The sequence below is a fragment of the Saccharomonospora sp. NPDC046836 genome, assembly GCF_040645195.1.
Taxonomy (GTDB): Bacteria; Actinomycetota; Actinomycetes; order Mycobacteriales; family Pseudonocardiaceae; genus Prauserella_A.
This window is the reverse complement of the sequence record NZ_JBEYXW010000002.1, coordinates 1-57,149: the sequence shown is the minus strand read 5'-3', so window position 1 is coordinate 57,149 and position 57,149 is coordinate 1. Positions and strand designations below refer to the sequence as shown.

General features: G+C 69.7%; 51 protein-coding genes (1 of these 51 running past the window's edge). 21 read left to right on the top strand and 30 right to left on the bottom strand.

Going from position 1 to position 57,149, the window contains the following annotated elements; translation table 11 throughout:
* From ABZ863_RS03250 to ABZ863_RS03235, 4 genes are all read right to left on the bottom strand, one after another.
* A protein-coding gene (locus ABZ863_RS03250) for a zinc-binding alcohol dehydrogenase family protein (RefSeq protein WP_358531218.1) crosses the window boundary here: on the bottom strand, positions 1–527 show its 5' portion. The gene continues 475 nt to the left of window position 1, outside the view; only the first 527 of its 1,002 coding nucleotides appear in the window; it begins with the start codon at positions 525–527; the stop codon falls past the left edge of the window.
* Positions 528–637: 110 nt separating this feature from the next.
* A complete protein-coding gene (locus ABZ863_RS03245; protein ID WP_358530622.1) occupies positions 638–1,201 on the bottom strand; it encodes a hypothetical protein in 564 nt (187 codons plus the stop codon).
* A gap of 217 nt (positions 1,202–1,418) precedes the next feature.
* Entirely contained in the window at positions 1,419–2,264 is an 846-nt protein-coding gene (locus ABZ863_RS03240; RefSeq protein ID WP_358530620.1) for a universal stress protein, read from the bottom strand.
* 35 nt (positions 2,265–2,299) lie between these two features.
* A complete protein-coding gene (locus ABZ863_RS03235; protein WP_358530618.1) occupies positions 2,300–2,995 on the bottom strand; it encodes a CBS domain-containing protein in 696 nt (231 codons plus the stop codon).
* Positions 2,996–3,243: 248 nt separating this feature from the next.
* Here ABZ863_RS03235 and ABZ863_RS03230 point away from each other — a divergent pair, with 248 nt between their 5' ends.
* From ABZ863_RS03230 to ABZ863_RS03220, 3 genes are read left to right on the top strand one after another with little or no spacing between them, the layout of a single operon-like run.
* Positions 3,244–3,705, top strand: coding sequence for a Rieske (2Fe-2S) protein (locus ABZ863_RS03230; RefSeq protein ID WP_358530616.1), 462 nt, complete (start codon positions 3,244–3,246; stop codon positions 3,703–3,705).
* Entirely contained in the window at positions 3,702–4,739 is a 1,038-nt protein-coding gene (locus ABZ863_RS03225) for an amidohydrolase family protein (RefSeq protein ID WP_358530614.1), read from the top strand. The genes ABZ863_RS03230 and ABZ863_RS03225 overlap by 4 nt, the downstream gene beginning before the upstream one ends.
* Positions 4,736–5,758 carry an amidohydrolase family protein gene (locus tag ABZ863_RS03220; RefSeq protein ID WP_358530612.1) on the top strand — a complete coding sequence of 341 codons (1,023 nt, stop codon included), beginning with the start codon at positions 4,736–4,738 and terminating at the stop codon, positions 5,756–5,758. Before ABZ863_RS03225 ends, ABZ863_RS03220 begins: the two co-directional genes overlap by 4 nt.
* A gap of 40 nt (positions 5,759–5,798) precedes the next feature.
* On the opposite strand, the gene ABZ863_RS03215 is transcribed toward ABZ863_RS03220, so the two are convergent.
* The 5 genes from ABZ863_RS03215 to ABZ863_RS03195 are packed head-to-tail and all read right to left on the bottom strand — an operon-like array spanning position 5,799 to position 9,753.
* Positions 5,799–7,034 (bottom strand): styrene monooxygenase/indole monooxygenase family protein, encoded by a 1,236-nt coding sequence (locus ABZ863_RS03215; RefSeq protein ID WP_358530610.1) that lies wholly within the window; start codon positions 7,032–7,034, stop codon positions 5,799–5,801.
* Positions 7,027–7,674: an ATP/GTP-binding protein gene (locus ABZ863_RS03210; protein WP_358530608.1), complete on the bottom strand. Its 648-nt coding sequence runs from the start codon at positions 7,672–7,674 to the stop codon at positions 7,027–7,029. Before ABZ863_RS03210 ends, ABZ863_RS03215 begins: the two co-directional genes overlap by 8 nt.
* Positions 7,649–7,990, bottom strand: a complete 342-nt coding sequence (locus ABZ863_RS03205; RefSeq protein WP_358531216.1) for a DUF742 domain-containing protein — start codon at positions 7,988–7,990, stop codon at positions 7,649–7,651. The genes ABZ863_RS03210 and ABZ863_RS03205 overlap by 26 nt, the downstream gene beginning before the upstream one ends.
* A 57-nt stretch (positions 7,991–8,047) precedes the next feature.
* Positions 8,048–8,491, bottom strand: a complete 444-nt coding sequence (locus tag ABZ863_RS03200) for a roadblock/LC7 domain-containing protein (RefSeq protein WP_358530606.1) — start codon at positions 8,489–8,491, stop codon at positions 8,048–8,050.
* On the bottom strand, positions 8,488–9,753 hold the full coding sequence (locus ABZ863_RS03195) for an ATP-binding protein (RefSeq protein ID WP_358530604.1): 1,266 nt from the start codon (positions 9,751–9,753) through the stop codon (positions 8,488–8,490). The genes ABZ863_RS03200 and ABZ863_RS03195 overlap by 4 nt, the downstream gene beginning before the upstream one ends.
* A gap of 258 nt (positions 9,754–10,011) precedes the next feature.
* Here ABZ863_RS03195 and ABZ863_RS03190 point away from each other — a divergent pair, with 258 nt between their 5' ends.
* Positions 10,012–10,524 (top strand): ATP-binding protein, encoded by a 513-nt coding sequence (locus ABZ863_RS03190; protein WP_358530602.1) that lies wholly within the window; start codon positions 10,012–10,014, stop codon positions 10,522–10,524.
* A complete protein-coding gene (gene bluB / locus ABZ863_RS03185; RefSeq protein ID WP_358530600.1) occupies positions 10,518–11,156 on the top strand; it encodes a 5,6-dimethylbenzimidazole synthase in 639 nt (212 codons plus the stop codon). Before ABZ863_RS03190 ends, bluB begins: the two co-directional genes overlap by 7 nt.
* Positions 11,157–11,191: 35 nt before the next feature.
* Here the strand turns inward: bluB and ABZ863_RS03180 are convergent, their stop codons facing one another.
* Complete coding sequence (locus ABZ863_RS03180) at positions 11,192–12,403, bottom strand: MFS transporter (protein ID WP_358530598.1); 1,212 nt, start codon at positions 12,401–12,403, stop codon at positions 11,192–11,194.
* 122 nt (positions 12,404–12,525) lie between these two features.
* On the opposite strand from ABZ863_RS03180, the gene ABZ863_RS03175 reads away from it, so the two are divergent.
* A complete protein-coding gene (locus ABZ863_RS03175; protein ID WP_358530596.1) occupies positions 12,526–13,521 on the top strand; it encodes a LysR family transcriptional regulator in 996 nt (331 codons plus the stop codon).
* On the opposite strand, the gene ABZ863_RS03170 is transcribed toward ABZ863_RS03175, so the two are convergent.
* The gene (locus tag ABZ863_RS03170; protein WP_358530594.1) at positions 13,485–16,355 is read right to left on the bottom strand and encodes an FAD-linked oxidase C-terminal domain-containing protein; all 2,871 of its coding nucleotides are present in this window, start codon (positions 16,353–16,355) and stop codon (positions 13,485–13,487) included. The genes ABZ863_RS03175 and ABZ863_RS03170 overlap by 37 nt on opposite strands.
* Positions 16,352–17,527: an aminotransferase class V-fold PLP-dependent enzyme gene (locus ABZ863_RS03165; protein WP_358530592.1), complete on the bottom strand. Its 1,176-nt coding sequence runs from the start codon at positions 17,525–17,527 to the stop codon at positions 16,352–16,354. The genes ABZ863_RS03170 and ABZ863_RS03165 overlap by 4 nt, the downstream gene beginning before the upstream one ends.
* Positions 17,528–17,671: 144 nt before the next feature.
* On the opposite strand from ABZ863_RS03165, the gene ABZ863_RS03160 reads away from it, so the two are divergent.
* Entirely contained in the window at positions 17,672–19,012 is a 1,341-nt protein-coding gene (locus ABZ863_RS03160; RefSeq protein ID WP_358530590.1) for an SLC13 family permease, read from the top strand.
* 78 nt (positions 19,013–19,090) lie between these two features.
* Complete coding sequence (locus ABZ863_RS03155) at positions 19,091–19,855, top strand: IclR family transcriptional regulator (protein WP_358530588.1); 765 nt, start codon at positions 19,091–19,093, stop codon at positions 19,853–19,855.
* Between the two features lie 15 nt (positions 19,856–19,870).
* On the opposite strand, the gene ABZ863_RS03150 is transcribed toward ABZ863_RS03155, so the two are convergent.
* Positions 19,871–20,644 (bottom strand): enoyl-CoA hydratase/isomerase family protein, encoded by a 774-nt coding sequence (locus ABZ863_RS03150; protein ID WP_358530586.1) that lies wholly within the window; start codon positions 20,642–20,644, stop codon positions 19,871–19,873.
* A complete protein-coding gene (locus ABZ863_RS03145) occupies positions 20,641–21,834 on the bottom strand; it encodes a CoA transferase (protein WP_358530584.1) in 1,194 nt (397 codons plus the stop codon). Before ABZ863_RS03145 ends, ABZ863_RS03150 begins: the two co-directional genes overlap by 4 nt.
* A gap of 135 nt (positions 21,835–21,969) precedes the next feature.
* Between ABZ863_RS03145 and ABZ863_RS03140 the strand changes: the two genes are divergently transcribed.
* The 6 genes from ABZ863_RS03140 (at position 21,970) to ABZ863_RS03115 (ending at position 29,159) form a co-directional block, all read left to right on the top strand.
* A complete protein-coding gene (locus ABZ863_RS03140) occupies positions 21,970–23,115 on the top strand; it encodes a class I tRNA ligase family protein (protein ID WP_358530582.1) in 1,146 nt (381 codons plus the stop codon).
* A 178-nt stretch (positions 23,116–23,293) separates the two neighbouring features.
* Positions 23,294–24,442: a DUF222 domain-containing protein gene (locus tag ABZ863_RS03135; RefSeq protein WP_358530580.1), complete on the top strand. Its 1,149-nt coding sequence runs from the start codon at positions 23,294–23,296 to the stop codon at positions 24,440–24,442.
* A gap of 40 nt (positions 24,443–24,482) precedes the next feature.
* Positions 24,483–25,022: a hypothetical protein gene (locus ABZ863_RS03130; protein ID WP_358530578.1), complete on the top strand. Its 540-nt coding sequence runs from the start codon at positions 24,483–24,485 to the stop codon at positions 25,020–25,022.
* A 110-nt stretch (positions 25,023–25,132) separates the two neighbouring features.
* A complete protein-coding gene (locus ABZ863_RS03125; RefSeq protein WP_358530576.1) occupies positions 25,133–27,520 on the top strand; it encodes a wax ester/triacylglycerol synthase domain-containing protein in 2,388 nt (795 codons plus the stop codon).
* Complete coding sequence (locus ABZ863_RS03120; protein ID WP_358530574.1) at positions 27,517–28,422, top strand: DMT family transporter; 906 nt, start codon at positions 27,517–27,519, stop codon at positions 28,420–28,422. Before ABZ863_RS03125 ends, ABZ863_RS03120 begins: the two co-directional genes overlap by 4 nt.
* Complete coding sequence (locus tag ABZ863_RS03115; protein ID WP_358530572.1) at positions 28,419–29,159, top strand: SDR family NAD(P)-dependent oxidoreductase; 741 nt, start codon at positions 28,419–28,421, stop codon at positions 29,157–29,159. The genes ABZ863_RS03120 and ABZ863_RS03115 overlap by 4 nt, the downstream gene beginning before the upstream one ends.
* On the opposite strand, the gene hpnH is transcribed toward ABZ863_RS03115, so the two are convergent.
* From hpnH to hpnC, 7 genes are read right to left on the bottom strand one after another with little or no spacing between them, the layout of a single operon-like run.
* On the bottom strand, positions 29,152–30,156 hold the full coding sequence (gene hpnH / locus ABZ863_RS03110) for an adenosyl-hopene transferase HpnH (RefSeq protein WP_358530570.1): 1,005 nt from the start codon (positions 30,154–30,156) through the stop codon (positions 29,152–29,154). The genes ABZ863_RS03115 and hpnH overlap by 8 nt on opposite strands.
* Positions 30,153–31,664, bottom strand: coding sequence for a 4-hydroxy-3-methylbut-2-enyl diphosphate reductase (locus ABZ863_RS03105; RefSeq protein WP_358530568.1), 1,512 nt, complete (start codon positions 31,662–31,664; stop codon positions 30,153–30,155). Before ABZ863_RS03105 ends, hpnH begins: the two co-directional genes overlap by 4 nt.
* Positions 31,648–33,567 (bottom strand): squalene--hopene cyclase, encoded by a 1,920-nt coding sequence (shc, locus tag ABZ863_RS03100; protein WP_358530566.1) that lies wholly within the window; start codon positions 33,565–33,567, stop codon positions 31,648–31,650. Before shc ends, ABZ863_RS03105 begins: the two co-directional genes overlap by 17 nt.
* On the bottom strand, positions 33,564–34,571 hold the full coding sequence (locus ABZ863_RS03095) for a polyprenyl synthetase family protein (RefSeq protein ID WP_358530564.1): 1,008 nt from the start codon (positions 34,569–34,571) through the stop codon (positions 33,564–33,566). The genes shc and ABZ863_RS03095 overlap by 4 nt, the downstream gene beginning before the upstream one ends.
* Positions 34,568–35,899 carry a hydroxysqualene dehydroxylase HpnE gene (gene hpnE, locus ABZ863_RS03090; RefSeq protein ID WP_358530562.1) on the bottom strand — a complete coding sequence of 444 codons (1,332 nt, stop codon included), beginning with the start codon at positions 35,897–35,899 and terminating at the stop codon, positions 34,568–34,570. The genes ABZ863_RS03095 and hpnE overlap by 4 nt, the downstream gene beginning before the upstream one ends.
* On the bottom strand, positions 35,896–36,786 hold the full coding sequence (gene hpnD, locus ABZ863_RS03085) for a presqualene diphosphate synthase HpnD (protein WP_358530560.1): 891 nt from the start codon (positions 36,784–36,786) through the stop codon (positions 35,896–35,898). The genes hpnE and hpnD overlap by 4 nt, the downstream gene beginning before the upstream one ends.
* Positions 36,750–37,655, bottom strand: coding sequence for a squalene synthase HpnC (hpnC, locus tag ABZ863_RS03080; RefSeq protein ID WP_358530558.1), 906 nt, complete (start codon positions 37,653–37,655; stop codon positions 36,750–36,752). Before hpnC ends, hpnD begins: the two co-directional genes overlap by 37 nt.
* Positions 37,656–38,322: 667 nt before the next feature.
* Here hpnC and ABZ863_RS03075 point away from each other — a divergent pair.
* Positions 38,323–38,610 (top strand): dsRBD fold-containing protein, encoded by a 288-nt coding sequence (locus ABZ863_RS03075; protein WP_358530556.1) that lies wholly within the window; start codon positions 38,323–38,325, stop codon positions 38,608–38,610.
* 41 nt (positions 38,611–38,651) lie between these two features.
* Here ABZ863_RS03075 and ABZ863_RS03070 read toward each other — a convergent pair whose 3' ends face one another.
* Complete coding sequence (locus ABZ863_RS03070) at positions 38,652–39,521, bottom strand: universal stress protein (RefSeq protein WP_358530554.1); 870 nt, start codon at positions 39,519–39,521, stop codon at positions 38,652–38,654.
* Positions 39,522–39,664: 143 nt separating this feature from the next.
* Between ABZ863_RS03070 and ABZ863_RS03065 the strand changes: the two genes are divergently transcribed.
* On the top strand, positions 39,665–40,333 hold the full coding sequence (locus tag ABZ863_RS03065) for a phosphoribosyltransferase family protein (RefSeq protein WP_358530552.1): 669 nt from the start codon (positions 39,665–39,667) through the stop codon (positions 40,331–40,333).
* Between the two features lie 129 nt (positions 40,334–40,462).
* Here ABZ863_RS03065 and ABZ863_RS03060 read toward each other — a convergent pair whose 3' ends face one another.
* From ABZ863_RS03060 to ABZ863_RS03035, 6 genes are all read right to left on the bottom strand, one after another.
* Positions 40,463–41,272, bottom strand: a complete 810-nt coding sequence (locus ABZ863_RS03060) for an SRPBCC domain-containing protein (RefSeq protein WP_358530550.1) — start codon at positions 41,270–41,272, stop codon at positions 40,463–40,465.
* Positions 41,273–41,348: 76 nt separating this feature from the next.
* Entirely contained in the window at positions 41,349–42,116 is a 768-nt protein-coding gene (locus ABZ863_RS03055) for a PPOX class F420-dependent oxidoreductase (RefSeq protein WP_358530548.1), read from the bottom strand.
* A gap of 120 nt (positions 42,117–42,236) precedes the next feature.
* The gene (locus ABZ863_RS03050) at positions 42,237–42,905 is read right to left on the bottom strand and encodes a hypothetical protein (protein ID WP_358530546.1); all 669 of its coding nucleotides are present in this window, start codon (positions 42,903–42,905) and stop codon (positions 42,237–42,239) included.
* Positions 42,906–42,966: 61 nt separating this feature from the next.
* The gene (locus ABZ863_RS03045; RefSeq protein WP_358530544.1) at positions 42,967–43,536 is read right to left on the bottom strand and encodes a helix-turn-helix domain-containing protein; all 570 of its coding nucleotides are present in this window, start codon (positions 43,534–43,536) and stop codon (positions 42,967–42,969) included.
* A gap of 57 nt (positions 43,537–43,593) precedes the next feature.
* Entirely contained in the window at positions 43,594–44,415 is an 822-nt protein-coding gene (locus ABZ863_RS03040; protein ID WP_358530542.1) for an ABC transporter permease, read from the bottom strand.
* Complete coding sequence (locus ABZ863_RS03035) at positions 44,415–45,353, bottom strand: ATP-binding cassette domain-containing protein (protein ID WP_358530540.1); 939 nt, start codon at positions 45,351–45,353, stop codon at positions 44,415–44,417. Before ABZ863_RS03035 ends, ABZ863_RS03040 begins: the two co-directional genes overlap by 1 nt.
* Before the next feature lie 91 nt (positions 45,354–45,444).
* Between ABZ863_RS03035 and ABZ863_RS03030 the strand changes: the two genes are divergently transcribed.
* Positions 45,445–46,197, top strand: coding sequence for a TetR/AcrR family transcriptional regulator (locus tag ABZ863_RS03030; protein ID WP_358530538.1), 753 nt, complete (start codon positions 45,445–45,447; stop codon positions 46,195–46,197).
* 6 nt (positions 46,198–46,203) lie between these two features.
* Entirely contained in the window at positions 46,204–46,488 is a 285-nt protein-coding gene (locus ABZ863_RS03025) for a hypothetical protein (protein WP_358530536.1), read from the top strand.
* A gap of 282 nt (positions 46,489–46,770) precedes the next feature.
* On the opposite strand, the gene ABZ863_RS03020 is transcribed toward ABZ863_RS03025, so the two are convergent.
* On the bottom strand, positions 46,771–47,958 hold the full coding sequence (locus ABZ863_RS03020) for an ROK family transcriptional regulator (RefSeq protein WP_358530534.1): 1,188 nt from the start codon (positions 47,956–47,958) through the stop codon (positions 46,771–46,773).
* Positions 47,959–48,295: 337 nt separating this feature from the next.
* Here ABZ863_RS03020 and ABZ863_RS03015 point away from each other — a divergent pair, with 337 nt between their 5' ends.
* On the top strand, positions 48,296–49,225 hold the full coding sequence (locus tag ABZ863_RS03015; RefSeq protein ID WP_358530532.1) for a sulfite exporter TauE/SafE family protein: 930 nt from the start codon (positions 48,296–48,298) through the stop codon (positions 49,223–49,225).
* A gap of 55 nt (positions 49,226–49,280) precedes the next feature.
* On the opposite strand, the gene ABZ863_RS03010 is transcribed toward ABZ863_RS03015, so the two are convergent.
* Positions 49,281–54,794, bottom strand: coding sequence for a carboxyl transferase domain-containing protein (locus ABZ863_RS03010; protein ID WP_358530530.1), 5,514 nt, complete (start codon positions 54,792–54,794; stop codon positions 49,281–49,283).
* A gap of 240 nt (positions 54,795–55,034) precedes the next feature.
* Here ABZ863_RS03010 and ABZ863_RS03005 point away from each other — a divergent pair, with 240 nt between their 5' ends.
* Entirely contained in the window at positions 55,035–55,823 is a 789-nt protein-coding gene (locus ABZ863_RS03005; protein ID WP_358530528.1) for an IclR family transcriptional regulator, read from the top strand.
* An 83-nt stretch (positions 55,824–55,906) separates the two neighbouring features.
* Positions 55,907–56,980 (top strand): ABC transporter substrate-binding protein, encoded by a 1,074-nt coding sequence (locus tag ABZ863_RS03000; RefSeq protein ID WP_358530526.1) that lies wholly within the window; start codon positions 55,907–55,909, stop codon positions 56,978–56,980.
* Positions 56,981–57,149 lie beyond the last annotated feature (169 nt).

The window sequence follows — 57,149 nt, the reverse complement described above, 5'->3', positions numbered from 1 at the left end:
TAGATACCGAGCCGCCCACCGGCGGGCAGCTCGGCCCTGCGCAGTGCCCGGTAGCCGATGATGCCGGCGCAGAGCAGCGGAGCCAGCTCGGCATCGCTGTAGCCGCCAGGCAACCGATGGGCGTAGGCGGCGGGCACCGTCGTGTACTCGGCGTAACCACCGTCGGCGTCCCAACCGGTGTAGACCGATTCCGGGCACAGGTTCTCCGCGCCACGCAGGCAGTAGCGGCAGTGCCCGCACGTACCGCGCAACCACGCGGCACCCGCCCGGTCACCGATGGCGAAGTCCGCGCCAGTCACCGCATCGCCGACAGCCACGACTTCGCCGACGATCTCGTGCCCCGGGATCACCGCCGGGCGGTGGACGGGCAGGTCACCCTCGGCGACATGCAGATCCGTCCGGCACACCCCGCACACCAGCACGCGCAGGAGCAGTTCACCCGCGGCGGGCCGCGGGAGGCGTTCCTCGTCGAGGGCCAGAGGCCCGGTGGAGATCGACCCCGGCCTGCGCACCCGCCAGGCACGCATCAGGGATGTCGCGCTCATCTGCGCCTCCTCCGGTGTCCTATCAGGACGCTACGGCAGCACGCGGCCGGCGCGGCGGAGCCGATGGGCCTCGCGTACGTGGGCCCTTCGGCTCAGCGGCGCGTCCATTCGCGCTCCACGCGGGCCCAGTCCCTGGCCCACTGAGTGGACCGGAACCGGGAGAGAACGCCGCGGACCGTGAGGAACACCAAGGCGCACAACATGACCACACCGAGCCACACCGACAGCGCGACACTCGTGGCGTCAGTGGCCGCTCCGATCCTGGTCGTGGGTGGCTCCGTGAGGTTGCCCCGCTCGTCGAGCCAGATGGGGACCTCGGTGCCCCGCGCCGCTCCCCGGTGGGCCGGGACCTCCCCCACATGCTGCGTGCCGTCCGGCAACCGCCAGGTCGCTGCGACATCGGCGCTCTCGACCTCACTCGTGGGGACGGTCACGGGTGCGTCGGCCAGCAGCTCCGCGGTCGTCTGGTACCTGGTGCCTGCCTCGTCGGCGGCCTCGGCCAGCCGCCCGGCGTAGGTCTCGCTGCCCAGCGATGCGGCCATCGGGATAGCGGCGAGAGCAAGCAGAAGGAACGTCACCAGCAGCCGGGCTTCGAGCCGGTCGCCCGGCCGGGCGAGTGGGTTACGGCCGATGTAGAGGCGCCTCCACAGGCGCATGGTTCTTCCGTTGGATACTCCCACGTCGCACCGACCCCCTGCTTTTCGGTTCGTCTCGAATTGCCAGCTCAGCACTGCCCGGTAATTCCAGATTCCCAGCACAACGGCCGGTGTTTCAACGGCATCGTCTGGTGGAACACACCATGGCGTTGTGAGAATGGCGACACCACCGCCCCGCCGGCGCGGCGTGAAACCCCCGCTCCGGGGTCCACAGTGGTCAGTGCGAAGCCGGCAGGACCGCGAGCGGGCACTGCGCTCGCCGCACCAGCTGCTGGCTGGTCGAGCCCAACAGCGCACCGGCCGCGGTATCGCGCCCGCGGGAGCCGACCACGAGTAGCGCAGCGTCAGCGGCCGCGGCCAGCAACGCGTCCGCGGGCCGGTGCGCGTGCACCACTCGGCCGGCGATGTCCACCTCCGGGTACTTCTCCCGCCAGCCGGCCAACTCGACCTCCAGCGCGCGGCGTGCCTGGTCCGCGGGATCGTCCGGCTGACCGCGCGGTGGCAACACGGGCACCTCCGCCCAGGCCTCGCGCCACACGCGGACGGCGACCAGCGGGGCCTCGCGGCCGGCCGCCTCCTCCAGCGCGAAGCGCAGGGCCCGCGCGCTCGGCGCCGATTCGTCGGTGCCCACCACGATCGCGCCCGGCCGCACGGGCGCGGTGCCGCCCGCGACGACCACCACCGGGCACCAGGCGTGCGCGCACACGGCGCTGGAGACCGACCCCGCCAGGACCCGGCGGAACCGGCCGACGCCACGCGAGCCCAGCACGAGCACGCTGGCGGCCGCCGATCGCTCGATCAAGGTGTCCGCGGTGTCCCCGAAGCAGAGGTTCCAGTCCAGGCAGGCTCCCGGTGCCGCCTCGGTCGCCGCGCGCACCGCGGCATCCAGCCACCGGCGCCCCGGCTCCGCCCGCAGCGGCCGCGCGGTGTCGCAGGCGTGTACGAGGTGCAGGGGCGCTTCCCGCCGGATGGCCTCGCGGGCCGCCCAACGCACCCCGGCCAGTGCTGCCGGTGAACCGTCCACCGCGGCGAGCACCGGCCGGTGAGTAGCGGATGGACTCATGGGGTGAGGAGAGCCTGCTCAGTCGGTGGCCACCGTCACGCACGCACTCCCGTGCGCCTGCCATCGGGGTGGTCGTCCCACACGTAGCCCAGCCGGTTGCGGACCTCGACGACACCGGGTACGTCCCGCGTGAGCCGGCCGGCCAGCGCGATGTCGCTGCGGCGCGGCAGCTGCCCGAGCAGCGTGACCACACCACGCTCCACGCCGATGCCGACCTCGCGCAAGTCCACCCACATCATCCGGTCGAACACGTCGTTGGCGACGTCGCGCCGGATCTCGTCGTCGGGCCGGGTGCAGGCGCCGATGACGTCGCGCCGGGACAGCACGCCGACCAGCGTGCCGTTCTCCACCACGAAGAGCCTGTGCACGTGATGGCGTTCCAGCTCACCGGCGGCGTGGCTCACCGGCGCGCCTGCCTCGACTGTGACCACCGGTGTGGTCATCAGTTCCTTGGCGCAGCGGGACCTTGCCCGGCGCAGGCGGTCGCCCGCACGGTGCCGGGCCAGCCCGTGACGGTGCAGGCGGTGCTTGGGCTGGTCCCGCTTGTGCAGCAGATCGGCCTCTGACACGACCCCGACGGGTCTCCCGCCGGAGTCCACCACGGCGACGGCGCTGATCTGATGCGCTGCCAGCAGCTCCGCGATCGCCTTGAACCCGGTGTCGGGTGCCACGGCGTGCGGCTGGGGGGTCATCACGTCCCGCACTGCCGGATCGGTGACCTGCTCAGTCATGGGGAATCCTCCTCGTCACAGCGGCCACACTGCTCGTGGCGCCGGGAAGTGGCTAGGGCCCAACTGCCCACCACGCCGGTCGGGTCCCAGAGAGCGCCACAAACGCCAACGCCGACTAGGTCGCGCGGCTCGGTGAGAATGTCACCAACGGTTATCGACCCGTAATACGAAGGCCATCAGCGGGATTGATGGCAGGCAGACACATTATTTGTTGTACTACGCAAGCATGTTTTCCTACTGTCGACCGCATGCGGGTTGCAGTGGCGCGAGTCGCGGATTTCCTTCCGGGCCAACGGCGGATCATCCAGATCGGGAAGCGGTCGATCGGGGTGTTCCGGGTCGGCGACCGGTTCTATGCGATCAACAATTCCTGTCCTCATCAGAGCGGTCCACTGTGTCTCGGCCGGACGGTGCCATGGGCCCGGTCGGACGGGCCGGGCGACGTCCGGGTGACCGGAGAACGCACGCTGCTCGCCTGTCCCTGGCACGGCTGGGAGTACGACCTCGTCACCGGCCAGTCCTTTCTCGGCCCTGGCGAGCGGCCCGCCCGCAGTTACGAGGTGTCGGTGCGTCCCGGACAGGACCTGAACGAGGATGCGGCGCTGAAGTTCCCCGACCGGGTCCCCGGACCCTATGTGGCCGAGACCTTCACCGTCAGCGTCGAGGAGGACTACGTGGTGGTCGACACGCGAGCGAGGAGTGACCGGTGAACGTCGACGCCGACATCCACCCGAACGTCTCGGCCGCGGACCTGCTCGCGCGGCTGGACGAGCCATGGCGTAGCAAGTTCGCCGCCTTCGGCACGCGGATCGCCCCTCCCCCGCTGATCTATCCCCGTGTCCGCAACGGCGGCATGCGCGTTGATTCCTGGCCGCAGGACGGGCTGCCCGGCAGCGACCTCGAACTGCTGCGCACGCAGCTGCTCGACAAGTACGATGTGGACTTCGGCGTGCTGATTCCCATGCAGGGCCACACTTTCGGTGCCGAGGAGACCGGTTACGCCGCCGCGCTGTGCCGTGCGCTCAACGACGCACTGCGTGAGCTCTTCCTCGACCCGGAACCGCGGCTGCGCAGCTCGCTGTGTGTGCCGCACGAATCGCCGGAGGCGGCCGTCGCGGAGATCGAACGGCTGGCCGGTGACGAACGCTTCGTCCAGGTCCTGTTCCCGGTCGGCACCGAACTTCCGCCGGGCAACGCCAAGTACCGGCCGATCTACGCGGCCGCTGCGCGGGCCGGCTTGCCGGTCGCCATGCACCTCGGCGGGATCGAGGGGCATCGCGGAGACGGCTGGCCGTCGTTCTATCTGGAACAGCATGCGTGGTACGGCAACGCCACGGCCACGGCAGCGACGAGCCTCGTGTGCTCGGGCGTGTTCGAGGAGCTCCCGCAGCTGCAGGTGGTGCTGGTCGAGGGTGGTATCTCCTGGCTGGCCCCGCTGATGTGGGCGCTGGACGAAGCATGGGCGCTGCTGCGTGCGGACACCCCGGCTTTGCGCCGGGCGCCGTCGGAGTACCTGCGGGAGCATTTCTGGTTCACGACTCAGCCGATCGAGGAACCCGAAGACCCGCGCCACCTGACCGCCGCGCTGGAGCACACCGGCATGACCGACCGGATCGTGTTCTCCTCCGACTACCCGCACTGGGACTTCGACTCGCCTGCCATGGCACTCGCCGCACTGCCCGCGCCGCTGCGCCAGGCGATCATGACGACGAACGGGCAGCGACTGTACGGGAGCCGCCGATGATCGACACCGACCTGCACTGCGCGCCCAGCTCGTTCACCGATCTGCTGCCCTACCTCGACGAGTACTGGCGCGAGTACATCGCCGACGCGAACCTGCAGCTGTCACCGACCCTTGGCGGTGCCTACCCGGCCGGGGCCGAGACGTCCGGCTCCGTGCCCGGCGCCGTCGAGGCGTTGCGGGAGCACCTGCCTGGCGACGTGCGCCACGCGGTGCTGACCTGCCTGACCGCCTTCGACGTCAGCCGCAACCCCTACTTCGAGGCCGCACTCGCCCGCGCGGTCAACGACTGGGTCCGCGAGCACTGGCTGGCCCGCGATGCGCGGCTGCGCGGCAGCATCTCGGTGTCCACACTGGACACCGATGCGGCGGTCACCGAGATCGAGCGGCTCGCGGACGATGACCGGTTCGTCCAGGTCCTGCTGCCGGTCCGTGGTCTGGACGTACGCTACGGCAACGCACGGTTCCACCCGGTGCTCGAGGCCGCGGCACGGCACGATCTCGCGGTGTGCCTGCACGCCTGGGGCCGGGTCGGCAGTGCGCCGACACCGACCGGGTTCACGGCGACCTATCTCGAGGACTACCTGAGCAATTCCCAGGTCGTCCAAAGCCAGCTGGTGAGCCTGATCGCGGAAGGTGTCTTCGAGAAGATCCCCGCGCTGCGGGTGTGCCTGGCCGAGTGTGGATTCTCCTGGCTGCCATCACTGCTGTGGCGCCTCGACAAGGAGTGGAAGGGTATCTGGCGCGAGGTGCCGTGGGTCAAACAACGGCCGAGCGAGTACGTGTACCAGCACGTGCGGGCAACAACACAGCCCGCGCACCTGCCCACGGCACCGCAGGAACTGGAGCAGGTACTGGAGATGCTGCGTCCGGCCGACTGGCTGGTCTATGCCAGCGACCGCCCGCACTACCACGGCGACGGCGCCGACCGGCTGCTGGCCGCGCTGGACGACTCCGCACGCGAGGCGATCCTGTGGCGCAACGCCGAGCAGCTCTACCGGAACACCTACCCAACGCAGTGAGGGCCACCCTGCCTGTGCTGGGCGGCCCTCACTGCGAATGTCAGTCCTTGGCGACGCTCGCCAGGTAGTCGGCTGCCTTCTGTGGGTCGAGGAACCAGTGCTGGAAGTCGGTCGGGTCGGTGAACCCGTTGCCGAACCGCCTCGCCACCACTGGGTTCACCTGAGCCGCGCCGAGGATCTCCAGCACGTGCGGGGGCGGCGGCTGCAGCATCGCGTTCGTCCACTGTGTCACGTGCTGGGCGTAGTCCCAGTACCGCTCGAACGTGTTCTCCATCCACTCCCGGTCGAACGGCTGCTCACCGCGCTCCAGGATCCGGTCGAGGTAGACGGCGGCGCACTTGGCCGCGTTGTTCGAGCCCTGGCCGGTGATCGGGTCGTTGGCGACGACCACGTCGGCCATGCCGAGTACGGCGTGCCCCGATGGCAGCTCACCGACCGGCCGCCGGACCATCGGCGTGTAAGCGCCTGCGAGCGTGGCCCGCGCGTCGGTCAGCTCCGCATCGGCGCAGCGGTCGTACTCCCACGGCAGGAACTGCTTCATCAGCCCGAGAAAGCGATCGAGGTGCTCCGCCGGGCCGGGGCGGTCGGCCCAGCAGTCGAGCGGCCCGCCGGGAATCCCTTCGAAGAACAGGATTTCGCAGTTCCCGGTGAGTGTGTAGCCCGGGATGATGAACAGCTCTCCGACGCCAGGGATGATGTTGAACCGCACCGCGGAGAAGTCCGGGTGCTCGGGCCGCGGTGTCATGCCGTGGACGTAGGCCACCGACAGCGCACGCTGCGGCTTGGTGTAGGGCGAGCGCGACGGATCCCGGTCGAACAGCTGCACCAGCTCGCCCTTGCCCGCCGCGACGACGACGAGGTCGTACATTGCGGCGAGCGCATTGAGGTCGGCGGTGGTGACGCCGTGGGTGATGAGCTTGCCGCCCCGTTCCTCGAACAGTTCCAGCCAGCCGGCCATCTTCACGCGCTGGTCCACCGACTGCGCGTAGTTGTCCAGTTTGGCCACCCAGTCCATCACACGGCTGGAGTCCGGGCCCGCGATCGACACGCCGAGGCCCTCGACGCGCACGGTCTGCTCCTCCCACAGGTTGAGCCCGTGGTCGCGTTCGTGCTGCAGCGAGGCGTGGAACATGCACTGCGTGGACATGACCCGCCCGCCACGGATCTCCTCCGGCGTCCGTGCCGACATCACCGTGACGTCGTAGTCGTGTTCCCGCAGCGTCAACGCGAGCTGCAGACCAGACTGGCCCGCGCCGACGACGAGGATCTTACGCATGTGCTCGTATCCTTCCCGGTTCCGACAGTTCCGCGAGCGACAACGTGTACGTCACGAGCTCACGCAACGCTTCCGCAGTGGATGCGGGGTTCCGGGCGTCGCAGGTGATCAGCGGAACGCTGGGGTCGAGAGCCAACGCCTCGCGCACCTCGTCCAGATCGTGCTGCAACTCGTCGTTGAACCGGTTGACCGCGACGATGAACGGCAGGTCCGAGTCGTTCTCGAAGTAGTTGATCGCCGCGAACGACTGGTCGATCCGCCTGGTGTCGACAAGCACGATGGCACCGAGCGCACCACGGGAGAGGTCGTCCCAGAGGAACCAGAACCGCGCCTGTCCGGGGGTGCCGAACAGGTACAGCAGCAGGTCGGAATGCAGCGTAATGCGACCGAAGTCCATGGCAACGGTCGTCGTTGACTTGGTGCCGTCCAGTGGCAGGTCGTCGACGCCGGTGCCGGCCTCGGTCATCCACGCCTCGGTGTTGAGCGGGGGCACCTCCGACACCGACCCGACGAACGTCGTCTTGCCGACTCCGAAGCCACCGGCTATCACGATCTTCGCGGAAACCGTGAGCAGGCCGGCGTCGTCGTCGCCCGGTGAGGGCGTGCCCGCTCGGTCAGACCGGTAGCCGCTTGAGTCCATCGAGGATCCTCTCGAGTACGTTCCGATCGTGCTGGTATGCGTGCGCCGTGGGGTGAATGTAGATCGCCCCCTGCGCTGCCAGGTCGCTGACCAGGACCCGCACGACCCCGAGCGGAACGTTGAGCAGCACCGACAGCTCGGCGATCGACACCCGGGTGCGGGCACGCTCGTACAGCTGGCGTGACTCCGGCATCAACGAGTCACTCAGGCTCGGGTCGTACTGCGGCACCGAGATCAGCGTTTCGACCAGCAGGTCGTATCGCGACTTCGTTCTGCCACCGGTGAGCGCGTAGGGCCGGATTCGCTTACTGCGCATCCTCTTCTGGCCCGCCCTGTTCTCTGTGGACACTGTGATCACATCCTCGCGCGGTGGTCAGGCCTGCGCCCGCCGGGCGGTCAGCACGCGTCGGAGGTCGGCACGGATCTCGGGGGTCAGTGCGTGGCCCGCGTTGCGCACGAACTGCGTCATCTCGTACGCCACGACCTTCATGTCACAGTCGGGTCCGGTGAGGACAGCCAGTCCCGCGCCGGAGCCGATCCCCATGAAGAGGAAGTACCCGTGCGTGAGCCGGATGATGATCTGCTCGCACGTGCCCTTGTCGAACAGCGTCGCACTGTTGCGCGCGAGGCTGAGGAGTCCACTCGCGATCGCCGCCAGCTGCTCGGCGTCCTCGTTGGTCACCGCGTCCGACGCGGTGAGCGGGAACCCGTCGGCCGACATGATCAGCGCGTGCGTGACACCGTGGACCTTGCGGACGAAGTCGTTGATCAGCCACGCGAAGTTCTGGTTGTTGGAGCTGTCGATGTCGGCAGTCACTGCTTTCCTTCAGTGCTCGAGTCCGCTTCACCACTGGGGCGCTGCTCGTCCCGTGCCGCCTGCTCGCCGTCGGTGAACGCGTCGAGGTCGGCGAGGAGCTTGTCGTGTCCGGCCTCGACCGACTCCGCGGGCTCGGCGGTGGGGGGCGCCGGAGTGCTTTCACCGGAGGGGTTCTTGAGGCTGCGGGACACACGGCGGGGCAGCCCGCTCGATGTCGTACCACCCACGACGGGAGCGGGCACCGTCCGCGGCCGCGGCGACGGCGCCGGCCGGGGGGCGGGTGCCGTCGTACGCCGGGGCAGCTCGCCGCCCGGCGAGCGCGGCGTCGTGGAGAACATGCCGGCAGCCGCGGGCGCGGCCTGCTCGGCCGGGGCTGTCCTGCCCCTGCCGTTCTGGGCGAAGATCACCGTCTGTGTACCGGACCAGTTCGCCTCGGGCAGCTCGGACACCAGCTCGGCCGGCAGCAGCACGGTCGCGGTCGTTCCGTGAGGTACCCGGCGGTCGAGCGTCACGCGCATGCTGTGGCGGCCGGCGAGCCTGCGCACCACGGCGAGTCCCATGTGCCGCACCGCATCGTCGTCGAGCACGGGCGCGTGCGAGAGCCGGTCGTTCAGTTCACGCAGGCGTTCCGGCGGGAGGCCGATGCCCTCGTCCTCGATCCGGATGAGCACGCTGCCCTGTTCGGTGAGGTGCGCGCTGACCCGCACCGGCGAGTTCGGCGGCGACTGGTTCGCGGCGTTGTCGAGCAGCTCGGCGAGCAGCCGGCTCAGGTCCTCCGCGGCGAAGCCCACCACGCCGAGTGACACGACCCGGCCGATGGTGATCCGGGAGTACTGGTCGATCGACGACATCGCCGCGCGCACCATGTCGACCAGCGGCGAGGTCTCCGACGCCGCGTCGCTCGCGTCCCGGCCGGCCAGCACCCGGAGGTTCTCCGCGTTGCGCCGCAGCCGGGTGGCGAGGTGGTCCAGCCTGTACAGCTGCGCGAGCCGGTCGTGGTTGTCCTCGTGGGTCTCCATCTCCTCGAGCTCGGAGAGCAGTGAGTCCACGATGTTCAGGTCACGCAGCGCGATGCTGGCGCAGATGTCGACCAGTGCCGTTTCCGGTTCACTGTCCCGGGTTTCGACCGGCGCGGCCTCGATCGCGGGTCTCTCCGCCGTGTAACGCGGAGGATCGAGGAGCTGCGCCGCCACCACCCGGGAACGGTCGATCAACACCCGTGAGCGGTCCAGCAGCTTGCGCGTTCTCGCCCGCCTCGCCATGCAGTTCACTACTTTCTCGTCGCGTACGGGCCCGGTGGATCGGTCACCCCCTGACCAACGCCCGCTATGCAAGCAGAGACAGCCGCTCTTGTCCACAACGGGTCGACGTTTCGTCGCTAACAGTCACCCGCCCGCAGCGGCGATCGTGAATGGTGACCAAGGGCGCACGGACCCTGCATCGACGGCACCCGGTCAGGCTTGGCAGGATACGGCCCTCGAGACAGAGCAGAGTGGGACGCGACCGTGGAAGGATCTCGAGTGAACTCCCAGACCACTCAGGTGGACGATCTGCGGCTGGTCGCCTTGCCCAGCGCGCTGAACTGCACGGATCTGTTCGTTCGGTTCTCGCTCACCGAATGGTCCTTACCGGCCCTCCTCGACGACGTCACCGTCGCGGCACGTCAGCTCGTCAAGGCAGTGATCGACAACACCGACCCGCGCAGGCCCGGCTTCGTCACACTCCGGCTCCGGGTGGCAGGCGACTGCCTCGTGATCGAGGTGGAGGACGATCAGGTCGCACGTTCGCACGCGGGTGCCCCCACGGTCGCGGGCCGCAGAACCGGCGCCGTTCCGCTGGACGGCCGGGGGAAGCTGGTCTGGTGCGAGGTGCCCCTGCCTCAGGGCGTGACGGCCGCAGGCGTACGGCTTCCCCGGCGGGACGAACGACGCACGCAGATCTCCGAGCCCGCTCCGGCACCGACCCCGCCGGGCGTAATCGACCCCGGTCTGGTCGACCGCGTGCTCGTCGGACTCAAGCGCCGCGAATGGTGACCGGACCCGCCGGCTCGTTCTACGAGCTCTGTGAGCGGCGGCGGGACGTCCGCGCGGAGTTCACCGGCGCGCCGGTGGCCGAGGACGTGCTGCGCCGCATCCTCTCGGCCGCGCACGCGGCGCCGAGCGTCGGGTTGAGCCAGCCGTGGGACTTCGTGCTCGTCCGTGATCCCGGCACCCGCCGCCGGTTCCGGGAGCACGTGTGGTCCGAACGTGAGACCTTCGCCGCCGGACTGACCGGCGAGCGCGCCACGACGTTCTCCCGCATCAAGGTCGAGGGGATCGTCGAGTCGACGCTGGCGATCGTCGTCACCTACGACCCCGACCGCGGCTCCCCCGCCGTGCTGGGCAGGCATGCGATCGCCGATGCCGGGCTGTACTCCGTGTGCCTGGCGATCCAGAACCTGTGGCTCGCCGCCACGGCCGAGGGGCTCGGCGTCGGCTGGGTCAGCTTCTACCGCGAGGAGTTCCTCCAGGAGCTGCTCGGCATCCCCTCCCGCGTGCGCCCGGTGGCGTGGCTGTGCCTCGGCCCGGTCACGCACCTGGAAACGGTGCCCGACCTCGAGCGGCATGGCTGGCGTGAGCGCCTGCCGCTCGAAGCGGTTCTGCACACCGAACGGTTCCGCGACTGAGCTTGCTCCGAACGCGGGCAGTGCTGTGGCAGCAGTCATGATCCGGGCATCTGCGTCGGCGTGGGCAGGAGGAGCGGGGTGGCGAGCAGGAGGACGCCGGAGACGGTGATCGCGGTGAGCGGGCTGGTCAGTGTCGCCAGGATGCCCCAGACCGCGATGAGGGTGGCCTGGACGAGTTTGCTGCTGACGCTCCACGCGGTGAGGACCTGCGCGGCGTGGTTGGCGGGAGTGCGCTGGAGGCGTTCTGTCGCATTGATGGGGTTGAAAATGCCCATGCAGGTGATCAGCAGGCCCTCCACGACGATCACCGTGAGGAGCCCGGCGATGCCGGGTCGGGTGAGGGCGAGGCCCAGCGGGAAGATCGAGCGTAGCCAGGCGGAGATGATCATGACGCGGTGGCGGCCGTAGCGGGCGGCGAGGCGCGCGGACAGGCGGGCACCCACGAAGCCGCCGAGCGCCGGGATTCCGAAGGCGAGACCGTATTGCCAGGCCGAGAAGTGGTAGTGGCCGAGCAGAAGAACGGCCAGTAGCGGAGTGGTGGCCATAATCAGACCGCTGACGGTCACAGAGTTGAGGAACAGACGTCGAAGGACGCTGTCGTGCAGGATGAATCGCCAGCCGTCGAGAAGGCCGCTGGTGCGCGATCCGGTCGGCCGGTCGCGGCTCGCTGCGACGTCGCCCCCGCGAATACGGAGAACTCCGAGCGCGGACAGCAGAAAGCTGAGGGCGTTTGCCGCGACGGTGATGACCGGACCGAACAACGCGATGAGCGCTCCGCCGAACGGCGGGCCCGCCGCGGTCGCCACCCAGTTCGTGCCCTCGAACCTGCCGTTCGCGACAAGGAGGCGGTCGCCGGGGACGAGGTGTTTCAGGTAGGCGCCGGATGCTGCGGTGAACGCGATGCCTGCGGTTCCGGAAATGACTGAGACGAGCAGCAGTTGGCCGTAGGACAGCACGTCGAGGAGATAGGCGATCGGAACGCTCGCCATCGCGAGGAACCGGACCAGGTCCATCACGATCATCACTGGTCGCTTGGCCCGGCGCTCGACCCACGGCCCGAGCGAGACGGCGACAGTTGCGGCGACGGCAAGGCCGGCTGCCTCCAGGAGCGACACGGCGAATGCCGGCGCGTGCAGCACCTGAACAGCGATGAACGGGAACGCCCCGAAGGCGATCCACGTGCCGTAGGTACTCACCGCGTAGGCCGACCACAACCAGCCGAAACCGGACCCCGATCTCACTCGCACGTGCCCCCTTCACAACAACCGGATGGTGACCGCCCGAATCACACCAACCGAACTGCGGCGCGATCAAACAACCTGCTCCCGGCGAGCCACAACGATCAGTTGGGCACGCATACGCTGAAGCGATGGATACGGAGGCATTGCGATCGTTCGTCCGGGCGGTCGAGCTCGGGCAGCTGCAACGTGCCGCCGACGAGCTGGGCGTTACGCAACAGGCGGTCTCCAAACGGATCGCCGCCCTGGAGCGCGAGCTGGAAGTCCGTCTGTTCACCCGCACCGCCCGAGGAGTCGAGCTGACGCTCGATGGTCAGGCGCTTCTCCCGCATGCTCGAAGCATCGTCACACGTGTCGAGCGCGCTGTGACTGCGGTCAAGCCCGGCTCCCGGGCTCTCCGGATCGACGTGCTCGGCCTGCGAAGCGCGCAGGCCGTTGTTCTGCACGATTACTGGCGCGCGCATCCCGAAACCGAACTCGACGTGGTGACCCTCAGGGTGAACGACCCACGCGTGGCGGTCGCCGCCGTCGAATCAGGCGATATCGACGCCTCGTTCCGTACGGTCACCGACCAGACCACGCTGCCACCCGACGTGCACATGATCCACGCGTTCGACTCGCCGCTGGAACTTCTCGTCGGCCCACGGCATCCACTCGCTTCCGCGCGAGGACTGACGCCACCGCAGCTGCGCAAACATCGGATCTGGGTGCCGGGTATCGCACCTCGCAGTGAATGGGCGGAGTTCTACGATCAGCTCGCCACCGACTTCGACCTCCGCATCGACGCTACGGGCCCGAACTTCGGCAACGAAGTTCTCCAGGAGACCCTCGCCGGCTCCGCAGACGTGGCGACCCTCGTCGGCGCGCGCGACCGGTACATCTGGCCGACGAGCTACGACCTGCGCCGCATCCCGATCGTCAATCCGACGTTCGCATACCCGCTCTCGCTCATCCTCCCCAGAACGAATGTGCACCCAGGGCTCCGGGCGATCATCAACCACCTCGGCAGTCTGCCGACGCCCCCCGATTCCACCTGGCGTCCATCCTGGGCAACGACATCGCGGTCGCATCATGGCCGGCAACAGCTGAGTCAGCGCACGGCGGCACGGACCAGCTCGACGGGGTGATGCGCCCGGCGGGTGGTGCCGTGCGCGATCTGCTGGCGGCAGGACACACCCGTCGCCGCGATGATCGTGGCCGGGGGTTCCGCCCGCACCGCGGGGAACAGCCGGTCGGCGCCCACAGTCATCGAGAGGTCGTAGTGTTCTGCCTCGAAACCGAACGAACCGGCCATGCCACAACATCCGGCGTCGAGCTCGACGACCTCGGCGCCCGGGATGCGCTGCAGCAGCGCGACCGTGGCCGCGGTGCCGACCTCCGCCTTCTGGTGGCAGTGGCCGTGGAACAGGATGCGCCTGCCCGCTGGCCAGCTGGCGTCAGCCAGTGGAAGGCGGCCGTCGTCGATGGCCTCCGCCAGCACCTCCTCGACCTGGCGGACGCGGCCCGCGACCGCCACCGCTGCAGGGTCGCCCGGTAGTAAGGACAACGTCTCGTCCCGGAGCGTCAGCACGCAGGACGGCTCGCAGCCGACGATCGGCGCGTCCGACCCGGCGAGCAGCTCCACCAGGTGGCCTGCCTTGCGTTTCGCGTCGTCCACGAGTCCCTTGGACAGGCTCGACCGGCCGCAGCAACCGCGCGTCACCAGACGCACGCGATACCCGGCGCGTTCGAGCAGCTCGACAGCGGCTCGCCCGATCGCCGGTTCCGTGTAAGTGGTGAAGGAATCCGCGAGGAACAGGATCTCGCCCAGCGGCGCGGAATGCGCGGCGCCCCGCCTGCGGAACCAGGCGCCGAGATGCCGCCGCTCGAACCGGGGCAGCGGCCGGTTCGCGGTGATCCCGAGGTGGCGCTGCATGGCCCGGCGCAGTGGGCGCAGCCTGCCGGGCAGGTTCGACAACGGCGCCGTCGCCGCGCCGAGCCGGTTGAGCAGGCGGATCGCGCCGAAGACCCGGGACCGTAGCGGCACGCCATGCAGGTCGTGGTGGTGCGCGAGCGCCTCGGCCTTGAGCGTGGCCATGTCCACACCGAGCGGACATTCGGTCTTGCACGCCTTGCACATCAGGCACAGGTCGAGCACCTCGTGCAACCGCTGATCGCCGAGCGCGGACTTAGGGTCCGGTTCGGACAGTGCCTTGACGAGTGCGTTGGCCCGTCCGCGCGTGGAGTCCTCCTCCTCTCGGGTGGCCATATAGGACGGACACATCACGCCGTTCGTGTTCTTGCGGCACAGGCCGATGTTCATGCACCGGTCGGCGGCCGCCCGCATCCCGCCGACGACCTCGAACGACAGCTTGGTGCGCAGCGGCCCCGGTGCGGGTAGCGCAGGGTCGCGCAGGTGCTCGGTCATCGGCGGCGCGTCGACGATCTTGCCGGGATTGAGGATGCCGCGCGGATCGAACAGCCGCTTCACCTGGCGCATCGCCTCGTACAACTCGTCACCGAAGATCTCCCGGTTGAACTCGCTGCGGGCGAGGCCGTCGCCGTGCTCGCTGGAGTTGACGCCGCCGTAGGCGGTGACGAGATCCTTGACCTCCTCCGCGACCGCCCGCATCGTCGCGATCTGGCCCGGCTCGGTGAGGTCGACGAACGGGCGGACGTGCAGGCAGCCGACCGAACAGTGCCCGTAGAAGCCCGCCCGCAGGCCATGCCGGTCGAGGATCTCCTTGAACCGGGCGGTGTAGTCGGCCAGGTGCTTCGGATCGACCGCGGTGTCCTCGACGAACGCCAGCGGTCTGCGCGTGCCCACACTGGCGGCCATCAGCAGGCCGAGGCTGGACTTGCGGACCTTCAGCAGCGCTGCCTGCTGCTGGGCTGTCACGGCTTCCAACGTGCGGTAACCGTGGTTGTGCTTGCGCCACAACGCAGTAAGGCTCCGCAGCCTGGCGATGAGTTCGCGCTCGTCGTCACCGGTGAAGCTGACGAACAGCAGCGCATCGGGATCGCCTTCGAGGATGGTGCTGAGCGAGGCGTACTCGATCTTCTTCCGCGATAGGTCCACAATGGTGCGATCCATCAGCTCCACGGCGGCGGGGTCACAGGAGAGGGCGTCCTCGGTCGCCGCGATGGCGGCCTGTGTGGCGGTGAAGTGCCCTACCGCGATCACCGTGTGCCGCGGTTTCGGCACGAGGTCCACGAGTGCGCTGGTCGCCACCACGAGCGTGCCCTCGGCACCCACGACGAACTTCGCCAGATCGAACGGCGCCGCGCCGGCGAGCCGGTCGAGCCGGTAGCCGGTCGCGCGGCGCCAGAACTCAGGGAAGCCACGCTCGATCGCATCCCGGTTGTCCTTCACCAACGCAGGAAGCTCCCGGTACAGCGCGCCTTCGAGTGTGGCCGCCGCCGCAACGTGCGGCAGCCGAGCGGAGCTGACCGGTGCGAAATGAGCCGTGGAGGCATCCGAGAGCACCACGTCGAGCTCGCGAACGTGGTCGATCGTCATGCCGTAGCGCACCGAACCGCTGCCGGCGGAGTTGTTGCCGATCATGCCGCCCAGGGTCGCGCGGTTGCTCGTGGACGTGTCCGGGCCGAACATCAGCCCGTGCGGGGCAGCAGCCTGGTTCAGCTGGTCCTGCACCACACCCACCTGAACGCGCGCGGTCCGCGCCTCGGGATCCAGCTCCACGATGTTGTTGAGGTGACGGGACATGTCGAGGACGAGCCCGGCGCCGACGGTCTGCCCGGCGAGGCTGGTGCCTGCGCCGCGCGGCACGATGGGCACCTCGTGCTCACGCGCGGCCGCCACGGCAGCGGCCACATCGTCGGCGTCGCGGGGAAACACCACGCCCAGCGGCATGATCGAGTACATGCTGGCATCGCGGGAGAACAGGTGCCGGGTGTAGTCGTCGAAGCGCACGTCCCCGGCGACCTCGCGCCGGAGCCGCTGTTCCAGCTCGCCGGTCACGCGTCCGCCCTCCGCGCCAGCACCCGCAGCGCGGCGTCGATGCCACCGGCGCGCACCGGCACACCCGCCAGCTCGAGGCCCAGCTGCACCCCGGCGAGCGTCCCGGCGAGCGACACGTCGTTGAAGTGGCCGAGGTGACCGATGCGGAAGACCGTTCCCGCCAGCCTGCCCAGCCCCGCACCCAGTGACATGTTGAACCGGTCGAGAATGACCTCGCGGACCTTGTCCGCATCGTGCCCCTCGGGCACCACCACGGCGGTGAGCGCCGCGGAGTGTTCGCGTTCGTCGAGGCACAGCACGTCGAGACCCCAGGCGCGCACCGCGGCCCTGGTCGCCTCGGCGTGCCGCAGGTGCCGCACGAAGACGTCGGCGAGCCCCTCGTCGGCGAGCATGTGCAGCGCCTCCCGTAGCCCGTAGAGGAGGTTCGTTGCCGGTGTGCTGGGGAAGAAGCCTCGCCGGTTGGCTTCCAGGATGGGGCGCCAGTCCCAATAGGACCTCGGCAGGGACGCGGTCTCCACCGCCTGCAGGGCCTTGCCGCTCAGCGCGTTGAACCCCAGGCCGGGTGGCAGCATCAGGCCCTTCTGCGAGCAGGCGATGGTGACGTCCACCCCCCACTCATCGTGCCGGTAGTCGATGGATCCGAGTGAGGAGATCGTGTCCACGAGCAGCAGGGCGGGATGGCCCGCATCGTCCATCGCGCGCCGGATGTCAGCGATACGACTGGTCACGCCGGTCGAGGTTTCGTTGTGTACCACGCACACGGCTTTGATGACGTGCTCGCGGTCGGCCGCGAGCCGTTCGGCGAGCGTCGCGGGATCGGCACCGTGCCGCCAGTCGCCCGGCACGAAGTCGACCGTCAGCCCGAGCCGCTCGGCAAGCTCTCGCCAGAGTGTCGCGAAATGGCCCGTTTCGAAAGCAAGTACCCGATCGCCAGAACTCAGGGTGTTGACCAGTGCCGCTTCCCACGCTCCGGTACCCGACGACGGATAGCTGACGACCGGGCCCGCGGTGCCGAAAACGGGTTTGATCGCGTCGAGAATGTCGAGCGTGAGCCGGGCGAACTCGGGGCCGCGATGGTCGATCGTGGGCGCCGACATGGCGCGCAGAACCTGCTCGGGAACGTTGGTCGGGCCGGGAATCTGCAGGAAGTGCCGGCCGATCGGCTGTGCCATCGGATTCTCCATCGGTCTATTCAGGACTCTTGACGGTCAAATGTGTCGCGCGCCATACTTCCCCGGTGCGAGATCATGCTTTCGCATTACGGAATAACTGAATTCCGTCGCGGCCACGAGCCAACGTCTGCCTCGAGGAGCCACATGTCCATACAAATCTATTCGATCATTGGCCTTGTCCTCATTTTTCTCCTCGCGACACTGCGCTCTGTGAACATGGGTGCGGTTGCCTTTCTCGGAGCCTTTCTGATCGGCGTTTTCATCTTCGACGAAACGGAAGACGACCTGTTCTCCGGTTTTCCCGGCGATCTGTTCGTCGTACTGGTCGGGGTGACCTTGCTGTTCGCCATCGCCAAGAACAACGGCACGGTCGACTGGCTGATTCACGCCGGTGTGCGCGCCGTGCGAGGCAGAATCGCACTCATCCCGTGGGTGATGTTCCTGGTGACGAGCCTGCTGACGATGGTGGGCGCTGTCGTGCCGGGCGCGGTGGCCATCATGGCGCCGATCGGGCTGAACTTCGCGACACGCTACCGGATCAACCCGCTGCTGATGGGTCTGCTCATCATCAACGGCGCCAGCGCCGGCGGCTTCTCCCCCATCAGCATCTTCGGCAGCATCACCAACGGGGTCGTCGAGCGTAGCGGTCTGCCCGGCAGCCCGGTGCTGCTGTGGGTCAGCTCGTTCGTCTTCAATGCCGCGCTCAGCGTGGTGGTGTTCTTCCTCTTCGGCGGCAAGCAGCTGCTGCGCAGGCGGATCACCACCACCGAGGAACCGCCTGCGGGGCCGGACAACGACTCCGGCGGCTCCATCGGCGACGAGCCGGCCGGTGGTGCCGGCACGACGACGGCGACCCGGACGAGCGCGCCGGCGGTCACCGCGGTGAGGCTGAACGCGCAGCGGACCGTGACCCTCATCGGCCTCGTCGTCCTCGCGGTCGGCGCGCTGGCGCTGGAGTTCGATGTCGGCCTGCTCGCGCTCAGCATCGCGACCGTCATCTGTGTCCTGTCTCCGCAGGCCACGAAGGGCTGCGTCGCGCAGGTCGCCTGGCCGACCGTCCTGCTGATCTGTGGTGTGGTGACCTACGTGAGCCTGATGGAACGCGTCGGAACCATCGAGTTCCTCGGTGACAGCGTCGCCGGAATCGGCATCCCGTTGCTGGCCGCCTTCGTGATCTGCCTCATCGGCGGCGCGGTGTCGGCGTTCGCGTCGACGACCGGCATTCTCGGCGCGCTCATCCCGCTCGCGGTGCCGTTCCTGCTCACCGGTCAGGTCGGCGCGGTCGGCCTGATCATCGCGCTCGCACTGTCGTCGTCGGTGGTGGACTCCTCGCCGTTCTCCACCAGCGGTGCGCTCGTGGTCGCCAGCGCACCGGAGGAAGTGCGGGACACCGTGTTCCGCAGGCTGATGGTCTGGGGCATGAGCATGATCGTCGTAGCGCCCGTGACCGCCTGCCTGATCTTCGTCGTGCCGGGCTGGCTCTGACGCGATGGGAGCTCGCCGGCGCGGCCGTTCCAGGCGGCGCCGGCGGGCAACGGGCGGAACAGTCTCTAGACTCTGTGCATGAGCGAGGGAATGCGCACGGTTCTGTCGGCCTTCCGCGTGCTCGAGGAAGTCGCCTACGCCCAGCCTGTCGGGGTCGGCGAGCTCGCGCGCAGGCTGAGCCTGCCGAAGAGCACCGTGCAGCGCTCCCTGCGGACATTGTGGACGGCCGGCTGGATCTGCCCGGACGGCGCCGAGACCACCCGGTGGGTGCTCACCACGCGCGCCCTGCACATCGGGCAGCGCGCGATCGCCGACATCAGTGTGCGCGACGCGGCCGCCGCCATCATGCACGAGCTGCGCCGGGAGACCGGGGAGACCGCGCATCTGATGGTGCGCCAAGGTGATCGCGCGGTGCTGATCGAGCGCGTCGAGACCGACCATCCCATCCGCGCGGTGATCGCACTGGGCAGTGCCGTCCCACTCCACGGATCGTCCAACGGCAAGGCGATGCTCGCCTGGCTTCCGGCCGAGCAGGTACAGGACATCCTCGGCGAACGGCTGGAACGCTACACCGGCAACACGATCGTCGACTGGGCCGAGTTCTTCGCCGAGCTGGAGCTGGTGCGCACCCGTGGCTACGCCTCGAACGTCGGCGAGTGGCGAACCGACATCACGGCTGTCGCCTCGCCGATCTTCGACCACGAGGGCCAGCCCGTGGCGAGTATCTCGGTATCGGCGCCCGCCAGCCGGATGCCCGAGGAGCTGCGGGGGTCCTACGGCAAACTGGTGATCGAGGCAGCGCAGCGCATCAGCGCGACTCTCGGCTGTCGCCGTCCCGCCTGAGCGCGGCACGGCGGTTCACCGGCCCCGCCACTGGGGCGTGCGCTTGTCGACGAAGGCCGTGACGCCCTCGTGGAAGTCCGCGCTGCCGTAGCACATCACGACCAGGTCGTCGCCGGACGGCAGGCTGTGTTCCCGCAGTCGGCGCATCGCGACCTTGGCTGCGCGCATCGTCAGCGGCGCCTGCGCGGCCAGCTGCTCGCACAGCCGCGTCACGCGACTGTCGAGTGTGGACTCTTCGACGACCTCGGAGGCCAGACCGGCCTGTAACGCATCCGCGGCGTCGACAAAGCCTGCCGTGTAGATGAGGTGGATGGCCCTGGCGGCACCGATCAGGTGCGCGAGCCGGGCGTAGTTGGCCATCGACAGACAGTTGCCGACCGTGCGGGCGATCGGCAACCCGAACCGCGCGTTCGGCGTGCAGATCCGCAGATCGCAACAGGCCGCAATGGACAGTCCGCCACCGGTGGCGTACCCGTCGACGACAGCGATCGTCGGCACACGTACCTCTTCCAGCCGTGTCAGGACCGCCTCGATCCGGCGCTCGTAGGCGAGACCGTCCTCGGCGCCGTGAAAATCCAGGAACTGCGCGATGTCGGTGCCGGCGACGAACGCCTTGTCACCGGCGCCGCGCAGCACCGCCACACGCACCGCGTCGTCCGCGTCGACCCGCTCACAGAACTCGACGAGGGCGTCGTACATGGCCCACGTCATCGCGTTGCGTGCCTCGGGCCGGTTGAACGTGGCGACGGCGACGGGTCCGGTGAGTTCGGTCAGCAGCTGGGCGGTCATCCCACGGCTCCCTCGGCTCGTAACGTGCGGATCTCCTCGCCGGTACAGCCCATCGCGCGCAGCAGCTCGTCGGTGTGTTCGCCCAGTCCGGGGGCAGGCCTCCGGATGTCGCCGGGGGTCTGGGTGAGCTTGACGGGGATACCGAGTGCGCGCACCCGGCCCTCGGTCGGATGGTCGAGCTCCACCACCATCTCGCGCGCGAGCGTGTGCGGATCCTCGCAGGACTGTTGATAGTCCCGGATGGGCCCGGCCGGGACACCGGCTTCGAGGAGTGCCTCGACCCAGTCGTCGACATCGCGTTCCCGCAAGGTCACGCCGAGTTCCGCGGCCAGTTCGGCACGCCGCCGCACGCGGTCGGTATTGGTGACGAACCGCGAGTCCGCCACCAGGTCCGGTCTGTCGAGCACTGTGCACAGTCGCTGCCAGAGGCGCTCGTTGTTGGCGCCGATGGTGAGGTACCCATCGCGCGCGGGCAGCGCCTGGTAGGGCGCGTTGACCCGGTGCGCTGAGCCGAGTCGCTCTGGCGCCTGCCCGGTCGCCCACAGCTCGGCGGTTTCCCAAATGGACAGTGCGAGCGCCGCGTCGTAGAGCGAGGTGTCCACGGCCTGACCCTGTCCCGTCTTCTCCCGCGACAGGCACGCGCTGAGGATGCCGATCGCGCAGAACAGGCCCGCGGACAGGTCGGCGACGGGCACGCCACACTTGACGGGGTCGCCGTCCACGTCACCGGTGACGCTCATGACGCCCGACATCGCCTGCGCGATCAGGTCATAGCCGGGCCGCTGCGCGTACGGCCCGGTCTGACCGAAGCCGGAAATGGACGCGTACACGAGCCGCTCGTTGTGTGCCCGCAGCGCCGGATAGTCCACGCCGAGCCGGGCCGCCACGCCCGGCCGGAAGCTCTCGACGACGACGTCGGCACCGCGCACGAGGCGGTAGAAGGCGTCCCTGCCACCGGGATGCTTGAGGTCGAGCGCGATGCTGCGTTTGTTGCGGTTGACCGCGAGAAACGCAGCGCTCTCCCCATGCGGCAGGCGATGCCCGGTCGCCTGCCGCGTGGCGTCACCGGTGCCCATGGGCTCGACCTTGATCACGTTCGCGCCGAGGTCGCCGAGTAGCTGACAGCAGTAGGGACCGGCCATGACCTGGGTCAGGTCGATGACCGTCAGGTGGTCGAGCGCGAACGCCATAGTTACCCGCCCTGATCGAACCGGCGCTGTGCCGTGTTACGGCACAGCTGTTCAGACACGGCACGACTGTACGAGTGTTGCCGTCGAGGGGTCAAGAGACTCGCGGTCGACGGTCTGGTGCGGGATGGTGACGGAATGACGTTCGAGTCCCTGGCACGAAGGCACCCGGCCTCCGGCGCGACCGCGGTGACGATCGGCGGCAGGCAAGTGCACCTGCTCGACCGCGCGCGGATCTACGCCTGCGGGATCACGCCCTACGACGTCACCCACCTCGGACACGCCGCCACGTTCGTCTGGGTGGACATCCTGCGCCGCGTACTTCGCGTGCTCGGCGTCGAACCGATCGTCTGCCGCAACGTCACCGACGTCGACGATGTGCTCCTGACCGCGTCCCGGCAGGCCGGTATCGCCTACGAGCACTTCGCCGCCTTCCAGGAGTTCCGCTTCGCCGGCGACATGGCGGCACTCGGCGTGCGGGCCCCGGATTTCGAGCCGCGGGCGCACAGCTACATCGACCCGGTGATCCGGCTCGCGGCGGCGTTGCTGGAGACCGGCACCGCCTACGCCCGCGCCGGGTCCGTCTACTTCCGCGGTCGCGGCGTCATGACACGTACCGGGCTCAACGAGTCGGACGCACTGCGGATCGCGGCCGAGTACGGCGGCAGGCCAGATGACCCCGCCAAGGAAGATCCTCTGGATGTCGCCGTCTGGCAGGCCGCCGAGCCGGGCCACCCGGCGTGGGACTCGCCGTGGGGGCCGGGTCGGCCGGGGTGGCATGCCGAATGCGTCGCGATGTCGGGCTCCGTGTTCGGCGTCGGCGTTGACTTCCACGCCGGGGGTGCCGATCTCCGTTTCCCGCATCATGCCTACCACGCGCGAATAACCGAGGCGTTCAGCGGCGTGACGCCGTACGCACGGGCGTGGCTGCACGTCGGAACCGTGCTGGTGGATGGGCGAAAGATGGCGAAATCGGCCGGCAATCTCGTGCTGGTCGACGAACTCTTGTCCAGCTATCCGGCTGCCGTCGTCCGGCTCGCTCTCATCGACCGCCCGTGGAACGAGAGTTGGGAGTACACACGCGCGGCACTCGACTTGGCAGCCGTTCGGCTCGAGCAACTGCACCGTGCTGCTGGGAGGCCCATCGAGACGCGCTCGTCCGAGGTCGAGCGGATTCGGTTGCTACTGGCCGATGAGCTGAACGTGTCTGGGGCGCTCGATCTTGCTGTTGAGACCGGTGGTCGTGCTGCTCGGATGTTGGTTGCGGCGTTGGGACTTGCTTGATCTTGCCGGATTTCGGTTTGAGTGGTTGGGTTTCAGGCACGCCTTCGGCGCGCCGTGTGAAACTGTCGCTCCACGGGGCGACTTGGTCTCACTGTCCACTAGCGACAGTTCCCCACGGTCCGGGTATCGTTGTCGTCTTACTTGTAGTGGTCTACTCGTTTGCGGTATGATCGGTCTTGTGGGGAATTCGTTGTTAGGTCAACAGATTCGAGACCAGATCTTGGCTCTCAATCAGGTCAAGATGCGTGCTGACGCCTTGTTGCATAGGGCCGTGAGCTTGCTCGATGAGGATCTGGGACATACACCCGATGCGGCTGCTGAATTGGCGTTGCTGTTGTCGGTTAGTGAGCAGCACGCTCGGCGGGTTCTGGATCTGTCCACTGTGCTGGTTCATCGGCTTCCGCAGACTTTGACTGCCATGGAGTCCGGTGTACTCGATTCCTATCGGGCATACAAGGTTGCCAGCGCTACCGCCTGGCTCGACGACGAGCAAGCTCGCGAAGTCGACTCGGCCGTCGCCCCCAAACTGGAAGGTAAGAATCCCCATCAAGTGCGGCGGGTTGCCACGTACTGGGCGATGAAAGCCGATCCTGAGGGCGCTGCTCGAAGGGCTGCCGTTCGCCGGAGCGAGCGGTCGGTGCAGTTGCTGCCCGACGAGGACGGAATGTCCACATTGCTCGCTGACCTGCCTGCCGAGGTTGCCTCATCCGCCTACGCTCGGATTGATCGGATGGCCCGCACCCTCCGTGGCACCAACGAATCCCGCACCCTCGACCAACTCCGTGCTGACGTGTTCGCCGAACTGCTGCTCGGTTCGCACACCGCCGGTTCCGGAGCCAAGGCCGATGTCCACGTCTACGTCGATCTGACCACCCTCGCCGGATTGAACGACAATCCCGCACAGTTGGCCGGTTATGGTCCGATTCCCGGCTCGGTGGCATGGGAAATCGCCCACCAGCCCTCCTCGACCTGGCAGCGGATCGTCACCGATCCCCTCACCGGAGCGCCGGTCGACGTGGGGCGACAACGGTATCGCCCGCCGGCGGTCACCGACGAATTCGTGCGAGTCCGGGATCGCGAATGCCGCTTCCCCTCGTGCCATCGGCCCGCGCACTTCGGCGACAACGACCACCACACCCCGTGGAACCGCGAGGGAACTACCAACAAGGCGAATCTGGTCAACCTCTGCCGCCGGCACCATCGACTCAAGGACCGACCCGGGTGGACCTACCACCTCAAGCGAGAAACCGGCGCAGTCACCGTCACCACACCCACCGGGGGCACATACACGAGCCACCCCGAACCCCTCCACGACCCACCCTGGTGACTCGACCATCATCGGGTAACGATCAACGGTGGAGGGTGTCTTGAGTGGCGAACTCGTGAAGAGCCTGCTGGAAAGAACGGCTCGGGCTCTTCCGGCCTGGCACGTCGCGGATCTCGACGGGTGGTGGCTACGCCACTCCCCTGGCTGTTCCTGGTGGGTGGGAACGGTGCTGCCACACAGTGCCGCCTCGCCGGAGGACCTGGCGAAGCGGATCGGTGGGGCGGAACAGTTCTATGCCAGCCGCAACGCCGCCGCCCGGTTCCAGATCAGCCCCGGTGCGTGCCCGGCCGAACTCGACGCCGTCCTGGCGGAGCGTGGCTACCGCCGTCACAGCGTGATCTCGTTGCAGGTGGCCTCGACCGCACAAGTCGTTGCGCCGCCGGGCTCACTGCGGGTGCGCCCGGACGACCAGCCGACCCGCCCCTGGTTCGAGAGCTGGAACGCCGTGCAGGGTCACGTTACGGACGCGCGCATGCTCCACCGTGTCGAACAGCCGCCTGCCTACGCCTCGGCACTCCGCCTGTACGAGCGGGCGGGTTTCCGCGAACTGAGTCCTTTCCACTACCGCACCGCGGGGTGAGACCGACCCCGGTCGCAAATGTCCGTTGTGTTGCCGTGTCACCTGCTCGCACCCGGGGTACTGTTTCGCCACAGGGCCTGGTGGTATCCGTCATGGGGTGGGGACAGGCGGTGGGGACAACGACTGCGACTTCGGAGCCGGGCGCACCACGGCGGCTGCTGATCGTGTCGGCGACGATGGGTGAAGGGCACAACGCGACCGGTCGCGCGCTCGGGGCCGCGGCCCGGCAGGTCTGGCCCGAGGTCGACGTGCAATGGGTCGATGTGCTCGACGCGATGGGCCGTGGCACAGGACCGCTCTTCCGCCGCATCTACGCGGTCAGCGTAACCCGGCTGCCGTGGCTCTACGAGTTCTTCTACGCCTCGATCTGGCGGCACCGCTGGTTCGCGCGCGCAGCCAAACGCGTCATCGGGGCGTGGAGCGGCCGGCGCCTCGCCCCCCACATCGACCGGGCCCGCCCCGACCTGGTGCTGTCGACCTACCCGATGGGCACCACCGGCCTCGAGTGGCTCCGCCGCCACCGGGGCCTCGCGATACCCACGGCCGCATGGATCTCCGACTTCGCCCCGCACCCTTCGTGGGTACACGAGGGTGTGGACGCCAACCTGGTCATGCACGACGTCGCGGTCGCACCGGCCCGCCGCGAGGTTCCTGGCGCCCCGGTGAAGGTCTCCGCTCCCCCGGTGCCGGCCATCTTCGCCATCGGCGAACGGAAGGCCGCCAGGCAACAGCTCGGGTTACCGGAGTCCGGCCTCGTCGCGCTCGTCTCGGGCGGGTCACTCGGCTTCGGCCGCGCCGGCACAACCGCGCGCGAACTGCTCGACGGCGATCCGGACGCCCACGTCCTGGTGGTCGCCGGGTACAACGACCGGCTGCAGCGCACGCTGCGCCGGGAGTTCGCCGGCGACCACCGGGTCCACGTGCTCGGCTGGGTCGACGACATGGCCCGCCTCATGACCGCCGCCGACCTCGTCGTCACCAACGCCGGTGGGGCGACCGCGCTGGAAGCCCTCGCCTGCGGCCGCGCCGTCGCGGTACACGACCCGATCGCCGGGCACGGCCGCGCCAACGCCCAGCTGATGGCCGACGCCGGGCTCGCCGTCGTCTGCACCCGCCCCGGCGAGCTGGCACACACGGTGCGGCAGTTCGCCACCGAACCACGACGGCTGCGCGCGCTCGAAGACGCGGCACTGCGCCACGCGTCGGCACACCGGCTCGAAGACGACCTGCGTGCACTCGCCCGAACCGCGCAGCAACCGCGGTCGCGCCCGCTGCCCGCGCCGGACGCGCTGTTCCTGCACGCCAGCACCACGCGGGTGCCGCAGTACGTCGGAACGGTGCTGGTGTTCGAGGCCGGCCCCGCGCTCACCCGTGAAGCCACCGCCGGGCTACTGGCCACCGTGCCCGGCGTCACCGGCCGGCTCCTGCCTGCCACCCTGTTCCGCGCCGCCCGCTGGGACGCCGGCACCGGCATCGACCCGATCCGGCTGGTGGACGAGACGGCGACCGACGACCTCACGAGCGCCGTCGACGAGTTCTTCTCCGAACCGCTGGACTACTCCCGGGCCGTCGGCGCCGCCCGCACCGTCACCGGCCTGCCCGACGGTCGCCGCGCAGTCCTGGTCAAGCTGCACCACGCCCTCGGCGACGGCATGACGGTGCTGCAGGCCCTGCTGTCCGGCACAGACACCAGCACCGGGCTGTCCTGGGCCGTGCGGCCGACGATCTCCATGAACGGCAACGGTTTCCGGCCCGATCCCCGGCGCGTGGCTCGCGGGCTGTGGCGGCTGGCCCGCGCCGGCCGCGCCCCGGTCACCCCGCTCGACGGGCCGATCCCGAGTCCGCAGCGGCAGCACGCGCTGGTGCGCCTGCCCGGCAGGCAGGTCCGCCAGACGGCACGCGCGCTCGGGGTCACCCCCGCCGACCTACTGAAGGCGGTGTTCGCCGACGCGCTGCACGACGTGCTCGACGCCGGAGCCGACACGCGGTTCCGGCTCATGGTGCCGTGGTCGCTGCGTGGCACCGAGAGCCTGCGCACGGCAGGCAACCACACCGGCGCGGTGCCCGCCGACCTGCCGGTGGGTCCCATGAACGCGCGAGACCGGGCGATGCTCGTGGCCGACGCGCTACGGGAGCGCATCGACGCCGGCGTCCCGGAGGCCGCACACACGGTCGTCCGCCTGATCGGCCTGCTGCCGCCGCCGTTGCACGTCGCCGCGGCACGGGCCGTCTATCGCGGCACCTGGTTCAACGCGATCGGGACGATCATGCCGGGGCCGCGCAGGGAGGTCCGGTGGCAGGGCTGCGTGCTGTCCGCGGCGTACCCCGTGCTCGCACTCGCGCCCGGCTCCGGGCTGGCCTGGGGAGCGATGACCTGGGGTGACGGGATCACCATGGTCCTCACCGGCACTCCCCCACATGGCCCGCTGATCGACCGCATCGCCAAGCGCATCGACGCGGTGGTCGCTGAACTGGCCGGTGAGCACGGCGGACCATGAACGACTCGGGCACGGCACTGTGGATCGCTGTCCCAGCCGCGATTCTCGCCGCGGCTGCGTTCGGACTCACCGGGGCGCTACAGCACCGCGCCGCGCGCCGCGTCGAGGGCGGCGGGCCCGTGCAGTGGGGGCTGGTGTTCACCCTGCTGCGCCAGCCGCTGTGGCTGCTGTCGCTGGTCGCCAACGGTCTCGGTATCGCACTGCAGTGGATCGCACTGAGCATGGCGCCGCTGGCCTTCGTCCAGCCGCTGCTGGTCACCGGGCTGGTCTTCGCGGTGTTCTGCACCAGCGCGCTGCGCCGTCAGCGGCCCGACGCCGTGGTGCTGCTCGGCGCGGCCCTGTGTGTTGCCGGGCTCGCCACCTTCTTCGCCATCGCCGAGCCCGAGCCAGGGCACGGGGAGCTGGCGCTCGGCGAGGTCGTGCCGCTGGCGGGCGGACTCGCGGTGCTCATCGGGATCTGCGTTGCCATCGCCGTCCGGCTACCGGGACGGGCGCGCGTACTGGCGCTGGCCACGGCGACCGGGGTGCTCTACGGCGTCACCGCAGGGCTGACCAAGCTGGCCTCCGAGGACCTCCGCAAGGGCGTCGTGACGCTGCTGACGAACTGGCACTTCTACCTCGTCGTCATCTGCGGCGTCACCGGGTTCCTGCTGAGCCAGAACGCGTTCCGGGTCGGGGTGGCACTCTCCCCCGCGCTCGCGGTGATCGTCGCGCTCGACCCGCTGGTCAGCATCGGCGTCGGCGTGCTCTGGCTCGGGGAGAGCCTGCCCAGCAACCCGGCCCAGGTGCTCGGGCAGGTGCTGGGGCTGGCGATCGTCATCGCGGGCATCGCCATCCTCAGCCGGCGGGCGCCGCAGACCGCGCAGGCACCACCCGATCCATCGAGAAGGGAAGCAACATGATCGGACCGGCAACAACCGCCGTGGTGACCGGTGGCTCGTCGGGCATCGGCGCCGCGACCGCGCAGCTGCTGGCGTACCGAGGCTGCCAGGTGCTCGTCGTGGGCCGCGACGCCGTTGCGCTGGCCGGGGTCGCCCGGCGCACCGGAGGCCGCGCGTGCACCACGGACCTCGCCGAACCCGGTGCAGCGGCGCGAGTGCTGGCCGAGGCTGGCGAGGTGGACCTGCTGGTGTGCAACGCGGGCGTGGGCTGGGCCGGCCAGCTGACGGACATGCCCGGCGAGGCCCTCGAACAGCTCGTGCGGACCAACCTGCTCGCCCCCATGCGGCTCGTGCGGGAGGCGTTGCCCGGCATGCTCGCCCGCGGCCGCGGGCACATCGTGCTGGTGTCCTCGATCGCAGGAAGCATGAGCGTGGCGCAGGAAGCGGTGTACTCGGCCACGAAAGCGGGGCTGGACGCCTTCGGCGCGAGCGTGCGCGGTGAGGTCGCCGGGCGCGGCGTCGGGGTCACGATCGTCGTGCCCGGTGTGGTCGACACTCCGTTCTTCGCTCGCCGGGGCGTTCCCTACGCACGGCACCGCCCTCGTCCGGTGCCCGCTGGGAAGGTCGCCACCGCACTCGTCGCCGCCGTCGAACGTGGGAAGGCCGAGGTGTTCGTCCCGCGCTGGCTGCGCCTGCCCGCCCGGCTCCGCGGCAGCGCGCCGGTACTCACCGACGCGCTGCAACGCCGGTTCACCTGACCGCGCGGATCGACTCCTTCAGCGAGCTCATCGTGGCCAGCACAGATGTCGGCTCGTAGCCACAGTGCGCCATGCAGTTCGCGCACCGCGGGTCGCGGCCCCGGCCGTACTTGGTCCACTCGGTTTCCTCGATCAGCTCCTGGTAGGTCTTGGCATGGCCGTCGCTCATCAGATAGCACGGCTTCTGCCAGCCGAACAGCGTGTACAGCGGGACGCCCCACGCCGTGCACTCGAAGTCCACCTTGCCCTCGAGGAAGTCGAGGAACAGTGGGGAATGCACCAGCCGCCAGCGTTTCCGGTTGCCGCCGGCGAAGGTCTTGCGGAACAGTTCCCGCGTTTCCTGCACGCCAAGGAAATGCTGCTGATCCGGCGCCTTCTCGTAGGCGTAGGCCGGCGAGAGCATCAGCGAGTCGATCTCGAGGTCGTCGTTGAGGTAGTCGAGGACGTCGATGACGCTCTGCGGTGTGTCGGTATTGAACACGGTCGTGTTGGTGGTGACGCGGAAACCGCGCCGCTTCACCTCGCGAATGGCCGCGACCGCCTCGTCGAAGACCCCGTCCTTGGCCACCGCGGCATCGTGCCGTTCCCGCAACCCATCAATGTGGACGGTGAACGCGAAGTACTTGGAGGGCTTGAGGTCCAGCTTGTCGAGCTTCTTGCGGAGCAGCACCGCGTTCGTGCACAGGAAAACGTACTTCTTGCGCTTGACGAGCTCGTTGACCATCCGGTCGATCTCCGGGTGCATGAGGGGCTCACCACCGGCGATCGACACCATCGGCGCACCGCACTCCTCGACCGCGGCCACCGCCTGCTCGACCGGCATCCGCTGCTTGAGAATGTGCGCCGGGTGCTGGATCTTGCCGCACCCGCCGCACTTCAGGTTGCAGGCGAGGATCGGCTCCAGTTCCATGATGAACGGGAACTTCTTCCGTCCGCGCAGCTTCTGGGTCACGACATGGCGCGCGACGCGCACGGCTTGGTGCATGGGCATGTTCATCGGTGCCACACCTCCTTGGGAAGGCTGAAGTTCACGGTTTCGGTCGCGGTGGTGCGCTCCTGCGCCTCCACCGTTCCGAGACCGGCCAGGGCATCGACGATCTCGTCCACCAACACCGTCGGTGCCGACGCTCCGGCGGACAACCCGATGGTGCGGGCGCCCACCAGCCATTCGAGGTCGATCTCGTGCACGTTGTCCACCAGGTAGGCCCTGGCGCCCTCACGCTGGGCCACCTCGACGAGGCGGCGCGAGTTCGAGGAGTTCGGCGACCCGGCGACCAGCACGACATCCGATTCGCGCGCGACCACCCGCACCGCGTCCTGCCGGTTGGTCGTGGCGTAGCAGATATCGTCGGAACCGGGCCCACTCAACGCCGGGAACCGAGCACGCAGCGCGTCCACGACGCTCTCCGCCTCGTCCATCGCGAGCGTGGTCTGCATCAGGTAGGAGACCTTCGCCGGGTCCTCCACCTCGAGTGTCTCCACATCCTCCGGTTTCTCCACGAGCACTGTGCGATCGGGCGCCTCGCCCAGTGTTCCCTCCACCTCCTCGTGACCGGCGTGCCCGATGAGGAACACGGTGTGCCCGTCCCGCGCGAACCGCCGCGCCTCACCGTGCACTTTGGACACCAGCGGGCACGTCGCGTCGACGACGTCGAGCCGGCGCACCGACGCTGCGCGTCGCACAGCCGGGGACACACCGTGCGCCGAGAACACGACGGTCGCGTTCTCCGGCACCTCGTCGAGCTCGTCCACGAACACCGCGCCACGCCGTTCGAGCTCGCCGACGACCCGGGAGTTGTGCACGATCTGCTTGCGCACGTAGATCGGCGGCTCCTGCCGGTCGAGCAGCCGCTCCACGATCTCCACCGCCCGGTCGACTCCGGCGCAGAACGAACGCGGACCGGCCAGCAGCACCTTGCGCGGCCCGGCCGCGGCTGCCCAGCGGCGTAGCGCAGGGCCGATCCTGCGCAAGGCCGACAGCGCGGCGATCCCGCCCGGCACGGTGGCCGGGTGCAGCAGGGACCGGGTCGGGGTGTCGACCACCGCCCGCACCACCACGGCGGGACGGGAGGCGATCATGTCGAGCAGCCGCGCCGACTCCATGTCCACCGCGATCGCCCCATCCAGCGCGAGCCGGGCGCCCTCCGGTTGCCAGACCACGTGGTCGGTCTCGACGATCGGGCCGATGTGGACGGTCAGGCCGAGCTTGCGCAGCTCGGTCGCCAGCAGTGGTGCAGACCGGCAGCGGTGGGTGCCCTGCGCCGAACGGACCTCGCTTGCCACCACGAGGTCACCGGGCCGTAGACCGCCCACCAGAGCGCCGGCGACACCGGCGACGGCCACCGGCCGTGCCGGGTGCTGCCGGAGCACGGCCTCGACCCGCCGGGCGCGCCGTGCATGCGGGCCGGCCCGCACCACACATCCACCGTGCAGCCCGCGCCGGACGCTGCTCGCCTCGAGCATCAGTGGAGAGACGACGACCAGGTCGTCATCCGTTGTGTTCATGTTTGGTCACCTCCACGTATCGGCCGAGCGCCGTGAGCGGGAAGACAAGCCGGTACAGGTGGTAGTTGATGTAGAAGTCGCCGGGGAAACCCGTGCCGGTGAACTGTGGTTCGTCCCAGCCGCCGTCGGCGCGCTGGGTGCGCACGAGCCAGTCCACCCCGCGCCGCACCGGCTCACCACGCTCGCCGGCGGCGAGCAGGGCCAGCAGCGCCCACGCCGTCTGCGACGCGGTGGTGTCCCCCTTGCCGACCCAGTCCGGGTCCGCGTACGACCGCATGTCCTCACCCCAGCCGCCATCCGGGTTCTGATGCCGGACCAGCCAGTCGACGGCCCTGCGCACCGACTGGTGCGACAGCGGCAGCCCACAGGCCACCAGGGCGGGTACCACCGCGCCGGTGCCGTACACATAGTTGGCGCCCCACCGGCCGAACCACGAGCCGTCGGGCTCCTGGTGGTCCAGCAGCCAGCGGACACCCCGCCGGGCCCGGTCGCTGCCCGAGCGGCCTCGCGCGGCGAGCATCTCCACCACATGCGCCGTGACATCCGCCGACGGCGGGTCGATGACGGCGCCGAAGTCGCAGAACGGCAGCTTCTCGCACAGCGTCCTGGTGTTGTCGGCGTCGAACGCGCCCCAGCCGCCGTCCCGGGACTGCATCCCGTTGACCCACGCGGTGGCACGGTCCAGTGCCGCGCGCAGCCGGACCGGCTCCGGGTGCGCGACACGCTCCAGGCCGAGCACGATCTCGGCCGTGTCGTCGGTGTCCGGGTAGTAGTCGTTGGCGAACTCGAAAGCCCAGCCGGACGGCTGCAGGTGCGGCCGCCGCACCTGCCAGTCACCACCGGTGCTGATCTCCTCCCGCAACGTCCAGTCCGTTGCCCGCAGCAGCGCCGGATCGTCGGCGGGCAGGCCGCCGTCGAGCAGGGCGGTGATGGCGAGCGCGGTGTCCCACACCGGCGACTGGCACGCCTCGAGCCTGCGCACCCAGCCGTCCGGGGTGCGCTCACGGATCGTGAAGCCGTCCAGCCCGTCCAGCGCTTTGCGGATCACCGGATGGTCGATGTCGTAACCACGCAACGTCAGGGCGAGGATCGAGTACACCCAGGGCGGCTGGATGCCACCCCAGCCGCCGTCGGCCTCCTGGCGCTCCAGGATCCAGCGTTCGGCGCGGGCGAGCGCGATCCCGCGCAACGGCTTGACCGGGAGCCGTTCCAGCCGGTGCAGCACGGTGTCCAGCCGTTCGAAGGCACCGGCCCAGCTCAGCACCGGGTCCAGTTCCGGCGCGGGGGTACCGGTGCGCAGTTCGCGCACGCTCACGCCGAGGGACCTGCTGGGCCGGGCGGCGCCCACGACGGTCAGCGGTACGACGGTCTGCCGCGCCCAGCACGCCCAGTCGTAGATGTTGAGCGGGAACCAGTCGGGCAGCAGCATCAGCTCGGGTGGCAGGACCGGCAGGTCGTCCCACGACCACTCGCCGAACAGGGCGAGCCAAATGCGGGTGAACACCCTGGTGGCCTCGATCCCGCCGTGGTCGAGGATGTAGTCCCTGGCCCGGCGCAGGTGCGGCGCGCCGACCGGATCCCCCGCCATGCGCAGCGCCACGTACGCCTCGACGGTGGTGGACAGGTCCGCGGGCCCGTCGTGGAAGTTCGCCCAGGTGCCGTCGTCACGCTGGCAGGAGCGGATCCACCGCGCCGACTCGGCGAGCAGCTGGTCGTCGAGCACACCGAGGAACTGCCGCAGCATCAGGTCCTCGGCGTCCATCGTCACGTTGGTCTCGAGCTCGCCCTTCCACCAGCCCTCCTCGTGCTGCAGCGAGAGCAGGTACTCGCGGGCCCGCGCGGTGGCCTCCCGCGCCTCCTGCAGACCCGTGAGACCCGTGGTCTGCTCGATCACCCCGCTCATCTCTCTCGCTCCACGATGAACCGCGTGAGGTCGCGCAGCGCCGAATGGATGGGCTCCGGCGGGTTGAGCCGGTCCAGACACGACTGTGCCTGCCCGACGTACTGGTTCGCCCGGTCGCGGGTCCAGGCCAGTGCACCGGACCGCTCGATCAACTCTGCCATCGTGTGGAGCTCCTCCTCGGTGGGCGGATCGGGTCGCCGGTACACCTCGAGCAACGCCGCGCCGGCGCCGGTGCCGGAGTCCAGCGCCGCGACCACGGGAACCGACTTCTTGCGCACGCGCAGATCTGCCAGCACCGGCTTGCCGGTGACCTCGGGACTTCCCCAGATCCCCAGTAGGTCGTCGACGAGCTGGAAAGCCATGCCGAGGCACTGGCCGAACTCGGCGAGCAGTGCCGCGGCGACCGGGCTCGCCCGGCCGAGCAGCGCACCCACCTCGGCGGCACAGCGCATCAGCGCGGCCGTCTTGCCGTCTGTCATCTCCAGGCATTCCCGCAGCCCAACATCCGTACGCTGCTCGAACTCCACGTCCCGGCTCTGCCCCGCGATGAGGTCCTGCACGGAGGTGGTGAGACAGCGCGATGCCGCCGGATCGCCGGCGCGGTCCAGTACATCGACGGCCAGGGTCAGCAGGGCGTCGCCGGCGAGGATCGCCGCCGGCGTACCGAACAACCGCCACACCGTCGGCCGGTGCCTGCGCTCGGGGTCGCCGTCCATCACGTCGTCGTGCAGCAGCGAGAAGTTGTGCACCAGTTCCACGGCGACGGCACCGGGCAGTGCCGCCTCGGGGCCTGCCCGCACGGCCTGGGCGGACAACAGCGCGAGCGCGGGCCGCAGTGCCTTGCCCGCACCGGCGTCGCGGGGCTGGTCGTGCTCGTCGGTCCAGCCGAGGTGGTAGCTGACCACCCGGCGGATCGGCGGTGTCAGCTCTTCGACCGCCGCGCGCAGCGCGGGCTGGACCAGCGTCTGTGTCGCGGTCACCTCGGTCGGCAGTGTGACGGTCACCGGAGACCTCCAGCGAGGTGTGTGGTGACGAGGTCAGCGGCTTCGTGTCCGCTCCGCACGGCTCCCTCCATCGTGTCGGGCCACCCCGTGGCGGTCCACGCGCCGGCGAGCGCGAGCCCCGGCAGGCGGGTCCGCGCCGGGGGCCGCAGCCGCCCGCTACCCGGTCCCTGCCGGAACGTGGCCCGCCGTTCCCTGGTGGCGAAGAACTGCGTGCACGGTGTCGCCGCCGCAGCAGGCAGCAGCCGGCCCAGCTCTGCGAGGAAGGTCTCGCGCAGAGCCGCGACGGGCGTGTCGAGCCAGGTGTGCGCCGCCGACAGCGAGACGACCAGGTACTGGCCGGTCTCGAGTCCGGCCACGTCGGTCCGGTCGAACAGCCACTGCACCGGGGAACCGACCGCCGCGGCGAACGGCAGCTCGGTGACCTGGTCTGCGAAGACCGCGTGCACGTTGACGATCGGGGCGGCGCCGAGCCGGGCCAGGCGCTCCGCCGCCAGTCCCGCGGGTGCGGGGCAGACCTGCGCCGCCGCGTCGGGTGGCACGGCGAGGACGACGCCGTCGGCGTCCAACTTTTCGCCGTCGAGCGTCACGGTGAACCCGGTGGCCGTGGGTTCGATGCCGCGCACCGGGCTGCGCAGCCGGATCTCCGCGCTACGGGTGAGCAGGTACTTCTCGGCAGGCCGTACGTGCAGGTCGGCGAGCGGCCAGCGGGGAATGCCGATGTCGGCGCCATCGGCCCGATCGAGCAGCGCGGTGCGGAACACCATGGCCGCGAGCGCGAGCGAGGCCTGCTCGGCATCGCAGTTCAGCGCCGCCACCGAGATCAGGTTCCACAGGGCGTCGCGGGTGGCCGCGTTCTGGCCGTGCTGGCCGAGCCAGTCGCCGAAGCTGCGCTCGTCCAGCGCGCCGTCGCGGGGGTCGAGCCGCCGCATCGCCGCGGCGGCACGGAACACGCGCAGCCGGTCGGCCACCGGCAGCGCGCCGTAGCGGGCGATTCCGGCGACCAGGTGCAGTGGTGCCGGGCCGCCGGTGCGGGCCAGCTCGGTGCGGGTGCCCTCCGGGGTGAGGACCGGCAGGCGGAACCGGTCCTGCAGCGCGATGCCCTCGGCGGTGCCGAGCCGCGCCAGCAGCGCCTGGTACTCGGTGCAGCAGCGCAACACCACGTGCTGGCCGTTGTCGACGGCGAGCCCATCGCGGTGGAAGGTGAACGTGGCCCCGCCGAGGCGGCTGCGCGCCTCCAGCAGCGTCACGCGCGCGCCCGCGTCTGCCAGGTCGCAGGCGGCGGTGAGGCCGGCCAGCCCACCACCGACGACGACAACGTGCCCGGTCACGGTGTCGCTCCCGCCAGCGCACGCGCCGCGACCGCCAGCTTCTCCCAGTCCGGCAGCGACGTGCGCCCACGCAGCACCAAGCGCGGGCGCAGGGTCATCCGCCGCAGCAGCCGGTGGTAGATGCCGGTCATCGCCGCGCAGCAGGCGCGGCTGCGCGGGTCCAGCGCAGGTAGCAACTGCAGCCCGCGGGCGTACCATTCCTCGGCCCGTGCCGCCTGGTACTCCAGCAGCGCGACCAGGCGGTCCTCACTGTCGGTGAGCGCGCCCGAGTCGTCCAGTTCGAGCGTGCAGCCGAACCGGCCCAACTCGGCGGCGGGAAGGTAGATCCGCCCGTTGCGGCGGTCTTCCAGTACATCGCGCAGGATGTTCGTCAGCTGCAGGGCAATCCCGAGGTCATCGGCGATCGGCTCGTCGCGGGCCCGGTCGGCACTGCCGAACACAGCCAGTGACAGCCTGCCGATCGATCCGGCCACGCACCGGCAGTAGTGGTGCAGTTCCTCGAACGTTTCGTAGCTGGTGCCGAGGACGTCGGCGCGACAGCCGTCGATGAGCTCGTCGAACGCGCCGAGCGGGAGATCGAACCGCCCTGCCGCGTGGGCAAGACCGGCCAGCACCGGATCCTCGCTCGCCGTGCTGAGCGCGTGCAGCTCCTCCCTGGCCTGCTCCAGTGCCCCGAGCTTGGCTTCGGGGTCCAGCTCCCCGTCGCCGATGTCGTCGATGCGGCGGGCGAACGCGTAGACCGCGCTGAGCGCACGGCGCTGCGGTGCGGGCAGGAGCCGGATGCCATAGGAGAAGTTGCGGGCCTGCTGCCGCGTCACGCGTTCGCACACAGCGTAGGCGGCGGCCGGGTTCACCGCGCACCACCGGTGAACAGCAGCTGTGCCCATTCCGCGGCGAGCCGCGCCCGCGCCGGCCGCGGCGAGCCTGCCCAGACGTCGAAGCCCGCATCGGCCAGTGCGACGGCGGTCGCCCTGCCACCGGCCACGTAGCCGGCGACGGCGGCGCGCGCGGCACCGGACAGCGTGCCCACCAGCGGCATGCCCTCGTCGAGCAGCGCCACCGCACGCTGCACCTCGTAACCCACCAGCGCACGCAGCTCCCGGCTCGCCTGCCCGGCGAGCAGCGCGGCCTCGGTGACCCCGAAGCGTTCGAGGTCCTCGCCCGGCAGGTAGATACGGCCGGCGCGGGCGTCTTCGGCGACGTCCTGGCAGTGCTCCAGTACCTGCAGCGCCGAGCAGATCCGGTCGGAGAGCCACTCCCGCTGCGGTGTCGTGACACCGAAGACCCCGAGCACGAGCCTGCCGACCGGATCGGCCGACAGGGTGCAGTAGCCCAACAGGTCGTCGAACGTGCGGTAACGCCGCACCGACTGGTCCCGCCGGTTGGCCTCGACCAGCCGCTCGAAGGGCTCCCGCGGCAGACCACACGCGCGAATGGTCCCGGCCAGGTTCCGGTAGAGCGGTGCCGCCGGCGCCCTGCCGATATAGATGCGGTCCAGCTCGCGCGACACCGTATCGAGCCGGGTCAGGCGGTCGCCGGACGACTCGTCGCCGAGGTCGTCGACCATCCGGGCGAAGGCGTAGATGGACAACAGGTGTCTGCGTTGGGCCGCAGGCAGTAACCGCAGCGCGACGGGAAAGTTCTCGGTGCGGGCCTTGGCGAGCACCCGTTGCGGCGACGGAACGGGTTCGACGCCCTCCTCAGCGGCGCCGGCCGGTCGTCGTTCTTGCCTGAGCGGCTGTTCCGCGGGTCTCAATCACGCCTCCAACACGAAGCAGGGACTCGAAAGCGAGCTCTGTGCGGACTCGACCGGCAATGAACCTGCTGGTCCAGGCCAGGTCCCGGTCCGGCAGCGCTGCCGGACCCTTCACCGGATGGAGTTTGCCGAGCGCGTGCATGTAATCCGCCTCGTCCCGTTTGGGCCAGTGCACCGAACGTCAGAGCATGGGAAACCTCATTGTCGTGCAGTGTTGCGACTGTGGGCAACTCCCATTCGAGGGCAGCCGGCGACGATCGCGCGGCCCTGTCAGGAAAGGAGTTGACGACACGACCCGCAACACTGCGCCCAACGAGTGAAATGACAGCGAGACCTGCGGACGTGAATTGTTCTCCGGCGTAGAATCGTCGGCCCCTGCCCTGACCGGCGCACGACAGTGCCCCAAACAGTCCACTGTGTACGATTGGCGGCGGTTCGTTCCGATTGGTGCGGCACTGTCCACATCGATCTGCTGTCCGGTACAGACGGCATCGACGTCCGCACCGACAGTGAGCCGAATGGCTCACTCACGATACCCGCCCGCCAACGTCCCCCTAGGGTCTTTCGTCCCCACACCGCACCGCAAGTCTTCCACAATGAGGACGAACGACCCTAGGTCCTCGACCTCGGTGCCTGCGACCGTGAATGCAGCATTCGGAGGACGAAAATGGCACGACTGTCACAGTGGACGATCTCGGTCGTCCTGGACGAGAAGAACGGCACCACACGCGCCCGGGTCCGGCTCGGCGACGCCGACGGCAACCATTTCGACGGTATCGGCCTCGCGGACCGGGAGATCGATGTTGCCCGCGTCCCACAGGTGGCAGGCGAGCTGGCTCTCGCCAGGGCGCTGACGGACCTGACGGAGGAGCTGCTGACGGCCATCGCGGCCGACCTCGAATCGGCAACGGTCGACCCGGCATTCGGCGCGACGCAGGACACGCTGCGCCGCTGAGGTGGCACCCGGCGCCCCTGATCCATTGTGGAGTTGTCAAGTCACGGGCGAACGACCAGCACCGGGCACGCGGCATGGCGCAGCAACGCCCGGCTGGTGGAGCCGAGCAGCGACCCCGTGAACCCACCGCACCCCCGGTTGCCGACGACCACCAGCCGGGCGGCGCGGGAACGCTCGATGAGCTGGTGCCGGGGCCTTTCCCGCACCACGACCGGCTCGACCTGCACATCCGGGTACTTCTCCTGCCAACCGGCGAGCCGCTCGGCGAGCGGCCGTTGGTCGTCGGTGACGAACGCGTGGGTCCTGTTGAACACGCTCTCGTACTCGGCGTCGAGCCACGCGTGCACTGCCACCAGGGGTGCCACACGGGCAGAAGCCTCCTCGAAGGCCACCGCGATGACGCGTTCACTGATCGGGCTGCCGTCGACGCCGACCACGACGGGCCCCTCCGCGGCGGGCTCGGCGGCACCGGCGGGGTGGCGCACGACCACGACCGGGCAGGCGGCGGACGCAGCCGTCCCCATCGCGGTGGAACCGGCGAGCATCCCGGTGAAGCCACCGAGCCCGGAAGCGCCGAGCACGATCATGCGTGCGTCCGGGGACAGCGCGATGAACACCGGCGTCGGTGCCTCGTCGCGGGTCGCCACCCCGATGTCGGCGATGAGCGCCGTCGCTCTGGCCTGCTCGGCCGCCGCGGCGACGAGCTCGGCGCTGCCCTGTTCCACCGCCTCGTGTAACTCCGCCGCCAGGGTGGCGTCGCCGCTGTAGTACCGCGCGGACAGGCCGTACGCGTGCACGATCCGCAACGGCAGGCGGCGCTGCCCGGCCAGCTCCGCCGCCCACCGCACGGCCTGCCCGGAGGCCTCGGATCCGTCGACGCCGACAATCACCGCGCCTACCGCGTCGTTCATGTACGCCTCCCTGCCCTCCTCGCTCATGACTGGTTCCGGAGAGTAGGCACGCTTTCGGCATGGTCGCTGGGGTCGTTGGTCCCGCCGCACCCAGGGACCTTCGGCCCTTCACCCTCAGCCGAAGCCCCGCCCAGGATCGGGTCATGGAGTTCGAGAACCGCCGGGCAGCCGGTCGCGAACTCGCGCAGCGACTGGGAAATCTGAGGGCCTACCAGCCGCTCGTCCTCGGCCTGCCCCGCGGTGGGGTGATCGTCGCCAAGGAGATCGCCGATGCGCTCGACGCACCGCTGGATGTGCTGCTTGTCCGCAAGATGGGCGCACCAGGGCGGCCGGAGCTCGCCATCGGCGCCGTCGGTGAGGGCGGCGTGCTCGTCACCAATGACGATCTGGTGCAGCAGCTGCGGCTGAGCAGCGCGGATATCGACGCAGCCGCCAATCGCGAACGGGTGCGGCTGGACCAGCTCGGCACGCAGCTGCGGCAGGGCACGCCGGCACTGGCGGTGGCCGGGCGAACGGTCGTGCTCGCCGACGACGGCATCGCCACCGGCGCGACCGTCAGGGCCGCGTTACAGGTTCTGCGGGCACGCGGCGCCAGCCGTATCGTGCTCGCCGTTCCGGTCGCGCCAGCCGACGTACTCGAAGAGCTCTCCCGGGAAACCGACCGCACCGTGTGCCCCAACCCGCGGGTGTGGATGCGCGCCGTCGGCAACTGGTACCGCGACTTCGCCGAGGTCTCCGATGCCGAGGTCATCGCATTACTGCACGACCAGCGCAGGCCGCAGCAGGTCACCGGAACCCAGCCGGAAGGCTGAGCTCGCAAACACACTCGTCGCGCTCCGGCGTGGAGTGGCCACAGTGGACACTCCAGCGGCAGGACTCATCGAAAGCTACGGGGTCCGCACCGGAGTCGACCTCACCAAGCTTGCCGAGACCAGCACAGTTCAGGCTGGTAGTGGCAGGGTTCGGCCGGTTTCCAGGAGGGTCTTGAGGTTGGACAGGAGCTCTGGCCAGCCGGTGCTGCAGGCACGCAGCATCTCCGTTTCCCCTTCGAAGCCGTGCTGGATGACGGTCAGCTTGACGGTCTCGCCCACGGGCTCCAGCTCGAACGTCACGGTGGACAGCTGCTCCTGCTGCAACTGCGCGAGCCGCTCCGGTGACCAGCCGAACAGCTCGGCGTGCTCGGGCTGATAGTTGTGCCAGGTGTAGGACAGTCGGCGGTACGGATCGGCCTCCACGACGACCTGGCCCAGGTCACGGGGCTCCTCCCCCGGCGCCATCTGCCACAACACGGGCGACCCGGTACGCCAGTCGGACCGCGGCCCCGTGCCGCCCCAGTAGCGGCGGGTGAACTCCGGTTCGGTGAGCGCGCGCCAGAGCTTCTCCGGCGTGGTGTTGATGTAGCTGACGTGGACGAACTCCGGCTTGCCCATGTGTTCTTCCTCCAGTGCGTTCTTGAGGTCGGCGAGCGCCTGTATCCGGTCGCGCTCGTAGCGACCGATCCAGCGCTGCCCGATCTCCTCGATGGGCGCGGCGTTGAGGTAGTGCAGCTTCTGCCTGCCGTGCCGGACCGTCGTGACCAGGTCCGCGGCCACGAGCACCGCGAGATGCTTGGTGACCGCCTGCCTGGTCATGTCCTGTCCCGCGCACAGCTCTCGCAGGCTCTGGCCGTTTCGGGCACGCAACCGGTCGAGCAGAGCCCGGCGGCTGGCGTCGCTGAGCGCCTTGAACACCGCGTCCGTATCGGTCGTCATCGGTACAGGCAACCTTTTAGTTGCATGACTGCATAATAGGCAACCGTCGGGTTGCCCGTCAAGCGGTCCCGGCCTATCAGGTGAGCGTGAGTTCGAAGTGGACAGTACGCCCGGTCTTGGCGCGGGCGAGGCGGTGCACGAGTGGTACGAGCACGCCGTGCAGGAACGGATGCTTGCGACGCAGCATCCGGGCGGCGTGCCGGTACTCCGCCCCGTCGAGCAGCCGCATCTTGGCGGGTGTTCCGGGACCGGTCGGCGTGCCCAGCCCCGTGGACGGCGTGACCACCACACGGGGATCCCGCCGCAGCCGCCGGGTCTTCAGCGACTTCTCGAAACTGCGGATGTAGGCGTGGTCGCCGTCGACGGCGATGCTCACCGGGCTGCGGCCGGGCCTGCCGTCCTTCCGGTAGGTCGTGAGGCTGACGGTCTTCTGCCGCACGAACGGTGCCAGCTCCGGTACGGTCGCCGCCGTCACCGTGCCGACCATGTACCCGACGCCGCGCAGGTGCACTGCGAGCGCCACGGCAACAGTGACGGTCAGGGCGGCCGGCGCCAGCGCCCAGCCCGCACTGCCGCCTGCGTCCAGAGCGATGGCGTAGTCCACCGTTTGGATCAACAACGCCACACCGAACGCGGTGAGCACCGCCGCCAGCGCATCCGCCCACGCCAGTGCCAGCAGCAGGCCGAGACCGAGCCCGATCTGGAACGCGCCGACGCTGTGTGGGTCGAGCCCCGCGACCGCGGCGAACGAGCCCGGCGCGGCGAGCGCCCAGATCCCGGCCGCCAGCATCGCGAGCCCGGCCACCGCCGTCAGGACCCGCGTCACCCTCTGTTGTGCGGCCATTGCCTCCGACCTCCCGTTCTCTGCTGCCACGCGTTGGTGTCCGAGCCGTTGACGAGGCAGGCGGCCGGAACGTGACACGGGGCAGCGGAGATGTCCACACCGGACGGACAGGGGCTTCGGTCAGCCGCGCCGCGCGCGCTGGAGCGCGGGCCCGAACCTCTTGCGCACGGCACGCCAGGACGCGGCGATCTCCGCACGCCGTTGCGGCTCGACTGGTTCACGATGTCCTTCGCCCTGGAACGACAGCAGGGTCTGCACGACCCTGGCCACGACATCGGGATGGCCGAGCGGGACCGGGGGCTCGACGCGCACCGCCGGGTCGCCCGCGCGGCTCACGAAGCAGACCACCCGGATGTCGCGTGCGGTCAGCTCGCGGCGCAGCGGCTCGGTCTCGGTGTTCCACCAGTCCGCGATCGCGGTGTAGACGTCGGCCGGCGGGGCGGTCTCGCCGGCCGGCGCCGGATCGACCGCGATCACCGAGCGCACCAGAGCGGCGTGCTCCCACGCCAGCCGCAGCGCGTGCCGTGCGGCGCTTCCCGCAGCCACCAGATGGGCTCGGTGATCCAGACCGCGCAGGACATCCTCCACCGTCTTCCCGTACCGGGCGTCGGCGGGGAGGCGGCACCACCCGACACGAATGTGCTCGGCGAGCGGTCGCCAGGTGGCCGGCAGTTCGTCGTGCTTGGCCTCGCCCGCCGGGTCCAGCACGAGCACGATCGGGCCACCACCGGGCCCCTGCCAGACGAGCGGGGGTCCTGCCGCGCGAATCTCGTCGTCGAACTCACGCACGCGTCCCACCTCCACGGCACGCGGCGTACCCGCGCATCCGGGCAGGGAAACGGCCGTGCTGTCAATCCCCGTGGTCGGCCAGCGCACCCTGGAGGAAGATCGAGGTGATGGCGGCACTGGCTTCCTCGACACCCAGCCTGCCCTGGTTCACCCGATTCGCCGCGCCTTCCAGCAGCCCGGTGTAGGCGTCGATGAGCAACTCGATGTTCAGGTCGCGGCGGAAAACGCCCTCCTCGGCTCCTCTGGCGAACAGCGCCGCGAAGGGCGCGGTCAGCCCCACGCGCGCCTGCTCCTCCTGCTCGGCGGTCTTGTCGAGCATGGTCAGCGCCCGGTACTTGCTCGTCGCCGCGATGACCGCGCGGGTCAGCCTGGCCAGCGCCTCGGCAACGGGTGCCTCGTCGGGCTTGGCGTCGGCGATCCGGGTGGCGAGGTCGGTGGTGGCCGTGTCGACCAGTGCCTGCAGCAGCGCATCGCGGTTCGGGAAGTAGCGGTACAGCGTGGCGCGGGCGACGCCGGCGGCCTTGGCGATGTCGCCCATGCTCGCGCCCTCACCGCGTTCGGCGAGGACGCGTGCGGCGATCTCCAGGATTCCGGCCGCGACGTGGTCGCGCAGGGCAGGGCTTCGCGTCATCGCCGACAGACTACATCGCTGCCACCTACTGCGACATCGTTGACTCTTATTGAGACATCACCGTTGCGCGACCTTGCGCCGGAAGAGCCTGCCGGTGACCGGCACGAGCACTAGCAGAATGCCGGCCCACCACGCTACGGCGAGCCAGCCGGTGTTGCCGATCGGGACGCCCACGAACAGCCCGCGCACCGCGTCCACCATGACGCTCACCGGCTGGTTCTCCGCGATCACGCGGAGCACCTCGGGCATGGTGCTCGGCGGCACGATCGCGCTGCCGAGGTAGGGGACGAACACCAGTGGCATGGCCAGGCCGCCTGCGCCCTCGACGGTCTTGGCGACCAGCCCGATCATCGCCGCGAGCCACGACACCGCCACGACGAAGAGTGCGAGCAGACCCAGCGCGGCGAGCCAGTCGACGAACCCGGCCTCTGGCCGGAAACCGACGAGTAACCCGGCCCCGACCATGACGCCGATCGACACCCCGTTGCGCAGCAGCGCGGCCGCGACATGTCCGATGAGCACCGCGGAGCTGAGCATCGGCATCGACCGGAACCGCTCGACGATGCCTTCGAGCATGTCGTTGCACACGGCCACGCTCGTGGACGTCACGTTGAACATCACCGAGATCACGATGATGCCCGAGAGCACGTAGTTGACGTAGGTGACATCGCCCGTGGCGACCGCGCCGCCGAACAGGTAGCGGAAGATCAGCAGCTGCATCACGGGCAGGAACAACATGACCATCATCTGCTCGGGGCTGCGCGTGATGTGCCGGAGGCTACGGCCGATCAGCACCCGCGCATCGGTGAGTGCCCAGCTGAGCGGGGCGCCGCGGGTCACCGGGGTCGTGACGGAGACCGGTGTGGTCGTCGTGGTCATCATCGGTCTCCCGCAGGTCGTCCGGTCAGGGTCAGGAAGACGTCGTCCAGGGTGGGTTCCGCGACGAACAACCGTTCGGGTCGCACCCCGGAGTCCGCGAGCCGGTCGAGGACACGCTTGACGTCCGAGGCGTGATCGACCGCCACGCTGACGGTCAGTTCCCGGTCCGCGCGGGGCTGGTCGGCGCCGAGCGCCGTCAAGGCGGCGCCCACCGAGCGCTGGTCCGCGAAGGTGAGTTCGAGGCGCTCGGCGCCGACCCGCTGCTTGAGCTGGGTCGCCGTGCCCTCGGCGACGACACGGCCACCGTCCACCACCGCGATCTGGTCGGCGAGCTGGTCGGCCTCCTCGAGGTACTGGGTGGTGAGCAGCACGGTCACGCCGCCGGCCAGCAGCTCGCGCACGGTCTGCCACATCTCCCCTCGGCTGCGTGGGTCGAGCCCGGTGGTCGGCTCGTCGAGGAACAGCACCGGTGGCGCGGTGATGAGGCTGATCGCGAGGTCGAGCCGCCGCCGCATGCCGCCGGAGTAGGTCTTGACCTGCCGATCGGCCGCGTCGCTCAGGCCGAACCGGTCGAGGAGCTCCCGCGAGCGTGCGCGCGCGGCCGCAGGCCGGAGCCGGAAGAGCCTGCTCATCATGACGAGGTTCTCGTAGCCGGTGAGCAACCCGTCGACGGCAGTCTGCTGGCCGGTGAGCCCGATCGACCGGCGTACACCCGTGGCCTGTGTCGCGACGTCGTAGCCGTTGACCGTGGCCGTGCCCCCGTCGTATGTCAGCAAGGTGCTCAGGATGCGCACGGCGGTGGTCTTGCCCGCGCCGTTGGGGCCGAGCAACGCCAGCAGGCTCCCCCGCTCGACGCGCAGATCGACCCCCTTGAGCACCTCCACCGCGCCATAGGACTTGCGCAGCCCGCTCACCTCGATCGCGTACCCCGGATCCATCAACCCTCCAGCTAATTGTGTATTGCCTACACGATTGGTATAAGTGATACACAGTTTTAGGATGGTCGTCAAGCACGGCGAGTGGAGGACGATGCCAGCAGATCCACGGAAGCGTCTCGAGCTGCTCTGGGGCAGCTCAACGCCGAAACGTCCAGGCCCGAGGCCGAAGCTGACGGTGGACCAGATCGTGGCCACCGCGATCGGCATAGCCGACGCCGAGGGCATCGAGGCCGTCTCCATGCAGCGGGTGGCTACGGAGCTCGGCTACACGACCATGTCGCTGTACCGCTACGTACCCAGCAAGGAGCAGCTGGTCGAGGTCATGCTCGACCGGGCGGGCGAGGCGCCACCGCCACCCGGCGACGACGAACAGAGCTGGCGAAGCGAACTCGAGAACTGGGTCGACGGCGTGTGGGCGATGTACCTGCGCCACCCCTGGGTACTCCAGGTCCCGATCACCGGCGCGCCCTCGGGACCCAACCAGCTCGCCTGGTTCGACGCGGGCCTGCGACCGCTCGTCCGGGCAGGCCTGCGGGACGGCGATCTCATGGCGACGATCCTGTTCCTGCTCGGCGCTGTGCAGCAGCTGGCGCAGCTGTCCGTCAGCATGAGCACCGCCCGTACCGAGGCGGGGGTGACCATGGCCGAAACGCAGGCCGGCTACAACGCCATACTCCAGGAGTTCGTCAGCGCTGAGCGGTTCCCGACGCTCGCGAAGCTGACCAGCGCCGGCGTGTTCGCCCCGACGGGCCTGCCGGACGAAGGTCTCGACATCGACCTGAAGTTCGGGGTACAGCGGGTGCTGGACGGCATCGAAAGCTACGTACAAACCGGCACCAGCTGACGCCCAGTGCGCGAGTCCCCCGCCCAAGCACGCGAGTCCCCCGCCGGGGCACGCGAGTTGCCCGCCGGGGCGCACGAACTGCCCGCCCAGGCACGCGAGTCCCCCGCCGGGGCACGCGAGTCCCCCGCCCAGGCACGCGAGTTGCCCGCCCAGGCACACGAGTTGCCCGGTGGGGCACGCCAGTTCCCCAGCCCGGCGCGCGAGCGGCCCCCGCTGGGGCACGCGAAGTGCCCGCTGGCGCGCACATCCGGCCCGCTCAGGCGTGCTTCAGCGGCGCAGTCGCGCGCCTGAGCACGCACGCGATCCAGCGGGCAGTTCGCCGACCGGAACGGGCAACACGCGCACCCGAGCGGGCCATTCACCGACCGGAACGGGCAACTCAGCTACCCAGGCGGGCAACTCGCGCGCCGGAACGGGGGACTCGCGGTGCGGAAATCGGTACGAATTCTCCCGACGGGTAACTAACGGGAATTCCGATATTGTCCGCCAGGCCCGTGTGCTTCGGACCGGAACCCCATTAGCTACCGAATTGCGGAGACCCCGCCACCCATTACCAATACAAAAGGGTCCGGATCACGCGCCGAGAATTGACAGGGGGTGGTCGTAGAGCTGCGTGAGCAGACCGGTGCAGGCGGCCATGGCCTGCACGTCCGGGCCGAAGCGGGTCACCTCGACGAGGTCCGTGCCCGGTAACGCCGTCGTCCCGGCGAACGCGTCCAGCAGTTCCCCGAGGTAATCGGGCGCGTCGGTAATGGCCTGCCCGCCCAGTACGACCAGTTCCGGATTGACGACGTCGCGCACGATCCCCACCGCTCTGCCCAGCGCACGGGCCCGTTCGACGAGAATGCGGTCGGCGGCGGCGTCACCGGCCTCGGCGGCGGCTCGCAGCAGCCGGATGTCCGGCTTGTCGATCACCCCGGCCCGCTGGGCCTGCTCGACCACGCTGCGCTCGGCGACCGTCGCCTCCAGACACCCGGTCCGGCCACATGAACACGGTACGGAGCTGCCGATCGGCAGGTGCGCGATGCTGCCCGACAGACCTGGCCCGCGGTGCAGCACGCCGTCCACGGACAGCGCAACCCCCACCATCTCGCGCGCGTAGAAGTACAGCGAGCTCTGCGCCCGGCCCGCCGCGCCGAACAGCAGCTCCGCCGTGGCCATGGCGGGCACGTGCCCATCGAGGTGCACGGGCAACCCCGTGACCTCCTCCAGCACGGCCCGCGCCGGTACCCCCCGCCAGCCGAGCGGTTCGTGCTGCAGCAGCCCACGCTCGGCGTCCACCTGGCCACCGACGGCGAGACCGATACCGATGATCTTGCGGTCGGTCCAGTTCCGCAGGAACGCGCCCACCTCGAGTGCGATCCGCTGGAGTACCTCCTGTGGCTCACCTGCCGGGGTCGGCATCCGCTCGCTGTCGAGCAGGCGGCCGCGCAGGTTCGTCAGGCCGTACGTGGTCGTGGTGATCCCGATGTGCACGCCACACGCCGCGATGACCTCGTCGTTGAGATCCACCGGCACGGTCGGCCTGCCGACCTCCCGCGTCACGGACACGCCCGGCACCTCGCGCAGCAGCTCCAGCTCGGCCAGCGCGCTGACCTGCCGGCTCACCGTGGGCATGCTCAGCGACGTCAACCGCGCGATCGCCGCACGCGACAACGGACCGTCCGTCCGGATCGCACCGAGCACCGCGGCCGCGTTCGACTCGCGCACCCCACCGGCACCCGGTATGTCCCGCACGGCCGCCGGCAACTTCTTCACCACACCAGACCTCGCTTTCTTCACGGCTGAAACCAATACACCGGAACCGGCCGTGTCAATGGATTCCGCCACGCGAGACAACGGGACTCATTTATTTTCAGAGGTTTACAAAATTGCGCCATATGACCCACGACTCAGAATGTGGGAATTGGTGGACCATCCTGTGGACGTTCTGCCACGATCGGGTGCGTGGGCAGCCATTCGACGCCGCTGATCCAGCGGTTGCACATCGACCTGCTGCGCGTGAACTCGGCCCTGTGCCGGCTGAGCTGACGCCCGTCCCTGCCCCTGCCCGGCGGCGCTGACCGCCCGCGGCCCCATATCTGAAGCTGAGGTCAGCATGCAAACACTCCTGCTGTTCGGACTCGCCGGGTTCCTCGCCCAGCTCGTCGACGGCTCGCTGGGCATGGCGTTCGGCGTGACGGCCACGACCACCCTGATCGCAGTGGGTGCAGCGCCCGCGGTCGCGTCCGCCGCCGTGCACCTCGCCGAGGTCGGAACCTCGCTGGCGTCCGGTGTCTCGCACTGGAGGTTCCGGAACATCGACTGGCGCACAGTGGGCATCCTCGCCGCTCCCGGCGCCATCGGCGCTGTACTCGGAGCCTACGTGCTGACCTCGCTGTCCACCGAGTCCGCGTCCGTCTGGATCACCACGATCCTGTTGCTGCTCGGGCTCTACGTGCTCATCCGCTTCGCGTTCCTCAAGCTGGGCAAGCTCGTCACGAGCAAGCGGCCCGGCGTGCGGTTCCTCGCCCCGCTGGGCCTGGTCGCCGGGTTCGTCGACGCCAGTGGCGGAGGCGGCTGGGGACCGGTCGCCACCACGACACTGCTGTCCTCCGGCCGGCTCGAACCGCGCAAGGTCGTCGGCTCGGTCGACACCTCGGAGTTCATCGTGGCGCTGGCCGCGAGTGTCGGCTTCCTCTTCGCGCTGTCGGACGAGCACGACCTGAACTACACAGTGGTCGCCGGGCTCATGCTCGGTGGCGTGCTCGCCGCGCCGCTCGCGGCGTGGCTGGTGCGGCGGCTGCCGCCGCGTGTGCTCGGCGCGGCGGCCGGTGGCCTCATCGTGTTCACCAACGCGCGCACCCTGCTCAGCTCCATCGACGCCCCGGCGGGCTGGACGACCGCCGCGCTCACCGCCATCGGCATCCTCTGGGCCGTGGGGCTCGCGGCGGCGATTCGCTCGGTAAGGGAGGAGAAGCGCGTCAACGCCCTCGCTGGGGAGTCCGACATCGACGACGAGGACCCCGCGCGCGTCAGCACCCGCTGACCGACAAGGAATACTGCGGGCCCCTCTTCCGTGGAAGGGGGGCCCGCACTGCGTTTTATTCCGCCAGGCCGCGCTCGATGGCCGCGATGATCTGCGGGCGCAGCTCGTCAGGCTGGATGACGGCGTCGACGGAACCCACCTGCACGGCACGCTGAATGCTGTGCACCCCGTCGAACTCCGCGGCCACTTCACCCAGCTTCTCGGCCCGCACCGCGGAACGGACGTCGGCGAGCTGGGTGCTCAGCAGCGCCCGCTCGCCGCCTGCCGCCTCGGCGATCCGCGCCTCGATCTCCCGCACCCGCTCGTCGGCGGCTGTACGTGCGTTGACCTCTCCTGCGAACACCACGGCGGCGGCGGGCGCGCCGCCGATGACGGACGCGAAAGAGCCCTCGACCGCCAGCACCGTCATATTCGGGTTGAGTGCCTTGGAGAACACCACGAAGGCGCCGCCGTGATAACGGGAGATCACGCAGAACACGATCGGACCTGAGAAGTTGACGATGGCCCTGCCGATCTCCGCGCCGTACTCCAGCTGGAGCTTGCGCATGGACTCGGGCGAGCCGTCGAAACCGGACAGATTGGCCAGTACGACCAGCGGCCGGTTGCCGCTCGCCGCGTTGATCGCCCTGGCGGCCTTCTTCGACGACCGCGGGAACAACGTGCCCGCGGTGTAGGTGTCCGGGCCGTCGGTGGGCGGGAAGCCGCGCCGCGGCACCGAACGCGACTCGATGCCGACCAGGCACACCGGCCAGCCCCCGAGGTGCGCGTCCTGAACGACGGCGGTCTCGGCATCAGCCATGCCGGCCCAGCGTTCCAGCACCGGATGATCCTGGTCGGCCACCGCCCGCATGACGGTGCGGATGTCGAAGGCCTTCTTGCGGTCCGGGTTGAACTCGCGCGAGAAGATCTCGCCGACGGTGCTGAAGTCGCTGCCGACCACGTTGTGCGGGAAGTCCGATACGTCGCGGTCGTGGGGATCGGTGGTCTCGGCCCTGCGCGGCCCGCTCTCCCCCGGGAGCACATAGGTGTGGTCGTAGTGGGACATGAGCACATCCCGGGCCCCGGCGAGGTCCTTGGCCCAGTACTGCGCCTGGCCGTTGGGCCCCATCACCCGGTCGTACCCGCCGATACCGAAGTTGTCCTCCGCCGACACGCCGCCGGAGAAGTCCAGCGACTGCTTGCCGGTGAGCACCATGGCCGAATCCGGCGTCATCACCAGGATTCCCTTGGTGTGCATGAGCATCGTCGCTTCAGCGTTCCAGTACGGCTGCGCCCCGACGTTGATGCCGGCGACCACGATGTTGATCTCGCCGCCGTCCTGGGTGAAGTGCACGATGCGCTTGAGTGCGGCAGCGACCCAGTCCATGTTCTCGGTGCCGGAGTTCATCGCGATCCGCGCGCCGGCCGACAGCGCGAACCACTCGACCGGCACCCGCATCCGTTCGGCGAGGTCGAGCGCACCGATCACTCGCGCGCACTCCGGTTCGGACAGCGCGCCGAGCGCCTTCGTCGGGTCGCCGAGCAGCACCACCCGCGTGAGTCCCTCCGGGTACCGCGGCGTCGGCGTCGTCACCACACCCGCGACGATGCCCGCCTTGTTCTGCCCCTTCGGCCGCTCCACCTGCACCAGGGCGCCGGTGTCGTCGAGGTCGTACTCGACGAAGGTGCCGCCCTGACCGGCGAGCAGTCCGGTGAGCTCGTAGGGGTAGACGGTGTCCCGCCGCCTGGCGCGCAGCACCTTCTGGCCGTAGTCGTCCAGTGGCTGGATGAGCTCGGTGGGCGGCGCGGTCACGCTGATGCGGACACCCGAGCCGATCGTGTAGGAGATGCGCACGGCGATCTCGCGCAGCTCGCCGCTGTCGGCGTCGCGCTGGCGGCCGAGGAAGAGCACCTCCTCCAGGCCCGCGCCCGCGGTGGTGGGCACGACCCGCCGCGCGATCGCCGTGAGTTCGTCCAGCGTGAACTCGCTCGGCGGCCACACATAGAGCAGGACCCGGTTGGTGTCGAAGCGCTTCTTCGCCGGCCGCTGAGCCTGGACCTTGCGGATCGCGTCCAGGCACGCGTCGAGCGTGCCCTCCACGGCCGGCAACGCGAGCATCCGACCCTCCGCGTCGCGCAACGGCGTCAGGTCGCGGACCTGCGCCATCGCGACGAGCCGCTCGTCGGCGGGGTTTCTCGGCGCCACACACCGGAAGAGATGGACCTCCTCGTCGGCCGAGGGCAGCCCGGTCAGGTCGAAGTTCTGCCAGCGCGTCAGCTGCAGCCGCTGCGCGATGAGCGGGTGCAGCCCGCGGATCAGGCGTTCCTCGGCCAACCCGGTGCTCGACGGCCGGAACGTGAAGTGATGGTGCTTGGAAGCACCGCTGCGCCCGGCGACACTCACGGTCACCCTGCGTACCCGGCCCGGCAGGTCCACCGTGACCAGTACCTCACGCAACTGGGCTGACATCGCGCCGGCATCGGCAGGCTGGTCCGCCCAGGTGAGGTAGACGTCGGCCACCAGGTCGGCGCGCGCTGCCGCGTCACCCGCACCCGCGACCTCCGCGACGGCGTGCAGCGCCTCGGCCAGCTCGGTGAAGTCGGCGGCGGTGGCCACCAGCCGCAGCCGGCTGCCGTCGAGGTCGTACTCGGCGGTGACGCACGAGCGCCCCGCCACCCGCAGTCCGCGGACGTCCTGGAGCCTGCGACTGTGGTAGTAGCGGCGGCTCAGTACCTCCAGCAACGGTCCCTCGTCGGTACCCGGCCTGCCGATCCGCTGCCCGAGTACACGTACCAGCGGCTCGGGGCTCGCGACCATCGCCGCGATCCGCTCCTCCCGGTCCGGCGCGTCGGGATGCGCGTCGAGGTACCGCAGATGACCACGCACACCGGCGTAGATCTCGGCCCGGTTGCGGCGCAGCATGGGCTGGGCGAACCAGCGGAACACCAGGCTGCGCGCGAGGTCGCCGACCGCGGGGAAACGCAGCTGGGTGGCGACGATCAGGTGTTCGAGCACCTGGCCGACGGACTCACGCACCGAGTTGCCCGGCGCCGGTTCGGTGAGCCACTGCCGAAGCAGCGTCGTCACGATCACGACGTCGGAGGCCGCGCGCTGCTGGGCGAGGAAGATCCGGAAGACGGCGTCCTCCAGCGCCGGGCCCCGTTCGAGATCGGTGACACCGTAATGGCCGAGCACGCGGGTGAGCCGGCTCTGGAAGGTCTCCGACAACCCTGCCCGCTCGACGTCGAGGCTCTGCAGGTAGGTGTGGAAGTACTCGCGCGAACTGTGCACGCGGGTGTCGGCCCTGTTCTCCTCACCGGCCGGCCGGTTGCGGCTCAGTTCGGACAGGTCGGCGAACACACGCAGCAGCTCGACCTCACCGTCGACCGGCCGCGTCCCGGCAGCCGCCACCTCAGCACGGGCATCCAGGTAGGCGGCGAGCACCCGGCCCTGGTCGTGCGGGTCGACGTCGTAGCCGAGCAGAAGACTGCGCACGTCGGCCAGGCCACGGCGCACGCGCTCGGGCGCCGACACGCCGGTGGGCTCGGGCGGAAGCTCCAGGTCGGCGCCCGGCTGGGTGGCGGCTTCCGTGTCGGCGGCCTCGTCGGAGAGTGGTTCCAGCCGCAGCAGCGGCGCACCCGTCTCCACCTGGCTGCCGACCGAGACCGCGCGTTCCTTGAGGACGGCACGGAACGGCGCCCGCAGCACGGTCTCCATCTTCATGCTCTCCAGCACGAGCACCGGCGCACCCGCGGCGACCTCGGCGCCCGCCTCCACCGGCGTCGCCACCACGAGCGCGGGGGCGGGCGAGCGCACCACCCCGCCCTCGTCGCGGCTGATCCGGTGGGTCACGCCGTCGACCTCGACCAGGTGGATGGGCCCGTGGCTGCCGGTGACGAGGCGGAAACGCCTGCCGTTCAGAACGAGCTGACCGGCCCGCTCGTCGAACCGCTCGATCTCGACGTCCACCGGCCGCAGCTCGCCACCACTGTCGATGCCGACCCGGAAACGCCGCGACCCGACCCTGGCCACGCTCACCCGGTAGGTCGCACCCCGCAGCTTCAGGTCGATGGGCCTGCCGCTCTCGTGCTGGACCTGCGGGCGCCCACCGTAGGCGGTGGACAGCAGCCGCTGTTGCTCGGTGCGTTCCTCCTCCTCGTAGGCTTCGATGGCGGCCGCGGCGAGCGCGACCCCGGAGTGCTTGCTGGAGACGAGGCGGCCCTCGGCGCGGACCCGGTCGATCCAGCCGGTGTCCGCGCTGGCGTCGATCACCTCGGGCGCGCCGAGCAGGTCCAGCAGGAAGCTCTTGTTGGTGGCGCCGCCCTCGATGAGCACGGTGGTCTCGGACAGCGCGCGGCGCAGCCGGGCCAGCGCCTCGTCCCGGGTCCGGCCGTACGCGATGATCTTGGCGATCATCGAGTCGAAGTCGGCGGGAATGGTGTCGCCCTCGCTGACGCCGGTGTCCACCCGGATTCCGGGACCGGCAGGCAGATCGAGCAGTGCGATCCGGCCGGGCGCAGGCGCGAAGTCGCGATCGGGGTCCTCGGCGTTGAGCCGGGCCTCGATCGCGTGACCGACCTCGGCGGGCGGCTCACCGGTCAGTGTGCCCCCGGCGGCCACGTGCAGCTGCGCCTTCACCAGGTCCATGTCGGTGGTGGCCTCGGTGATGGGGTGCTCGACCTGCAGCCGGGTGTTGACCTCGAGGAAGGCGAAGAGTTTGTCCTGTGGGTGGTACAGGAACTCGACAGTCGCCGCCCCCTGGTAACCCACCGCGACCGCCAGCCGCTCGGCCGACGACTTCAGCTCGCCGGTCTGTTCGGGGCTCAGCAGCGGCGAGGAGGACTCCTCGATGACCTTCTGGTTGCGCCGCTGCACCGAGCAGTCGCGTACGCCCAGCGCCCACGCCGTGCCCTGCCCATCGGCGATGACCTGGACCTCGACGTGACGGGCACCGGTGACCAGCCGTTCGAGGAAGACCACGCCGCTGCCGAACGCGCGCTCGGCCTCCAGGCTGGTGCGCTCGAAGGCGTCCCGTAGCTCCTCGTCAGAGTTGATCACCCGGATGCCACGGCCGCCACCGCCGGCGGTCGCCTTGAGCATCAACGGGTAGCCGATCTCCTTGGCCGCCAGGAGGGCCGCGTCGAGGTTCTCGACCGCTCCCCTGCTCCACGGCGCCACGGGTACGCCGACCTCCTCGGCGATGAGCTTGGCGCCGATCTTGTCGCCGAGCTTGCGCATCGCCTCGGGGCTCGGGCCGATGAAGGTGACACCGAGCTTCGCGCACAGCTCCGCGAAGGCCGGGTCCTCGGCAACGAACCCCCAGCCGACCCATGCGGCGTCGGCCCCGGTCTCGACCAGCGCGCGCTCCAGTACCGCGAGGTCGAGGTACGGGCGATCCGCCGCAAGGCCGAGACAGTAGGCGTGGTCGGCCTCGCGGACGAATGTCGCGGTGCGGTCGGCGTCGGTGTAGAACGCGATCGTCTCAGTGGTTTCGCCGCGCGGCCCACCACCCGCGTTCAGCTCCCGGACAGCGTGGATCAGCCGCATCGCGGCCTCTCCCCGATTCACGATGGCGATGCGAGTGAACAAACCGGCAATCCTTACAACTCAGGCGGACGAACACACCGAAGGGCGACGTCCGGTTGCGCGGCCGTCGCCCATGCTTGAGCCCCACTTTCCCGGTTACCGACGGGTCCGGAAATGATCGGACTCACCACCAGCCGCGACCAAGCTTTGTAGAGTGTCGCCAAACACCCGCGGAGCCGGTCACCCCCAATCGTGCTCCCACGTGGCCTTCGTCGCAGCTCGCCACAACCTAGACTGCCCATCGTGAACGAGCGTCGGTCCGTGTTGCGCCGCGCGCTGCGGATACTGGACACGTTCTCCGACTCCGCGGCCGGGCTGAGCCTGTCGGAGATCAGCCGCCGCTCGGGCGTGCCGCTCACCACCACGCACCGCATCGTCACCGAGTTGCACGAATGGGGCGCGCTGGAACGCGACGACGGCGGCGACTACCGCATCGGCCTGCGGCTGTGGGAGGTCGCCGCGCGCGCCCCGCGGTCGGTGGGCCTGCAACGCATCGCCCTGCCGTTCATGCAGGACCTCTACGAGACGACCCGCCACGGCGTGCATCTGGCCGTGCGGGAGAAGGACGAGGTCGTCTTCGTCGAGCGGTTCGTCAGCCCCGAACGCGCCAGCGCGCGGCCCCGGATCGGCGGGCGCTACGCCATGCACGCAACGGCAGTGGGGCTCGTGCTCCTCGCGCACGCGCCCGTCGAGCTGCAGGAAGAGGTGCTGAGCAGGCCACTGGCCTCGTTCACCCCGCTGACCTACTCCAGCCAGCGGGAGCTGCGGCAGGTGCTGGCCACCGTGCGGCGCACCGGTTACGCCGTGAGTGACCGGCAGATCGATCCCGCCTTCCTGTCCGTCGCCGCGCCGATCCACGGGCCCGGCAACGCCGTGGTCGCGTCGCTGTCGCTGATCGTGCCGCACACCGAGTCCCACCGCCCGAGCCTCGGGCATCTCGTGCAGGCGACGGCACGCGGGATCTCCCGCGCGCTCGGCGCGCCGACCAAGCCGTTACCACACCAGCCTTCCGATATGCGGAAAGGCGGGTAGCCCCTGGGGCGGTGCACGGGTGAGTCTCTGCCCAGCCGGTCACAGGGCTGTGGCCGGTAGTACGGGAACTAGGAGACAAGATCGTGCCTACCCACTTCCTGACCTCATCGTCGCTGTCCAGGAGGTCTTTCCTCAGGCGTTCCGCACTGGCCACGGCCGCCGTGGCCGCGGGGCCCACGCTGCTGGCGGCGTGCGGCACCGACTCGGGCGGGTCGGGCGGCGGCGGCAAGGACGTCACGTTCCTCAGCTACCTCGCCCTGGAGACCCTGTCACTGGCGCCGGAGCTGCTCGCGGTGGCCGGTGGCCACTTCGCCAAGCACGGCCTCGACGTCACGCTCCAGCCGGTGAAGGGCTCGCCGCAGGCCATGCAGACCGTGCTCGCCGGGGTCGGCCCCATCACCCGGATCGGCCAGATCGACGTGATGAGCGCGGTGGCCGAGTCGAACCAGCCGCTGGTGAACATCGCCACCCTGACCCGCGGATCGTCGGTGCGCGTCGTGTACAGCTCCAAGGATCCGTTGGAGAAGCCGGAGGACTTCGTCGGCAAGACGATCGGTGTGCCGTCGGAGGGCGGTACGAGCAGCAAGGTCGTCTCGCTGGTGCTGGCCAACGCCGGTCTCGACCCGGCAAAGGCGCCGCGCCAGGTCGTCGGTCTGACGCCCGGCACGTTCAACCTGGTGCAGCAGGGCCGCATCGCCGGTTATGTCGTCAGCATCGACACCGCCAACATCGTGCTCTCGCAGCACGACGACGCCCGCGTGTTCGACCCGGGCACGGTCGTCAAGTCCGACTCCCAGGTCTATGTGGCCACGCGCGAGGGAATGGAAAAGGACCCCGAGGCGCTCAAGGCTTTCCTCGCCGGGATCCGGGACGCGGTCGCCGCCATGGTCGCGGACGAATCGCTGGACGAGACCATTGCGACGCTGCGTAAGGAGTATTCCTTCGCGACGTTGGACGACGACACGATCGCCAGGCAGAGCCTCACGATGAGCCGTGAGTTGTGGACTGGTGGCGATGCGTCGAAGCCGTTGCTGGTCACCGACGAAGCCGCCTGGGCCGCCGGTTACGACGAGCTCACTGCCGCAGGCGAGGCCAAGGCCGGCGGCGATCCCAAGACCTGGTTCGACAACAGCCTGCTGTCCGACGCCAAGGCCTGAGAACCGTACACGCAATTCGCCGGATACGCCAAAGGAGTCCGATGTCCGCACACAACCTCGAAACGCTCGAACCCGATCCGTCTGTTGTTTCTTCTGTGCCGGTCAAGTTGGAGTTGATTGGTGTGGGGAAGGAGTTTGTTACGAAGCGGGCGACGACGCGGGCGTTGCA

Bases quoted from the DNA above. Each gene is read 5' to 3' on its own strand.
- hpnD (WP_358530560.1), bottom strand. From the start codon at position 36,786: ATGGGCACAGCTGCTGTTCACCGGTGGTGCGCGGTGAACCCGGCCGCC.
- ABZ863_RS03075 (WP_358530556.1), top strand. From the start codon at position 38,323: ATGGCACGACTGTCACAGTGGACGATCTCGGTCGTCCTGGACGAGAAG.
- ABZ863_RS03060 (WP_358530550.1), bottom strand. From the start codon at position 41,272: ATGACGACCGATACGGACGCGGTGTTCAAGGCGCTCAGCGACGCCAGC.
- ABZ863_RS03145 (WP_358530584.1), bottom strand. From the start codon at position 21,834: ATGGCGTTCGCGCTCGACCACCTGACGGTCATCGACCTGACCCAGGTC.
- ABZ863_RS03160 (WP_358530590.1), top strand. From the start codon at position 17,672: ATGTCCATACAAATCTATTCGATCATTGGCCTTGTCCTCATTTTTCTC.
- ABZ863_RS03175 (WP_358530596.1), top strand. From the start codon at position 12,526: ATGGATACGGAGGCATTGCGATCGTTCGTCCGGGCGGTCGAGCTCGGG.
- ABZ863_RS03150 (WP_358530586.1), bottom strand. From the start codon at position 20,644: ATGACCGCCCAGCTGCTGACCGAACTCACCGGACCCGTCGCCGTCGCC.
- ABZ863_RS03105 (WP_358530568.1), bottom strand. From the start codon at position 31,664: ATGAACACAACGGATGACGACCTGGTCGTCGTCTCTCCACTGATGCTC.
- ABZ863_RS03120 (WP_358530574.1), top strand. From the start codon at position 27,517: ATGAACGACTCGGGCACGGCACTGTGGATCGCTGTCCCAGCCGCGATT.
- ABZ863_RS03220 (WP_358530612.1), top strand. From the start codon at position 4,736: ATGATCGACACCGACCTGCACTGCGCGCCCAGCTCGTTCACCGATCTG.
- ABZ863_RS03045 (WP_358530544.1), bottom strand. From the start codon at position 43,536: ATGACGCGAAGCCCTGCCCTGCGCGACCACGTCGCGGCCGGAATCCTG.
- ABZ863_RS03165 (WP_358530592.1), bottom strand. From the start codon at position 17,527: ATGGCACAGCCGATCGGCCGGCACTTCCTGCAGATTCCCGGCCCGACC.
- ABZ863_RS03035 (WP_358530540.1), bottom strand. From the start codon at position 45,353: ATGGATCCGGGGTACGCGATCGAGGTGAGCGGGCTGCGCAAGTCCTAT.
- hpnH (WP_358530570.1), bottom strand. From the start codon at position 30,156: ATGAACATGCCCATGCACCAAGCCGTGCGCGTCGCGCGCCATGTCGTG.
- ABZ863_RS03235 (WP_358530618.1), bottom strand. From the start codon at position 2,995: ATGACTGAGCAGGTCACCGATCCGGCAGTGCGGGACGTGATGACCCCC.
- ABZ863_RS03210 (WP_358530608.1), bottom strand. From the start codon at position 7,674: ATGGACTCAAGCGGCTACCGGTCTGACCGAGCGGGCACGCCCTCACCG.
- ABZ863_RS03245 (WP_358530622.1), bottom strand. From the start codon at position 1,201: ATGCGCCTGTGGAGGCGCCTCTACATCGGCCGTAACCCACTCGCCCGG.
- ABZ863_RS03115 (WP_358530572.1), top strand. From the start codon at position 28,419: ATGATCGGACCGGCAACAACCGCCGTGGTGACCGGTGGCTCGTCGGGC.
- ABZ863_RS03230 (WP_358530616.1), top strand. From the start codon at position 3,244: ATGCGGGTTGCAGTGGCGCGAGTCGCGGATTTCCTTCCGGGCCAACGG.
- ABZ863_RS03030 (WP_358530538.1), top strand. From the start codon at position 45,445: ATGCCAGCAGATCCACGGAAGCGTCTCGAGCTGCTCTGGGGCAGCTCA.
- ABZ863_RS03040 (WP_358530542.1), bottom strand. From the start codon at position 44,415: ATGACCACGACGACCACACCGGTCTCCGTCACGACCCCGGTGACCCGC.
- ABZ863_RS03140 (WP_358530582.1), top strand. From the start codon at position 21,970: ATGACGTTCGAGTCCCTGGCACGAAGGCACCCGGCCTCCGGCGCGACC.
- ABZ863_RS03065 (WP_358530552.1), top strand. From the start codon at position 39,665: ATGGAGTTCGAGAACCGCCGGGCAGCCGGTCGCGAACTCGCGCAGCGA.
- ABZ863_RS03155 (WP_358530588.1), top strand. From the start codon at position 19,091: ATGAGCGAGGGAATGCGCACGGTTCTGTCGGCCTTCCGCGTGCTCGAG.
- ABZ863_RS03240 (WP_358530620.1), bottom strand. From the start codon at position 2,264: ATGAGTCCATCCGCTACTCACCGGCCGGTGCTCGCCGCGGTGGACGGT.
- ABZ863_RS03055 (WP_358530548.1), bottom strand. From the start codon at position 42,116: ATGGCCGCACAACAGAGGGTGACGCGGGTCCTGACGGCGGTGGCCGGG.
- ABZ863_RS03195 (WP_358530604.1), bottom strand. From the start codon at position 9,753: ATGGCGAGGCGGGCGAGAACGCGCAAGCTGCTGGACCGCTCACGGGTG.
- ABZ863_RS03215 (WP_358530610.1), bottom strand. From the start codon at position 7,034: ATGCGTAAGATCCTCGTCGTCGGCGCGGGCCAGTCTGGTCTGCAGCTC.
- ABZ863_RS03205 (WP_358531216.1), bottom strand. From the start codon at position 7,990: ATGCGCAGTAAGCGAATCCGGCCCTACGCGCTCACCGGTGGCAGAACG.
- ABZ863_RS03015 (WP_358530532.1), top strand. From the start codon at position 48,296: ATGCAAACACTCCTGCTGTTCGGACTCGCCGGGTTCCTCGCCCAGCTC.
- shc (WP_358530566.1), bottom strand. From the start codon at position 33,567: ATGAGCGGGGTGATCGAGCAGACCACGGGTCTCACGGGTCTGCAGGAG.
- ABZ863_RS03070 (WP_358530554.1), bottom strand. From the start codon at position 39,521: ATGAACGACGCGGTAGGCGCGGTGATTGTCGGCGTCGACGGATCCGAG.
- bluB (WP_358530600.1), top strand. From the start codon at position 10,518: ATGGTGACCGGACCCGCCGGCTCGTTCTACGAGCTCTGTGAGCGGCGG.